General features: G+C 65.9%; 57 protein-coding genes (2 of these 57 running past the window's edge). 27 read left to right on the top strand and 30 right to left on the bottom strand.

Features of this window, described 5'->3' with window-relative positions; translation table 11 throughout:
- Together galA and E2E30_RS09730 are read right to left on the bottom strand one after the other, a co-directional pair.
- Window positions 1-795, bottom strand: the beginning of a protein-coding gene (galA, locus tag E2E30_RS09735) for a beta-galactosidase GalA (protein WP_133189316.1). The gene continues 2,106 nt to the left of window position 1, outside the view; only the first 795 of its 2,901 coding nucleotides appear in the window; it begins with the start codon at window positions 793-795; the stop codon falls past the left edge of the window.
- Between the two features lie 40 nt (window positions 796-835).
- Window positions 836-1,573 carry a GntR family transcriptional regulator gene (locus E2E30_RS09730; RefSeq protein ID WP_133189314.1) on the bottom strand — a complete coding sequence of 246 codons (738 nt, stop codon included), beginning with the start codon at window positions 1,571-1,573 and terminating at the stop codon, window positions 836-838.
- A gap of 264 nt (window positions 1,574-1,837) precedes the next feature.
- Between E2E30_RS09730 and E2E30_RS09725 the strand changes: the two genes are divergently transcribed.
- Genes E2E30_RS09725 through E2E30_RS09700 form a run of 6 tightly spaced genes read left to right on the top strand, consistent with a single transcriptional unit; the run spans window position 1,838 to window position 15,008 of the window.
- Entirely contained in the window at window positions 1,838-4,198 is a 2,361-nt protein-coding gene (locus E2E30_RS09725) for a beta-N-acetylhexosaminidase (RefSeq protein WP_240698904.1), read from the top strand.
- The gene (locus E2E30_RS09720; RefSeq protein ID WP_133189312.1) at window positions 4,198-6,798 is read left to right on the top strand and encodes a beta-mannosidase; all 2,601 of its coding nucleotides are present in this window, start codon (window positions 4,198-4,200) and stop codon (window positions 6,796-6,798) included. The genes E2E30_RS09725 and E2E30_RS09720 overlap by 1 nt, the downstream gene beginning before the upstream one ends.
- Window positions 6,795-9,338, top strand: coding sequence for a glycoside hydrolase family 3 C-terminal domain-containing protein (locus E2E30_RS09715; protein WP_133189310.1), 2,544 nt, complete (start codon window positions 6,795-6,797; stop codon window positions 9,336-9,338). Before E2E30_RS09720 ends, E2E30_RS09715 begins: the two co-directional genes overlap by 4 nt.
- A complete protein-coding gene (locus E2E30_RS09710; protein ID WP_133189308.1) occupies window positions 9,335-10,765 on the top strand; it encodes a glycoside hydrolase family 125 protein in 1,431 nt (476 codons plus the stop codon). Before E2E30_RS09715 ends, E2E30_RS09710 begins: the two co-directional genes overlap by 4 nt.
- The gene (locus tag E2E30_RS09705) at window positions 10,762-13,071 is read left to right on the top strand and encodes a GH92 family glycosyl hydrolase (protein WP_133189306.1); all 2,310 of its coding nucleotides are present in this window, start codon (window positions 10,762-10,764) and stop codon (window positions 13,069-13,071) included. The genes E2E30_RS09710 and E2E30_RS09705 overlap by 4 nt, the downstream gene beginning before the upstream one ends.
- 8 nt (window positions 13,072-13,079) lie before the next feature.
- Window positions 13,080-15,008 carry an alpha-L-fucosidase gene (locus E2E30_RS09700; protein WP_133189304.1) on the top strand — a complete coding sequence of 643 codons (1,929 nt, stop codon included), beginning with the start codon at window positions 13,080-13,082 and terminating at the stop codon, window positions 15,006-15,008.
- Between the two features lie 48 nt (window positions 15,009-15,056).
- Here the strand turns inward: E2E30_RS09700 and E2E30_RS09695 are convergent, their stop codons facing one another.
- The 10 genes from E2E30_RS09695 to E2E30_RS09650 all read right to left on the bottom strand — a co-directional run bounded on the left by E2E30_RS09695 (window position 15,057) and on the right by E2E30_RS09650 (window position 23,571).
- Window positions 15,057-15,938, bottom strand: coding sequence for an SGNH/GDSL hydrolase family protein (locus E2E30_RS09695; RefSeq protein WP_133189302.1), 882 nt, complete (start codon window positions 15,936-15,938; stop codon window positions 15,057-15,059).
- 139 nt (window positions 15,939-16,077) lie between these two features.
- Entirely contained in the window at window positions 16,078-16,521 is a 444-nt protein-coding gene (msrB, locus tag E2E30_RS09690; RefSeq protein WP_133189300.1) for a peptide-methionine (R)-S-oxide reductase MsrB, read from the bottom strand.
- A 26-nt stretch (window positions 16,522-16,547) separates the two neighbouring features.
- Window positions 16,548-17,075, bottom strand: coding sequence for a DUF1440 domain-containing protein (locus E2E30_RS09685; RefSeq protein WP_133189298.1), 528 nt, complete (start codon window positions 17,073-17,075; stop codon window positions 16,548-16,550).
- Window positions 17,076-17,381: 306 nt separating this feature from the next.
- Entirely contained in the window at window positions 17,382-19,691 is a 2,310-nt protein-coding gene (locus tag E2E30_RS09680) for a xanthine dehydrogenase family protein molybdopterin-binding subunit (RefSeq protein ID WP_133189296.1), read from the bottom strand.
- Complete coding sequence (locus tag E2E30_RS09675; protein ID WP_133189294.1) at window positions 19,688-20,152, bottom strand: (2Fe-2S)-binding protein; 465 nt, start codon at window positions 20,150-20,152, stop codon at window positions 19,688-19,690. The genes E2E30_RS09680 and E2E30_RS09675 overlap by 4 nt, the downstream gene beginning before the upstream one ends.
- Window positions 20,149-21,498 carry a c-type cytochrome gene (locus E2E30_RS09670; RefSeq protein WP_240698903.1) on the bottom strand — a complete coding sequence of 450 codons (1,350 nt, stop codon included), beginning with the start codon at window positions 21,496-21,498 and terminating at the stop codon, window positions 20,149-20,151. The genes E2E30_RS09675 and E2E30_RS09670 overlap by 4 nt, the downstream gene beginning before the upstream one ends.
- A gap of 101 nt (window positions 21,499-21,599) precedes the next feature.
- Window positions 21,600-21,851: an NADPH-dependent FMN reductase gene (locus E2E30_RS09665; protein WP_133189290.1), complete on the bottom strand. Its 252-nt coding sequence runs from the start codon at window positions 21,849-21,851 to the stop codon at window positions 21,600-21,602.
- The gene (locus tag E2E30_RS09660; protein ID WP_133189288.1) at window positions 21,848-22,327 is read right to left on the bottom strand and encodes a nuclear transport factor 2 family protein; all 480 of its coding nucleotides are present in this window, start codon (window positions 22,325-22,327) and stop codon (window positions 21,848-21,850) included. Before E2E30_RS09660 ends, E2E30_RS09665 begins: the two co-directional genes overlap by 4 nt.
- Window positions 22,324-22,956, bottom strand: coding sequence for a pyridoxamine 5'-phosphate oxidase family protein (locus E2E30_RS09655; RefSeq protein ID WP_133189286.1), 633 nt, complete (start codon window positions 22,954-22,956; stop codon window positions 22,324-22,326). The genes E2E30_RS09660 and E2E30_RS09655 overlap by 4 nt, the downstream gene beginning before the upstream one ends.
- A 69-nt stretch (window positions 22,957-23,025) precedes the next feature.
- A complete protein-coding gene (locus E2E30_RS09650) occupies window positions 23,026-23,571 on the bottom strand; it encodes a carboxymuconolactone decarboxylase family protein (RefSeq protein ID WP_133189284.1) in 546 nt (181 codons plus the stop codon).
- A gap of 114 nt (window positions 23,572-23,685) precedes the next feature.
- Between E2E30_RS09650 and E2E30_RS09645 the strand changes: the two genes are divergently transcribed.
- Complete coding sequence (locus E2E30_RS09645; protein WP_133189282.1) at window positions 23,686-24,591, top strand: LysR family transcriptional regulator; 906 nt, start codon at window positions 23,686-23,688, stop codon at window positions 24,589-24,591.
- A 22-nt stretch (window positions 24,592-24,613) separates the two neighbouring features.
- Here E2E30_RS09645 and E2E30_RS09640 read toward each other — a convergent pair whose 3' ends face one another.
- Genes E2E30_RS09640 through E2E30_RS09630 form a run of 3 tightly spaced genes read right to left on the bottom strand, consistent with a single transcriptional unit; the run spans window position 24,614 to window position 26,095 of the window.
- Window positions 24,614-25,300 carry a DUF1223 domain-containing protein gene (locus E2E30_RS09640; protein WP_133189280.1) on the bottom strand — a complete coding sequence of 229 codons (687 nt, stop codon included), beginning with the start codon at window positions 25,298-25,300 and terminating at the stop codon, window positions 24,614-24,616.
- 1 nt (window position 25,301) lies between these two features.
- A complete protein-coding gene (locus E2E30_RS09635; protein ID WP_133189278.1) occupies window positions 25,302-25,760 on the bottom strand; it encodes a DoxX family protein in 459 nt (152 codons plus the stop codon).
- Window positions 25,761-25,819: 59 nt separating this feature from the next.
- Window positions 25,820-26,095 (bottom strand): BufA1 family periplasmic bufferin-type metallophore, encoded by a 276-nt coding sequence (locus tag E2E30_RS09630; protein WP_133189276.1) that lies wholly within the window; start codon window positions 26,093-26,095, stop codon window positions 25,820-25,822.
- Window positions 26,096-26,329: 234 nt separating this feature from the next.
- On the opposite strand from E2E30_RS09630, the gene E2E30_RS09625 reads away from it, so the two are divergent.
- The 5 genes from E2E30_RS09625 (at window position 26,330) to E2E30_RS09605 (ending at window position 29,530) form a co-directional block, all read left to right on the top strand.
- The gene (locus E2E30_RS09625; RefSeq protein ID WP_133189274.1) at window positions 26,330-26,869 is read left to right on the top strand and encodes a sigma-70 family RNA polymerase sigma factor; all 540 of its coding nucleotides are present in this window, start codon (window positions 26,330-26,332) and stop codon (window positions 26,867-26,869) included.
- Window positions 26,866-27,507: a DUF1109 domain-containing protein gene (locus tag E2E30_RS09620; protein WP_133189272.1), complete on the top strand. Its 642-nt coding sequence runs from the start codon at window positions 26,866-26,868 to the stop codon at window positions 27,505-27,507. Before E2E30_RS09625 ends, E2E30_RS09620 begins: the two co-directional genes overlap by 4 nt.
- An 82-nt stretch (window positions 27,508-27,589) precedes the next feature.
- Window positions 27,590-27,850 (top strand): BufA2 family periplasmic bufferin-type metallophore, encoded by a 261-nt coding sequence (gene bufA2, locus E2E30_RS09615; RefSeq protein WP_133189270.1) that lies wholly within the window; start codon window positions 27,590-27,592, stop codon window positions 27,848-27,850.
- A 73-nt stretch (window positions 27,851-27,923) separates the two neighbouring features.
- Window positions 27,924-28,775, top strand: coding sequence for an MNIO family bufferin maturase (gene bufB, locus E2E30_RS09610; protein WP_240698902.1), 852 nt, complete (start codon window positions 27,924-27,926; stop codon window positions 28,773-28,775).
- Entirely contained in the window at window positions 28,772-29,530 is a 759-nt protein-coding gene (locus E2E30_RS09605; protein WP_133189268.1) for an HvfC/BufC N-terminal domain-containing protein, read from the top strand. The genes bufB and E2E30_RS09605 overlap by 4 nt, the downstream gene beginning before the upstream one ends.
- A gap of 587 nt (window positions 29,531-30,117) precedes the next feature.
- Here E2E30_RS09605 and E2E30_RS09600 read toward each other — a convergent pair.
- Window positions 30,118-30,594 (bottom strand): rubrerythrin family protein, encoded by a 477-nt coding sequence (locus E2E30_RS09600; RefSeq protein WP_240698901.1) that lies wholly within the window; start codon window positions 30,592-30,594, stop codon window positions 30,118-30,120.
- A gap of 195 nt (window positions 30,595-30,789) precedes the next feature.
- Here E2E30_RS09600 and E2E30_RS09595 point away from each other — a divergent pair, with 195 nt between their 5' ends.
- The 8 genes from E2E30_RS09595 (at window position 30,790) to E2E30_RS09560 (ending at window position 36,275) form a co-directional block, all read left to right on the top strand.
- Window positions 30,790-31,071 carry a PepSY domain-containing protein gene (locus E2E30_RS09595; protein ID WP_206365549.1) on the top strand — a complete coding sequence of 94 codons (282 nt, stop codon included), beginning with the start codon at window positions 30,790-30,792 and terminating at the stop codon, window positions 31,069-31,071.
- A gap of 2 nt (window positions 31,072-31,073) precedes the next feature.
- Window positions 31,074-31,676 carry a cytochrome b/b6 domain-containing protein gene (locus E2E30_RS09590; RefSeq protein WP_133189266.1) on the top strand — a complete coding sequence of 201 codons (603 nt, stop codon included), beginning with the start codon at window positions 31,074-31,076 and terminating at the stop codon, window positions 31,674-31,676.
- Window positions 31,657-32,358 (top strand): response regulator, encoded by a 702-nt coding sequence (locus E2E30_RS09585; RefSeq protein WP_133189264.1) that lies wholly within the window; start codon window positions 31,657-31,659, stop codon window positions 32,356-32,358. Before E2E30_RS09590 ends, E2E30_RS09585 begins: the two co-directional genes overlap by 20 nt.
- The gene (locus E2E30_RS09580) at window positions 32,351-33,691 is read left to right on the top strand and encodes a sensor histidine kinase (protein WP_133189262.1); all 1,341 of its coding nucleotides are present in this window, start codon (window positions 32,351-32,353) and stop codon (window positions 33,689-33,691) included. Before E2E30_RS09585 ends, E2E30_RS09580 begins: the two co-directional genes overlap by 8 nt.
- Window positions 33,692-33,767: 76 nt before the next feature.
- Window positions 33,768-34,313 carry a hypothetical protein gene (locus E2E30_RS09575; protein WP_240698900.1) on the top strand — a complete coding sequence of 182 codons (546 nt, stop codon included), beginning with the start codon at window positions 33,768-33,770 and terminating at the stop codon, window positions 34,311-34,313.
- An 83-nt stretch (window positions 34,314-34,396) separates the two neighbouring features.
- Window positions 34,397-35,134 carry a cytochrome b/b6 domain-containing protein gene (locus E2E30_RS09570; RefSeq protein ID WP_240698899.1) on the top strand — a complete coding sequence of 246 codons (738 nt, stop codon included), beginning with the start codon at window positions 34,397-34,399 and terminating at the stop codon, window positions 35,132-35,134.
- Window positions 35,127-35,828 (top strand): VIT1/CCC1 transporter family protein, encoded by a 702-nt coding sequence (locus tag E2E30_RS09565; RefSeq protein WP_133192024.1) that lies wholly within the window; start codon window positions 35,127-35,129, stop codon window positions 35,826-35,828. Before E2E30_RS09570 ends, E2E30_RS09565 begins: the two co-directional genes overlap by 8 nt.
- A 195-nt stretch (window positions 35,829-36,023) precedes the next feature.
- Window positions 36,024-36,275 carry a hypothetical protein gene (locus tag E2E30_RS09560; RefSeq protein ID WP_206365548.1) on the top strand — a complete coding sequence of 84 codons (252 nt, stop codon included), beginning with the start codon at window positions 36,024-36,026 and terminating at the stop codon, window positions 36,273-36,275.
- 88 nt (window positions 36,276-36,363) lie between these two features.
- Here the strand turns inward: E2E30_RS09560 and E2E30_RS09555 are convergent, their stop codons facing one another.
- From E2E30_RS09555 to E2E30_RS09545, 3 genes are all read right to left on the bottom strand, one after another.
- Window positions 36,364-36,918, bottom strand: coding sequence for a DsrE family protein (locus E2E30_RS09555; protein WP_133189258.1), 555 nt, complete (start codon window positions 36,916-36,918; stop codon window positions 36,364-36,366).
- A gap of 89 nt (window positions 36,919-37,007) precedes the next feature.
- Window positions 37,008-37,409 carry an ArsR/SmtB family transcription factor gene (locus E2E30_RS09550; RefSeq protein WP_133189256.1) on the bottom strand — a complete coding sequence of 134 codons (402 nt, stop codon included), beginning with the start codon at window positions 37,407-37,409 and terminating at the stop codon, window positions 37,008-37,010.
- Window positions 37,406-37,999: a peroxiredoxin gene (locus E2E30_RS09545; protein WP_240698898.1), complete on the bottom strand. Its 594-nt coding sequence runs from the start codon at window positions 37,997-37,999 to the stop codon at window positions 37,406-37,408. The genes E2E30_RS09550 and E2E30_RS09545 overlap by 4 nt, the downstream gene beginning before the upstream one ends.
- A gap of 161 nt (window positions 38,000-38,160) precedes the next feature.
- On the opposite strand from E2E30_RS09545, the gene E2E30_RS09540 reads away from it, so the two are divergent.
- Genes E2E30_RS09540 through E2E30_RS09515 form a run of 6 tightly spaced genes read left to right on the top strand, consistent with a single transcriptional unit; the run spans window position 38,161 to window position 43,279 of the window.
- The gene (locus E2E30_RS09540) at window positions 38,161-39,081 is read left to right on the top strand and encodes an MBL fold metallo-hydrolase (RefSeq protein WP_133189252.1); all 921 of its coding nucleotides are present in this window, start codon (window positions 38,161-38,163) and stop codon (window positions 39,079-39,081) included.
- 17 nt (window positions 39,082-39,098) lie between these two features.
- Entirely contained in the window at window positions 39,099-39,518 is a 420-nt protein-coding gene (locus E2E30_RS09535; RefSeq protein WP_240698897.1) for a YeeE/YedE family protein, read from the top strand.
- Window positions 39,518-39,961 carry a DUF6691 family protein gene (locus tag E2E30_RS09530; RefSeq protein ID WP_133192023.1) on the top strand — a complete coding sequence of 148 codons (444 nt, stop codon included), beginning with the start codon at window positions 39,518-39,520 and terminating at the stop codon, window positions 39,959-39,961. The genes E2E30_RS09535 and E2E30_RS09530 overlap by 1 nt, the downstream gene beginning before the upstream one ends.
- A gap of 37 nt (window positions 39,962-39,998) precedes the next feature.
- A complete protein-coding gene (locus E2E30_RS09525; protein WP_133189248.1) occupies window positions 39,999-41,657 on the top strand; it encodes a bifunctional protein tyrosine phosphatase family protein/NAD(P)/FAD-dependent oxidoreductase in 1,659 nt (552 codons plus the stop codon).
- Between the two features lie 30 nt (window positions 41,658-41,687).
- Window positions 41,688-42,464, top strand: coding sequence for a sulfite exporter TauE/SafE family protein (locus E2E30_RS09520; RefSeq protein WP_133189246.1), 777 nt, complete (start codon window positions 41,688-41,690; stop codon window positions 42,462-42,464).
- 2 nt (window positions 42,465-42,466) lie between these two features.
- A complete protein-coding gene (locus E2E30_RS09515) occupies window positions 42,467-43,279 on the top strand; it encodes a TlpA disulfide reductase family protein (RefSeq protein ID WP_133189244.1) in 813 nt (270 codons plus the stop codon).
- A 210-nt stretch (window positions 43,280-43,489) separates the two neighbouring features.
- Here E2E30_RS09515 and E2E30_RS09510 read toward each other — a convergent pair whose 3' ends face one another.
- The 10 genes from E2E30_RS09510 to E2E30_RS09465 form a co-directional block, all read right to left on the bottom strand.
- A complete protein-coding gene (locus E2E30_RS09510) occupies window positions 43,490-43,936 on the bottom strand; it encodes a periplasmic heavy metal sensor (protein ID WP_133189242.1) in 447 nt (148 codons plus the stop codon).
- Between the two features lie 3 nt (window positions 43,937-43,939).
- Window positions 43,940-44,341: a hypothetical protein gene (locus E2E30_RS09505; RefSeq protein ID WP_133189240.1), complete on the bottom strand. Its 402-nt coding sequence runs from the start codon at window positions 44,339-44,341 to the stop codon at window positions 43,940-43,942.
- A complete protein-coding gene (locus E2E30_RS09500) occupies window positions 44,334-44,891 on the bottom strand; it encodes an RNA polymerase sigma factor (protein ID WP_133189238.1) in 558 nt (185 codons plus the stop codon). The genes E2E30_RS09505 and E2E30_RS09500 overlap by 8 nt, the downstream gene beginning before the upstream one ends.
- Window positions 44,892-44,929: 38 nt before the next feature.
- Window positions 44,930-45,388 carry an EF-hand domain-containing protein gene (locus E2E30_RS09495; protein ID WP_240698896.1) on the bottom strand — a complete coding sequence of 153 codons (459 nt, stop codon included), beginning with the start codon at window positions 45,386-45,388 and terminating at the stop codon, window positions 44,930-44,932.
- An 88-nt stretch (window positions 45,389-45,476) separates the two neighbouring features.
- Window positions 45,477-45,728, bottom strand: coding sequence for a GCG_CRPN prefix-to-repeats domain-containing protein (locus E2E30_RS09490; RefSeq protein ID WP_133189236.1), 252 nt, complete (start codon window positions 45,726-45,728; stop codon window positions 45,477-45,479).
- Window positions 45,729-45,944: 216 nt separating this feature from the next.
- Window positions 45,945-47,309, bottom strand: a complete 1,365-nt coding sequence (locus E2E30_RS09485; protein ID WP_133189234.1) for a sensor histidine kinase — start codon at window positions 47,307-47,309, stop codon at window positions 45,945-45,947.
- Entirely contained in the window at window positions 47,299-47,976 is a 678-nt protein-coding gene (locus E2E30_RS09480) for a response regulator transcription factor (RefSeq protein ID WP_133189232.1), read from the bottom strand. The genes E2E30_RS09485 and E2E30_RS09480 overlap by 11 nt, the downstream gene beginning before the upstream one ends.
- A gap of 94 nt (window positions 47,977-48,070) precedes the next feature.
- Entirely contained in the window at window positions 48,071-49,849 is a 1,779-nt protein-coding gene (locus E2E30_RS09475; protein ID WP_133189230.1) for an SLC13 family permease, read from the bottom strand.
- Complete coding sequence (locus tag E2E30_RS09470; RefSeq protein WP_133189228.1) at window positions 49,846-50,283, bottom strand: YidH family protein; 438 nt, start codon at window positions 50,281-50,283, stop codon at window positions 49,846-49,848. The genes E2E30_RS09475 and E2E30_RS09470 overlap by 4 nt, the downstream gene beginning before the upstream one ends.
- 96 nt (window positions 50,284-50,379) lie before the next feature.
- Window positions 50,380-52,125 carry a chloride channel protein gene (locus E2E30_RS09465; protein ID WP_133189226.1) on the bottom strand — a complete coding sequence of 582 codons (1,746 nt, stop codon included), beginning with the start codon at window positions 52,123-52,125 and terminating at the stop codon, window positions 50,380-50,382.
- 312 nt (window positions 52,126-52,437) lie between these two features.
- On the opposite strand from E2E30_RS09465, the gene E2E30_RS09460 reads away from it, so the two are divergent.
- The gene (locus E2E30_RS09460; RefSeq protein ID WP_133189224.1) at window positions 52,438-53,115 is read left to right on the top strand and encodes a response regulator transcription factor; all 678 of its coding nucleotides are present in this window, start codon (window positions 52,438-52,440) and stop codon (window positions 53,113-53,115) included.
- Between the two features lie 103 nt (window positions 53,116-53,218).
- Here the strand turns inward: E2E30_RS09460 and E2E30_RS09455 are convergent, their stop codons facing one another.
- Window positions 53,219-55,449, bottom strand: the 3' portion of a protein-coding gene (locus E2E30_RS09455) for a TonB-dependent receptor (RefSeq protein WP_206365547.1). Its footprint extends 313 nt past the window's final position; 2,231 of the gene's 2,544 nt are visible here — the last part of the coding sequence; the start codon falls outside the window, past its right edge; the stop codon is at window positions 53,219-53,221.

Genomic DNA, 55,449 nt, shown 5'->3' with positions numbered 1-55,449 from the left:
CGTTACCGCCGCCGCTGCGCGCTCGATATTGCCGAGCGTCGCCACGACGGGAACGTGCCAGCGCCCCGCGGCATCGCGGCGCGGATCGCAATAGACGCCGTCGCTGACGATCGCGACCGGCGCGCGGCGCACCAGCCACGCGTGGCGGTAGAGCCCGGCGCCTTCATACCACCAGCCTTCCCACGCGCTCGCATCGACGCGGATCGCGATGACATTGGGCTCGTCTCCATAGGTCGCGAACGGCGTGATGTCGGCATGGATGCTGGCATAGCCTGACCAGCTATGCGCGACGACGCTGCCATTGACCGAGATCGTGGCATTTGTCGCGATTCCGTCGAACTGCAGCTCGATCGTCTTGCCGCAATCTGCGGGGTCGAGCAGCAGCGTGCGGCGATACCAGCCGATCCCGCGAGGGCGATAGCCTTGCGAGACGTTCGCGCTGGGCACGTATGGTTGCGCCGCCGCCCAATCATGCGGCAAGCGCACCGCGGCCCAATCGCTATCGTCATACAGCACCGCCGCCGCGCCGATCGCGTTGCCCGCCATCGCCGAGAGATAGGTGTCGTTATGGCTGGCGGGCGCCGGCACGGGAATGTCGCCTTCGTGGAACCGCCAACCGAGGTCGAGCAGCATGCGCGCCGGATCCTGTTGCGGCAGCCGGGGTGGCAGCCGCGTTTCGGGTTGCGGCATCGGGAAACCGTCGGTCTGTTTCGGCACGGCGGCAGCTGCCACGCCGGGAACGGCGCGCAAGGCACTCAGGCCCGCGCTGGCGAGCAGAAGCTGGCGACGGTTCATGGCAATACTCCGGGGAGGGAAAGTCGGCTCGCGAACCCGGCTAAAGGTCGGACAGTTCGGCGACGAAATCATAGGCGTCGCCGCGATAGTAAGAGCGGGTGAATTCGGCGGCGCGGCCGTCCTTGAGGAACCCGCGGCGCTCGATCAGAAGCCCGGGTTGCCCTGGGTCGACGCCAAGCATCCGCGCATGCTCCGTGCCGAACGGGACGGCGCGCAAGCGCTGCAGCGCGCGCACCGGGCGGCTGCCGGCCTTTTCCAGCGCGGTGTAGAGCGAATCCTCGACCGCACCGAGATTGGGCAAGCAATAGCCGGCGATGGTCGAGAATTCGAGCGCCATCGGCTGATCGTCGGCAAGCCGGATGCGGTGGAAGCGATAGACCGGCGTGCCGGGCGAGAGCCCGAGCGACATCGCTTCCTCGGGATCGACGGTACCGGCGGCGCGGCTGATCCAATGGGTCGAGGCGGTCTTGCCGCGCGCTGCCATATCCTCGGAGAAAGACGACAGTTTCGAAAAGTTCTTCTCGACACGGCCGGTGACGAAGGTGCCCGCACCACGTCGGCGGGTGAGCAGACCCTCTTCGACCAACCCGCCGATCGCCTTGCGTACGGTGATGCGCGAGATGGCATATTCGGTCGCAAGGTCGCGCTCGGCGGGGATCGCGTCGCCTTGCGCGAGCAGATCCTGGCCGATCGCTTCGCGGATAAGGTGCTGCAGCTGGATGTAGAGCGGCGCCGGGTTGCCCTTGCGGAAATGGCCGATCTGTTGCGAAAATTCCAAAGTCCGTCCCTCTTGCCCCGTACCGGCCCCCGCCTGCGTCGCGGGCCGCGACGCAGACATGGCGGCGAGCCTAATGCGTCGATGGCTGGTGAGCAATCGGGTTTGGTCGGAATCCAGATTGGTATTCTTGCTCAGGGCGCGTGCAATGCTGCGATTGCGCAAAAGGAGCCACTTCGGCTGCTTTGTCGCGCTTGCAAGTGGACTTATATTGGTTACACTTCATCCCAAGAGCACGCGCTGTCGCGTCGCAATGGGGGACGGTCGATGACGAACGGGACGCGCAGCAAGAGCCAGCGCGCCATGCGACGGATCGCTCGTCTCGCCGCCGCGGCGGCAGCCGTCACCCCGGCGCTGCTCGCGGCGCAGCCGGCAGCGTTGCCGCTGCTTCCCATGCCCGCCAGCATCGTTCGCGGCGCTGGCAGTTTCATCGTGGCTGCTGGGGCGGGGATCAGTGTTCCGGCGGGCGACGCGGATGCCGAAGGCGCGGCGCAATTGCTGGTCGCGCAGGTCGCCAGCACACGCGGCCTCGCGCTGCGCCTGACGCGCGACGCCGCGCCGATCCGCTTCGAGCGCGATCCGGCGGTGGTCGGCGCGGAGGGCTATCGGCTGACGGTCGACGCGCACGGCATCCGCATCGCCGCGGCGACGCATGCCGGGCTGGTCTATGGCGCGATGACGCTGGCGCAATTGCTCAGCCCCGATGGCGCGCGCGGCGGTGCGGTCGCGGTGCCGCTGCTCGACATTCGCGATGCGCCGCGCTTTGCCTGGCGCGGATTGATGATCGATCCCGCACGCCACTTCCAGCCGCTGCCGTCGCTCTACCGGATCGTCGACCAGATGGCGGCGGTGAAGCTCAACACGCTCCATTTGCATCTCACCGACGATCAGGGCTGGCGCTTCGAGGTCAAGCGCTATCCCAAGCTGACCGAGATCGGCGCGTGGCGGAAGGGCCCCAGCACCGGCGGCCCGGCGCCAACGGCGCGCGTCGGCGGTTTCTACACCCAGGCCGAATTGCGCGCGCTGGTGCGCTACGCCGGGGAGCGCAGCATCACGATCGTTCCCGAAATTGACTTGCCTGGCCATGCGCAGGCGCTCGTTGCGGCCTATCCCGAAATGGGCGTGCTCGGGGACCGACCGGTGGTGAGCCACGATTGGGGCGTCAATCCGTATCTGTTCGATCCCGGCCCCAAGGGCGTGGCGTTTGTCGAGAACGTGCTCGACGAACTGATCGCCGTCTTCCCCGGCAGCTTCGTCCATCTCGGTGGCGACGAAGCGGTCAAGGATCAGTGGCAGCGCTCGCCGCGCGTCCAGGCGCAAATGAAGACGCTCGGTCTCAAGGACGAGAATGCGCTGCAGAGCTGGATGATCGACACCTTCGGCCGCTATCTCGCAAGCAAGGGGCGGCGGCTGATCGGCTGGGACGAGATCCTCGAGGGCGGCCTGCCGCCATCGGCCTCTGTCATGTCGTGGCGCGGCGAGAAGGGCGCGGTCGATGCCGCCAACCAGGGGCATGACGTGGTGCTGACGCCTGCGCCGACGCTGTATTTGGACAGCCTGCAAAGCGATCAGGCCGACGAGCCGCCCGGCCGCCTGTCGATCCAGACGCTCGCCGATGTCTATGCCTATGAGCCGATGCCCGCCGGGATCGATGCCGCCAAGGCCAAGCATGTGCTCGGCGCGCAGGGCAATGCGTGGAGCGAATATCTCGTCACGCCGTATCAGGTGCAGCACGCCATCTTCCCGCGCGCGGCCGCGCTGGCCGAGACGACCTGGTCGACCGCCCCGCGCGATTTTCCGGGGTTCGTCGCGCGGCTGCGGCCGCAGGTGCTGCGCTGGCGGGAGGGCGGGGTCGAGGTCGCCGACAGCGCCTTTGCCGTGACCTATCGCCTGCAGGGGACGCGCGGCGATGCGCTGCGGAGCGGCAAGCTGAACGTCGCGCTGGCGACGCAGGCACCTGCCGGCACGATCCGCTATACACTCGACGGCAGCGCGCCGACCGCCCGGTCGCTCGCCTATGCCGCACCGCTGGCGCTCGCGTCCGGCGCGACGATCCGCGCTGCGGCGTTCGGCGAGGACGGCGTCGCGATCGCCGGCGCGCGGGCGTTCGCGACCGACCGTGCGGCGCTGCTCCATCGCGCGGCGTCTGATCTGGTGGCGTGCCCGCGCGGCGCGCTCGGCCTGCGCGTGCCGTTGACGTCGGAGGCGCAGGGCAATGCGCCGGTGTTCAACATCAACCTGTTCGACACGTGCAGCGCCTATCCCGCCGCGCCGCTCGACGTGGCGAAGGGCTTTACGGTGCAAGTCGCGCGGCTCGCGCGGCATTACGGGCTGGCGCACGAAGCTTCGGCAGTGCGCGAGCATTACAACGTGACCGCGCATGGCGAACTCGTCGTGCTCGCCGGCTGCCAGGCCGGGCGCAAGGGCCCGCCCGACAAGGACGCGCCCGCACCGGTGGTGGCGGCGAGCTTCCCCTTGCCCGATCCGGCGACCGCGCCGACGCTGCTGACCTTCTCGGGTGCGCTGCCGCCGATGGCGGGGGATCGCGACCTGTGCTTCCAGTTCACCTCGCCGGTCGCCGAACCCTATTATGCGGTCGCCGACGTCCAACTGAAGGAAGCCCGCTGATGCGCGCGGTCTTGCGCGGGGTCGCGCTGGCGGCGTTGCTGTCGAGCGCGAGCTTGGTCGGCGCGGCGCCGCGGCAGGCGATCGCGCTCGATAGCGGATGGCAGGCGCGGATCGCCCCCGGCGATACCGACGCGGTCGTCGCACACCGGCGCGAGGCGCGTTGGTTCGCGGTGCACGTGCCCGGCAGCATCCAGCAGGATCTGATCGCGCAGCACCGCGTGCCCGATCCGTTCCTCGCGACGAACGAAGCCGCGATCCAATGGGTCGGGCGGACCGACTGGCAGTATCGCCATACCCTCGTCGCGACGCCGGCGCTGCTGGCGCGCGATCATCTCGATCTGGTGTTCGACGGGCTCGACACCTTCGCCACCGTGACGATCAACGGGCAGGCCGTGCTCAGCGCCGACAATGCGCATCGCCGCTGGCGGATCGACGCCAAGCGCTATCTCAAGTCCGGCGCCAACACGATCCTGATCACCATCGCCGCGCCGATCCGCGCGCTCGCGCCGGTCGTGCTGGCGGCGAAGCGGTCGCTGCCGGGCGAGTACGACTCGGCGTTCGGCGATGATCCCGGCGGGCGCCAGACGTCGCCTTATATCCGCAAGCCGAAATACCAGTACGGGTGGGACTGGGGTCCGCGCATCATCACGATGGGCCCGTGGCGTCCGGTCCGGCTCGAGGCGTGGGACAGCGCGCGGATCGACACGCTGCGTGTCGACCAGGATGCGCTGAACGATGCCGAGGCGCGGTTGTCGGCGCGCGCGACGGTGCAGGCGGACCGTGCCGGCGTGGCGACGCTGCGCGTGTTGCTGACCGCGCCCGACGGTTCGCACCAGACGGTGACGCAGCGCGTGACCTTGGCGGCGGGCGACAACGCCGTGACGCTGCCGATCACCGTCGCGCAGCCGCAGCGCTGGCAGCCGGTCGGCTACGGCAAACAACCGCTCTACCGGGTGGCGGCGACGCTCGAGCAGGATGGTGCTGCGACCGACACGGCCGAACGGCGGATCGGCCTGCGCACGGTCGAGCTGATCCGCGACGGCGGCGCGATGGGGTTCCGCGTCAACGGCACGCCGATCTTCGCCAAGGGCGCCAATCTGATCCCGTTCGACAGCCTGCCGACGCGGACCACCACGGAGACGATGCGCCCGCTGCTGCTCGCCGCGCGCGACGCCAACATGAACATGCTGCGCGTGTGGGGCGGTGGCTATTATCTCGACGACGCCTTTTACGACATGGCCGACGAGCTCGGGCTGATGGTGTGGCAGGACTTCATGTTCGGCGGGGCGGTAACGCCGCCCGACGCGGCGTTCCGCGCCAACGTCCGCATCGAGGCGGAACAGCAGGTCGAACGGCTCGCCAATCACCCCTCGATCGTCCTGTGGGCGGGCGGCAATGAAGTGCTGTCGGGCTGGGAAAATTGGTCCGACCGCAAGGCCTATAAGCGCGCCGTCGGGCCCGACGAGCAGGAGCGCGTCGGCGCGGGGATGGCGGTGTTGTTCGATCGCGTGCTGCGCGACGCGGTGCTGACGCGATCGCCGGGCACGCCCTATTGGCCGGGCTCGCCGTCGACTGACTATGAGGGACCGGTCGATACCGATGATTCGGGCGACCGCCATTTCTGGGACGTCTGGTCGGGCTCGAAACCGGTCGAGCGCTATCTCGATGCGTGCCCGCGCTTCATGTCGGAATATGGCTTCCAGGCGATGCCTGACATGGCGACGATCCGCGACTTCGCCGGGCCGGGCGCGCTGACCCCGGACAGTCCGGTGCTGAAGGCGCACCAGAAGTTCCTGGCGGGCGAGGGCAATGCGCGGCTGCGGCTCTACATCCACGACCGGCTCGGCGAGCCCAGGGATCTCGGCGATTTCGTCTATTTGAGCCAGGTCAACCAGGCCGAGGCGATCGCGCTGGCGGCGCTGCATCACCGCGCGTGCCGCCCGGTGACGATGGGCTCGCTCTACTGGCAGCTCAACGATGTCTGGCCGGCAATTTCCTGGTCGAGCATCGATCATGCCGGCCGCTGGAAGCTGCTCCATTATGCCGCGCGCCGCTTCTTCGCGCCGCAGGTGATCGTCGCCGAGCACGTCGGCGCGGCGACGCGGCTCGCCCTCGTGTCCGACGCGACCGCACCGACGGCCGCGCGCTGGCGCATCCGGGCGTTCGACATGGCCGGCCGGCTGCTTGCCGAGCACGGCGCTGCCGTCACGTTGCCACCGCTCTCCGCCACCGAGGCGGCGTGGATCGACGATAGCGCGCTGTTCGCCGGGGCCGAGGCCAAAACGAGCTATGCGGTGGCCGAACTGCTGGTCGCCGACGCCCCGGTCAGCCGCGCAATCGTCGAGCGCGGGGTGCCGAGGGACATGGCCTATCCCGATCCCGGATTGCGCGCGACCTGGCATGGGCGCGAGCTGACCGTCACCGCGACGGCGCTCGCCCGCGCGGTGATGCTCGATTTCGGGGCGGTCGGCGCGCAGCCTTCCGACGACGGGTTCGACCTGCTCCCCGGCGAAAGCCGCACCATCAGCGTCGCGTCGACGGCCTCGCCTGCTGCGTTGGCGCGGACGCTGACGCTGCGTTCTTTGGGGTCTCGCCGATGATCTGGATGTTGCTCGCGGCACAGGCCGCCCAGTTGGACCCCGCGGCAATGACACCCGAGGAGAAGGCGGCGCAGCTGCAAAGCAGCGCGCCCGCCGATCCGAAGGCCGGGCTGCCGGCCTATGACTGGTGGAGCGAAGGGCTGCACGGCCTCGCGCGCGACGGCTATGCGACGGTCTTCCCACAGGCGATCGGCATGGCGGCGACGTGGGACGCGCCGCTCGTCAAGCGCATCGGCGACGTCGTCGCGACCGAGGCGCGCGCCAAGTTCAACGCACGACCGGTCGATGCCGAGCGGCGAATCTACGAGGGGCTGACGATCTGGTCGCCCAACATCAACATCTTCCGCGATCCGCGCTGGGGCCGGGGGCAGGAGACCTACGGCGAAGACCCGTATCTGACCGGGCGGCTCGGCGTCGCCTTCGTCACCGGCCTGCAAGGGCCCGACCCCGCGCATCCCAAGGTCATCGCCACGCCGAAGCATTTCGCGGTCCACAGCGGCCCCGAAGCGGGGCGCGACGGCTTCGACGTCGATCCCTCGCCGCAGGATCTCGAGGCGACCTATTTCCCCGCGTTCCGCGCGGCGATCACCGAGGGCAAAGCGGGGTCGCTGATGTGTGCGTACAATGCGATCCACGGCGTTCCGGCGTGCGCCAGCGCGCCGTTGCTGGTCGATCGGTTGCGGCGTGACTGGGGCTTCACTGGCTTCACCGTGTCGGACTGCGATGCGGTCGGCAACGTCCAGCTGTTCCACCATTACCGGCTCGATGCGGCGGGTGCCGCGGCGGCGTCGCTCAGGGGCGGGACCGATCTCAATTGCGGCACGACCTATGCCGCGCTGCCGGCGGCGCTGCGGCGCGGGCTGGTGAGCGAAAGCGAGATCGACACCGCGCTGGCCCGCACCCAGGCGGCACGGCGCGCGCTCGGCATCGCTTATGGCGCGACCAGCCCGTGGTCGCGCATCGCACCCGATCAGGTCGCGACCCCCGCGCATCAGGCGACCGCGCTCGAGGCGGCACGCAAGTCGATCGTGCTGCTGCAAAATCGTGGCGACCGCCTCCCGCTCAAACCGGGGGTGCGGATCGCGGTGGTCGGCGCCGATGCCGATGATCTCGGCGTGTTGCAGGGCAATTACCACGGTACCGCGGTGGCGCCCGTCACCCCGCTCGACGGCATCCGCCGCGCGTTCGGGGCGGGGAATGTGCGCTACGCCCAGGGGGCGGTGCTCGCCGATGGCGCGCCGGTGCTGGTGCCCGAGACGGCGCTTCGGGCGGACGGGGCCGCCGGCCTGCGTGCGGAGTATTTCGCGACGCACGATCTCGCCGGCGCGCCGCTGGTGACGCGGCACGAACGGCGGATCGATCTCGACTTCAATCGCGCCGCGCCCGTCGCGGGGCTCGGCGCGACGTGGAGCGCGCGCTGGTCGGGCGAGCTCGTCCCGCCGGGGCCGGGGGCGTACCGTCTCGTCGTCGACGTTCCCGCCTGCTGGAAATATTGCAAGGCGCACGACGCCGTGCGGCTGTGGATCGACGGACGTCCGCTCGCCACGGGCGCGGTGGCAAAGGGGCGGATCGAGATCCCGCTGACCAGCGACGGCCGCGCGCTGTCGTTCAAGCTCGAGCTCGATCACAGCAGCGAGGATGAGGGCATCCGCTTGCTGTGGGAGCCGCCCGCCGACGCGTTGCGCGGCGAGGCGGTGGCCGCGGCGAAGGACGCCGACGTGGTGGTGGCGGTGGTCGGCCTGTCGCCCGATCTCGAAGGCGAAGCGCTGTCGGTCAGCGTGCCGGGCTTCGTCGGCGGCGACCGCACCGACATCGCGCTGCCGTTTGCGCAGCGCCGCTTGCTCGACGCGCTCAAGGCGACGGGCAAGCCGCTCGTGATCGTCCTCACCAGCGGCAGCGCGGTCGCGCTCGACCCGCAGGCCGCCGATGCGATCCTCGCCGCCTGGTATCCCGGCGAGGCGGGCGGCACTGCAATCGCCGAGACGCTCGCCGGGCGCAACAACCCGTCGGGGCGGCTGCCGGTGACGTTCTACGCGAGCACCAACGACCTGCCGGCGTTCGTCGATTACGGGATGAAGGAGCGCACCTATCGCTATTTCACTGGCACGCCGCTGTGGCGCTTCGGCCACGGCCTGAGCTACACGCGTTTCGCCTATGCCGCGCCGGTCGCGCGTATCAGCGTCGTCGCCGGGCAGAGCACGTCGATCCGCGTCCGCGTCCGCAACGTCGGGGCGCGGGCGGGCGAGGACGTGGTGCAGGCCTATCTCGTCCCGCCGGCCGGGGCAGGGGGCGGACTGACCACGCCGGTGCTGCAGCGCCAACTCGTCGGCTTCAGCCGCCTCGCGCTCGCACCCGGCAAGCACGGCGAGGCGAGCTTCACGCTCGATCCGCGTCGCCTCAGCCTGGTCGCACGCGACGGGACGCGCGCGGTCGAGCCGGGCGCGTATCGGCTGTTCCTCGGTGGCGGCCAGCCGGGCGACGCTGCCGGTGTGTGGGTCGATCTCGCGATCACCGGCACGCGCCAGGTCTTGCCGAAGTGACGCTCACTCGCCGCGATGCGCTGGGCGTAGGATTGGGCGGCGTCGCGCTGGCGGCCGCGCCCGCCCGCGCCGCGCCGGCTTTCGCGAGCTTGCGTCCGGCCGCTGCCGCGAGATCGTTCGTCAGCCCGGCGGTCGAGCGCGAGATCGTGCGCGTCGGCGCGCTGATCGCCGACCCCAAGCTGCGCTGGATGTTCGCCAATTGCTATCCCAACACGCTCGACACGACGGTGCGGATGGGCGTGGTCGACGGCGCGCCCGACGCGTTCGTCATCACCGGCGACATCCCGTGTCTGTGGCTGCGCGATTCCTCGGCGCAGTTGACGCCCTATCTGCATCTCGTGCGCGGCGACCCCGCGCTCGCCACGCTGTTCCGCGGGCTGATCGCGCGGCAGGCGCGGTCGATCCTGATCGACCCCTATGCCAACGCCTTCCTCGAGGATCCGGGCGCTAAGACCGATCTCGACTGGGCGCTGCACGATCGCACCGAAATGAAGCCGGGCGTCGCCGAGCGCAAATGGGAGATCGACTCGCTCTGCTACCCGATGCGGCTCGCGCACGGCTATTGGCAGGCGACGCACGATCCGGCGCCGTTCGATGCGCAATGGGCGGCCGCTGCCCGGTTGAGCGTCGCCACCTTCCGCGCGCAGCAGCGCAAGGACGGGCCGGGCCCCTACCGCTTCCTGCGCGCGTCGGATCGCAATATCGAGACGGTGCCGCTCGAGGGATGGGGCAATCCGTCGCGTGCCGTAGGGTTGATCCACAGCGCGTTCCGGCCCTCGGACGATGCCTGTGTCTATCCGTTCCTGATCCCGTCCAACCTGTTCGCCGTCACCGCCTTGCGCGAGCTGGCGACGGTGGCGACCGGCGCGCGTCAGGACGCAAAGCTCGCCGCCGATGCGCGTGCGCTGGCGGACGAAGTCGAGCATGCGCTGCGAGCCTATGGCCGGATGCGGCTGCGCGACGGGCGCGAGGTCTGGGCGTATGAAGTCGATGGCTTCGGCAACGCGCTGTTCATGGACGATGCCAATGTCCCGTCGCTGTCGGGGCTCGCCTATCTCGGCTGCGCTGCGCCGCGCGATCCGCTGTGGCGGCGGACGCGCGATGCGGCGTGGAGCGACGCCAACCCCTATTTCTTCCGCGGCGCGGCCGGCGAGGGGATCGGCGGCCCGCATGTCGGCCTGCGCCAGATCTGGCCGATGTCGCTGATCGTCCGCGCCCTGTCGAGCGACGATCCGACGGTCATCCGGCGCTGCCTCAAGACGCTGCGCGACAGCGACGCCGGCACCGGCTTCATCCACGAAAGTTTCGACCAGGATGATCCCGCGCGCTTCACGCGGCGCTGGTTCGCCTGGGCCAACGGGCTGTTCGGCGAGCTGATCGTGCGGCTCGCCACCTCCCGACCCGCGTTGCTGGGGCAGCCGCTATGACGATCGACCGACGGACCCTGCTCGGCAGCTCCGCGCTGGCGCTGCTCGCGAGCACGCTGCCCGGGCGCGGCGCGGCGCGTAGCACCGGCGATGCGCCCAATCTGCTGATCGGCACTGGCGGCGACGGGCATACCTATCCCGGCCCGACGCTGCCGTTCGGCATGGTCCAGCTCGGCCCCGATACCGATGTCGAGCGCTGGGCGACCTGCTCGGGCTATCACCATGGCGACGGCTCGATCATGGGGTTCAGCCATACCCATCTGTCGGGCACCGGGATCGGCGACATGCTCGACGTTATGGTAATGCCGGGGACGGGGCCGGTGCAGCTCGAGCCGGGGCCGTTGTCCGACCCCGACGCGGGCTATCGCCAGCGCTTTTCGGCCGAGCGGGCGGAGCCCGGCTTCTACGGCGTCGCGCTCGAATCGGGCGTGCGGGCCGAGCTGACGGTGACCGAGCGCACCGGCTGGCACCGCTATACCTTTCCCAAGGGGGCAGGGCATGTCCTGCTCGATCTGTCGCACCTCGTCGGCGATGCGCCCGGCGCGGCGCCACTCATCGACGAGGCCAGCCTCGCGATCGACGGCGACGGGACGATCACCGGCGGGCGCCGTGTGTTCCGCTGGGCCAAGGGGCGGCGCATCCACTTCGCGCTGCAAGCCTCGCGCCGGCCCGACCGCGTCAGTTTCTTCGGCGATGGCGATGTCGCGCAGCCCGCTGGCACGCGGCAGGTCGCGGGCAAGCGCCTGAAGATGGTGCTGCACTGGGACGATGCCGGCGCCGCACCGATCGTGCTGCGCTGCGCGATTTCCGGCGTCGACGTTGCCGGCGCGCGCGCGAACCTGGCCAGCGAGGCCAGGGACTGGAATTTCGACGCCGTCGCGCGCGCAGCCCGCGCAAAGTGGGCGAGGGCGCTCGATGCGGTGCGCGTCACTGGTGGCAGCGCCGACCAGCGCGCGATCCTCGCGACCGCGCTGTATCACGCGCAGCTCGCGCCGACGCTCTTCTCCGATGTCGACGGGCGCTATGCCGGGCTCGACGGGCAAGTCCACACCGTGCCCGCCGGCGGCGCGGCCTATAGCAGCTGGTCGCTGTGGGACACGTATCGCGCGCTGCATCCGCTGCTCACGCTGATCGCGCCCGACCGCACCAAGAGCCTGATCGACGATCTGATCCGCCAGACCACGCAATCGCGCTATGGCCCGTTGGTCTGGCCGTTGCAGGGCAAGGAGACGGGGACGATGATCGGCTGGCACGGCGTCGTCCCGCTCGCCGAGGCGCAGGCCAAGGGCGTGCCCGCCGACTATGCCGCCGCCTGGCCCGCGATCGCCAAGCGCAGCTTCGACTTCACCGCGCCCGACCGCAACAACAGCCGCGGCCGCGAGCTGTACGACCGGCTCGGCTATGTGCCTGCCGACGCGGTCGACGAAAGCGTCAGCCGTACGCAGGAATATGCCTATGACGACTGGGCGTCGTCGCACATCGCGCGCGCGGCCGGGGCAAGCGAAGCCGCCGATCGGCTGTTGCGACGCTCGGGCAACTGGAAGAACGTCATCGACACCGGCACCGGCTTTGCCCGGCCGCGCTTTGCCGATGGCAGGTGGTGGTCGCCCTACGATCCGATCCAGCTCGGCCACACGAGCCAATATCGCGACTATACCGAGGCCAATGGCTGGCAGGCGAGCTTTCTCAACCAGCACGACATCTATGGCCGGATCGCGCACGGCGGCGGCGATGCTGCGTTCGCGGCGAAGCTCGACGCGCTCTTCTCGGCGCCGTCGACCTTGCCCGCCAATGCCCCGCCCGACATTTCCGGCCTGGTCGGGCAATATGCGCATGGCAACGAACCCGACCAGCACGCCCCCTATCTCTATGCCTATGTCGGCCAGCCGTGGAAGACGCAGCGGCTGGTGCGGCGGCTCTGCACCGAGATGTACCGCAACGACCCCGACGGCATCATCGGCAATGACGATTGCGGGCAGATGAGCGCGTGGTTCGTCTTCTCGGCGCTGGGCTTCTATCCGGTCGATCCGGTCGAGGCTGCCTATGTGTTCGGTTCGCCCTTGTTCGAGCGCGCGGTGGTAAGGCTTGGCGAGCGGCGGTTGGTGATCGAGGCGCCCGGCAACCGCGCCGACACCCCGTACGTCGCCGCAGTCGCGTGGAACGGCGTGCCGTGGAGCAAAAGCTGGATCGACCATCGCACGCTGGCGGGGGGCGGTACGCTGCGCTTCACCATGTCGGCGACGCCCAATCCGCGCTTCGGCGAAGCGCGCGCCGATCGCCCACCGTCGTTCGGCCGCCCTGCCTGATTTTGGAGATGCCCGTGATCCGTCCTTCGCGCCGCCGCGTGCTTGCCTCCGGCCTTGCCGCCACTGCTGCCGCCACTGCCGTGCCCGCGCTCGCCAAGCGTGCGGTGGCACCGCCGCAGCCGTGGGGCGCGACGCCGTCGAAGCGGCAGCTCGCCTGGCATACGCGCGGGCAATATGCCTTCGTCCATTTCTCGATCAACACCTTCACCGACAAGGAATGGGGGTATGGCGACGAGGATCCGGCGCTGTTCGACCCGACCGATTTCTCGCCCGACCAGATCGTCGCGGCGGCCAAGGCGGCCGGCATGACGGGCATCATCCTCACCGCCAAGCACCATGACGGTTTCTGCCTGTGGCCGACGCATCTGACCGAGCGCTGCATCCGCAACACGCCGTACAAGCAGGGCAAGGGCGACGTGGTCGGCGAGATGGCGGCGGCGACGCGGCGCGCGGGGCTCGCCTTTGGCCTGTATCTCTCGCCGTGGGACCGGCATCATCCCGAGTACGGCCGGCCCGCCTATGTCGACTATTTCCGCAAGCAGATCGTCGAGCTCTGCACGCGCTATGGCGAGCTGTTCGAATTCTGGTTCGACGGCGCCAATGGCGGCGACGGCTATTACGGTGGCGCGCGCGAGACTCGCAAGATCGACGCGCCGGCGTATTACGACTGGCCCCGGACGGTCGCGCTGGTCCATCAGTATCAGCCGATGGCGTGTACCTTCGATCCGCTCGGCGCCGACCTGCGCTGGGTCGGCAATGAGGACGGCGTCGCGGGCGATCCGTGCTGGCCGACGATGCCGAACCACCTCTACGTCCAGTCCGAGGGCAATAGCGGGGTGCGCGGCGGCGCCTTGTGGTGGCCGGCCGAGACCGACGTGTCGATCCGCCCCGGCTGGTTCTACCACGCCGACGAGGATGCCAAGGTCAAGACGCCCGCGCAGTTGCTGCAGCTGTACGACAGCTCGGTCGGGCGCGGCACCAACCTCAACCTCAATCTGCCGCCCGATCGGCGCGGGCGGCTGGCCGATGGCGACGTCGCGGTGCTCCGCGCGTTCGGCGCCGCGCAGGCCGCGACCTATGCGCACGACCTCGCACAGGGCGTAATCGCGAGCGCGAGCGACACGCGCGGCCCGGCTTTTGCCGCCGCACGCGTGCTCGACGGCCGGCGCGACAGCTATTGGTCGAGCGGCGACGCGGTGACCACGCCAAGCCTGACGCTCGATCTGCCGCCGGGACGGCGCTTCGACGTGATTCGCTTACGCGAATATCTGCCGCTCGGCGCGCGCGTGACGCGCTTTGCAGTCGATGCCGAGATCGACGGCGCATGGCGGACGCTTGCCGAGCAGGAGGCGATCGGACCGCAGCGCATCATCCGGTTGCCGCAGCCGATCACGGCGCGGCGGGTCCGTCTCCGCATCCTCGCGGCGCCGGTCTGCCCGGCGATCAGCGAAGTCGCGTTGTTCCTGCAAGTCCAGCCGGCTGCGGTCGTGCCGGTGCGTGCGCACGACGCGACGACACTGTCGAGCGCGGGCTGGCGGATCGTGACCGCCTCGGGCCCCGGCGCCGAGACTTTGCTCGACGACGACGCGGCGACGCGCTGGACCGTGCCTGCCCCAACGCCGGACATCCCCGCCAGCGTGACGATCGACATGGGTGCGGTGGCAGCGCTCGCTGGCATCAGCGTAACGCCGTCGCGGACGATCGCCAAAGGCGTGGCGCCGCCGCGCGATTATCGGTGCGAGACGAGCCTCGACGGCGTGCGCTGGGAGCTCGCGGCGGCGGGCGAACTTCCCAACATCGCCTATGCGCTGGCGACGCAGCGGATCGCGTTCGGCACAACGCGGCCGGCGCGGTGGTTGCGCCTCAGCTTCACGGAAACCGCCGTTCCCGCCGATAGGCTTGCGCTCGCAGGCGTCGGGGCGTTCCTCAAACGGTAGGGCGGCGGTCAGGGTTCGCCGGTTGGTCGCGGCGTCTGCGCTTGCGCCTCACGTCGTCCGCGATTGGATTTGCCGGCCGAGCGCCTCGGCGATCGCGGCCATTCCGCGGGCGTTCGGGTGATATGGCACGAAGCTCGGTCCGCCGGGCAGGGGGAAGCCATTGACCCACGGCTCGGCGCTGCACGCGGTGTGGGCGCTCGACAGGTCGGATGCTTTCAGGACTTCGGATCCAGTCTCGGCTGCGACGCGCGCGGTCAGCACCGCAAGCCGTCGCGCCGTGGCGCGGCCGGTATCGGCCTCGGCGCGGGACAGCGGTACGCTCGCGCACGTCTCGACCGGCGGCAATACCGCGACATAATCGACGAAGATCAATCGCGCCATGGGCGCGCGGCGATGCACCTCGGCCGCAATGCTGCGCAGCGCGGTGTCGAGCTTTGCCCAGTCGGCCTCAAGGACCTGCGGGGGCGCGGGGCATCGGCCTCCCGGCGTTCCGGATGGCGGCGCAGCAAAGCTGCGGCACGAGGCCGATCCGAGGCCGCCGATATAGCCGACATCGTTGCCGCCGATCGTGATCGTCACCAGCCCGGTATCGCGGGTCAGCGCGTCGATCTGCGGCGGCAGCGCGTCCCAGGGCCCGAGAATATGCGCCGTCGTCGCGCCGCTGCAGCTTACATCGTCGAGCTGCAAGCCGAGCTTGCGCGCGAGGAGATGCGCATAATTGTCTGTCGAACGGGCGCAACGCGTGGCGGGTTGGTCGGCTGATGACGTGACCCCGGGCCCCGCCGCAAACGAGCTTCCCATTGCGACATAGCGGGCGCCGGGCGCCACCATGCCGGCCTGGGGATGCAAGCTGGTCGTACAGGCCGCGAGCAACGCGGACACGCCGACCACCAGACCTGCCCGCCAGCGTGAACCGTTTGGATACGTCATGCTCTCAACTCCCGGCCGCCGTTGATAGCACGGGACCCCTCATGCTCGTTACGAGCCTGAAACGTCACGGTCACGCGATTGTCAAAGGGTCTGCGCTGAGCGTCCGTCTGCGGAGGAAGCGGTGGCGCAGAAGCGGCGTTCAACCCTCGACTTGATCGAGATACGCACCATAGCCCTCGGCTTCCATCGCTGCGCGGGGTACGAAGCGCAAGGATGCCGAGTTGATGCAATAGCGTAGCCCGCCGCGATCCCGCGGGCCGTCATTGAAAACGTGTCCCAGGTGGCTGTCACCGTTCGCGGAACGGACTTCTGTGCGGACCATGCCGAGCGTGGCATCGCGCAACTCGGCAACATTGGCGGGCTCGATCGGCTTGGTGAAGCTCGGCCAGCCACAATGCGATTCGTATTTGTCGGCAGACGCGAACAACGGCTCCCCCGAAACGATGTCGACATAGATGCCGGCGTCCGTGGTGTGGAGATATTCGCCCGTACCGGGACGCTCGGTGCCGCTTTTCTGCGTTACGCGATATTGTTCGGGGGAGAGCCGCGCGATTGCGGCGTCGGTCTTGCGATAATCAGCCATGGTCATGCTCCTTGCGTTGCTATCGTTCAGTCGCCCTGGCGGGGAATCAGCGTACCGGCGACGTGCCGGCGGACGATCTCGCTCACGCCGCCGAAGACGATATGCGAGGCGTAGGAATACACATTGCTTGCGATCCCGGCGTTCCACGGCGCGCTGCCGAGCCCTGTCGCGGGAACGGCGACTTCGTCGAGCACCGTTGCGGTGCCGAGCCCGAACCCCAGCCCATAGCCGGAGGTGACCGACGGGCGAAACTCCGCTGCGATGCCATATGCCGCGCCGAGCGCAATCCCGACAGCATAGTGAACCGCCTGGCCGGCAAGCGGTTTGTCCGCGTCGGCGACGGCTTGCCCCGTAAGGCTCTCCGACACCGCGTCGGCGGCTTTTTCCGTCGCGGGCTCGGAATCGCTCCCGCTAGACGGAAGCAACGGCGATACCGCGGCCTGGAACCGGTCCATCGCAAAGGATGCCACGGCGCCCGCTATCACGCCCGCTACGGCACCTCGTGCCAGCCTTGCGGCAACGCTCTCATCGGTCTTGGCTGGGGTCGAGGCCATCGCATATCTCCTGGGGTCTGCCGCGCGACAACGACGGAGCGGCAGACGGGTTGCGACGGGAACGCTTGCGATGGCGTTTTGCCTCGGCCGCTTCGGTTGGCACGCTCGACTGTCGGCTGCACGGTGCGGACGTGCAAGCGAGCGGCCCTAAGGAGACCGCTCGACGGGTCGAGGCATTCGGCCAGCTTCCAGCTTTCGTCCGGCATCGCGACGCGATGGAGCCCGGGGCAAAAGGTCAGAGTGCCGACGATCGCGGGCGATACAGGGCTCCCGTGAGCGGCGTTGTCAGCCGCCGCGAGCGTACATCTACCGCGCTTTCAATGCGGCCAGGACCGCGGCCGGGGTGATGGGAATGTGGCGCAATCGGATCCCGGTCGCGGCGTAGATCGCATTGCCGATCGCGGGGCCGACGACCGTCGTGGCGGGCTCGCCCAGCCCGACGGGCACGTTTTCGCTCTCGACGAAACTGATGTCGAGTTGCGGCACGTCGGCGATGCGCAGCGGGGTGTAGGTGTTGAGATTGGTGTCCTTCACCTGGCCCGCGGCGAATTCGGTGCCCTCGTGCAGCGCCATGCTCAGGCCCCACAGCGCGCCGCCCTGCACCTGCGCCAGCGCGCCGTCGGGATCGACGATCGTGCCGGCGTCGACCACGAGCGTCAGCTTCTCCACGCGGACGATGCCGGTCGCGCGATCGACATGGACTTGCGCCGCACAGGCCACCCAGGTCGGCATGTCGCGCTCCTGCCCGAAGCTGGTGGCGACGCCGAGCCCGGTATCGGCCGGAAGTTTTGCGCCCCAGCCGGCCTTCTCCGCAACGCGGCGCACCACTTCGGCCTGGCGGAGCGCGCCGCCGACCGCGTTGGGCGCGGAGCCGGCGTTGCGGCCCTTGCCGGTCAGCAGCTTCAACCGGAACGCGACCGGGTCAATCTTGGTGTGGTGCGCCGCTTCGTCGATGAAGCTCTCGAGCGCCCAGTTGGTCCAGCCTGGTCCCACCGAGCGCAGCCAGCCCGGGCGGAAGGTGGCGTTGGCGAGATCGTTGGCGACCGCGCGGACCTGCTGGTGGCCGACATCGTACCAATGGTCCGCACCCGAGATCGCGAAGGGATCGTATTGGCCGCCCTTCTTGGTCTTGGCGAGCAAGGTCGGCCCGGCGATCACCTGCGTCGGCCAGCCGGCGCAAGCGTGATGCTCCATCGCCTGGATCTGGCCGCTGCCGTCGAATTGCATCCGCAACCGCTGCACCGAGGGCGAGCGCACCGAATCGAAGCGCGCGTCGTCCTCGCGCGTCATGATCATCTTGACCGGGCGGCCGAGCGCCTTGGTCGCGAGCGCAGCGGGGATGATGTAATCGCCGTTCAGCCGCCGGCCGAAGCCGCCGCCGAGCAGATAGCTGCGCAGCACCACCTTGGTCTCGGCCACGCCGAGCGCCTTGGCGAGCGTCGGCAGGATCAGGCTCTGCCACTGGTTGCCGGTGTGGATCTCGAACACGCCGTCCTTTTCGAACGCGAGCGCGTTGAGCGGCTCGAGCTGGAAATGGAGCACGGTCGCGGTGGTGTAGATCTGCTCGATCGTGCTCGCCGCGGCGGCGGTGAAGTTCGGCGTGCTGTCGTCGTCGGCGATGTCGAGCAGAATGCCGCCATCGGCCTTGGCGACCAGCGCGCGGGCATGGTCCTGCAGCGTCTGCTCGCTCATGTCCGCGCCGGGGCCGGGCGTCCAGGTGACGTCGAGCAGGTCGGTCGCCCTGAGCGCGGCATAATAGGAGGTCGCGATCACCATCACCCAGCCGGGCACGGTGTCCGACGGATCGTCGAGCACCAGATAGCGCAGATAGCCTTTGACCTTCTTGGCCGCGGCGTCGTCGACCGACACGACCTTCGATCCGTTGCGCGTCGGCGGCAGCTTGGGGCGGGCATAGACCATCCCCGGCAGCTTGGCGTCGATGCCGTAGACCGCGGTGCCGTTGGTCTTGGCGTCGATGTCGAGGCCATGCGTCTCGCGCCCGATCAGGCGGCGCTCCTTGACCGGCTTGATCGGCAGCGCCTTGAGCTCGTCGGGGGTGAATTGCCGCGCGACGGTGCCGCTCTTGGCGATGTCGCCATAGGACATCGAACGCCCGCCGGCATGGACCGCGCCGCCTTTAGCCGTGCAGTTCGCGGGGTTGACGCCCATCAGCTTGGCGCCGGCTTCGATCAGCGCGATCCGCCCGGCGGCGCCCGCCTGGCTGAACACCGGGAAGGTCTGCCACACCGACCAGCTGCCGCCGGTGACCATCAGGCCCCATTTCGGATCGCTGTCGACATGGACGATGCGGACCTTGTCCCAGTCGGCCTCGAGCTCGTCGGCGAGGATGCGCGCGAGCGCGGTGCCGACGTGCTGGCCCATCTCGGCGCGGATGATGTTGACGGTGACGATACCCGCCGCATCGATCCCGAACCAGATCGTCGGTTCGAACTGTGGCCCGATGGCAGCCGCTGGTACGCTGCCCGGCACCGCCGGATCGATCGCCGCCAGCACGCGCGAGAAGCCGAATGCGACCCCCGCCGCGCCGCTCGCCACGAGGAAGCCACGCCGGCTGAACGGCGCCGTCGCTTCGGCGCGTGTGATGAGGCGGCTCATGCCTTGGTTCCCATCTCGGCCGCGGCCTGTTTGATCGCCGCGCGGATGCGGACATACGTCATGCAGCGGCACAGACTCCCGGTCATCACCGCGTCGATCTCGTCGTCGCTGGGGGCGGGGAAATCCTGCAGCATCGCCGCCGCCTGCATGATCTGGCCCGACTGGCAGTAGCCGCATTGCGGCACCTGCAGCGCGCGCCACGCCTGTTGCAGCGGGTGATTGGCGGCGGGGTCGAGCCCTTCGATCGTCGTGATGGCGGCGCCCTCGACCGAAGCGAGCGGGGTGATGCAGGAGCGCGTCGCGCGGCCGCCGACATGGACGGTGCAGGCGCCGCACATCCCGATCCCGCATCCGAATTTCGTTCCGGTCAGCCCGATATGATCGCGGATCACCCACAAGAGCGGGGTGTCGTCCTCGACATCGGTGGTCACCGCGCGGCCGTTGATGGTGAAGCTGGTCATTGGCCCTGGCCTTGCGCGCGGATGGTGGCGACTTTTGTCTCGAGATCGGCCCACGCCGGCTTGGTCGTCCGGGTCGCCCGCAGATAGGCGGAGATCCGTGCGACGTCGGCGTTGGTGAAGCCGTGCGCGAAGCCCGGCATTACCACGCCCGGCGCGCCGTCCTGCGCGCTCACCCCATAGAGGATGACGCGGATCAGATTGGTCGGATCGTCGAGGTTGACTGCGCTGTTGAGCGCGAGATCGGGGCGCAGCGGGTTGAGCTGGCGCCCATTATAGTGGCACGCGGCGCAGGCCCCGGCATAGAGCCGCGCGGCGGGATCGTAGGTCAGCCCGGTACCGATCTTGTCGGCGACCAAGGCCTTCACGATCGCGGCATCGCCCTGCGCGCCTTGGCTCGCCGATCCGTTGCGGCTGGCGAAATACGTGGCGATCGCGGCGACGTCTGCAGCGGGGAGGTGCGAGAGACCGCGCGGAACCGCGCCCATCGGCCCGGCGGCGGTGCCATGATAGCGGCTGATGCCGGTACCGAGATAGGCGACCAGCTCGGCGCGCGTCCACGGCACGGGCGAGGGGTTGGTCTTGTCGAGCGGCGGCGCGATCCAGCCGTCGATCGGTGCGCCTGCATAGGCGCGATCCCGGATCTCGGCGCCGAGCACGCCGCGCGGCGTGTGGCAGGCGCCGCAATGGCTGATGCCCTCGGCAAGATAGGCGCCCCGATTCCATTCGGCGCTTTGTGCCGGCTGGGGCTGGAAGCGGCCGGGGGTGAAGAACAGCAGCTTCCACCCGGCCTGCAACAGGCGGATGTTGAGCGGGAAGGGTACGGTGTTGTCGCTGGCTTCCTGGCGCACGGGCGCGCGGGTCATGAAATACGCATACAGCGCGGCCACGTCGCCGTCGGTCAGCTTGGTGAAATGGTCGTAGGGAAACGCCGGCAACAAATGCGCGCCGTTGCGGGACACCCCCTCATGCATCGCCCGCCGGAACGCGGGTTCGGACCATTTACCGATCCCCGTCGCGGGATCGGGCGTGATGTTGGTCGAATAGATCGTCCCGAACTGCGTCGCCATCGGATAGCCGCCGGCGAACGGCTTGCCGTGCTTGGCGGTATGGCATGCAGAGCAATAGCCGGCGCTGGCCAGAACTTCGCCCTGTGCGACCAGCGCGGGCGCGAAGCTGCCGGGCGCGGGCGGGGCGATCTCGGCGATCGCTGGGCGCCACGCGAAGACGCAGAACGCGACGAGTCCGACGACGATGACGCCGATGAGACCGAGAAGCAGGCGCTTCAGCACGGGGAACAGGATCTCATGCGCAGCCCTTCGATCGGATGATCCGAGGCCTGGTCTCATCGGCCTCTTACGCTGTCGCGTCTAGTGGCCGTTTGAGCGGTGTATTCCTGTATTGCGCAGAGTGATTTTGAGGTCCGCTGCACGCAGGACCGCAATTAGGCCTATCGCTCGTGCGCATATTCCGGGCTCGCCACGATCACCCCGTCCGCGGCAACAATCGTTGCGCGCAAGACCTTGACGGCTTCGGGCAGATCCGCCTCCAAATCGGGGTTGAACAGCGGCAGCGCGCCGAGCGAAACCAGCTCGACGGAAACGCCCTCGGGCGCTCCAGCTGCGATCGTGCGCAGCAATGCCGTGTTGATCGAGCTTGCCCGCAGGCTGCCCGATACGGCCGCGATGCGGATCGCGGTCATCCGTTTACGCCGGCCAAGCCGGGATACGCCTGCGGACGCGGTGCTGGGGCATCCCACAGGAAGCGACGCTCCCCCTCCGCGATCGCGAGATCGTTCACCGACGCCTCGCGCCGCCGCATCAGTCCGTTTTCGGCAAACTCCCACTGCTCGTTGCCGTAGCTCCGATACCACTGACCAGCGATGCGGCACTCGTATTGAAACCGCACCGCGATCCGGTTGTCGGTGAACGCCCACAGGTCCTTGACCAAGCGATAGTCCTGCTCGCGCGACCATTTGGCGCTCAGCAGGGCGATAATGGCGGGTCGCCCCGTGACGAAGCTGTCCCGGTTTCGCCACGCGCTGTCGATCGTATAGGCCAGCGCCACCCGCTCGGGGTCGCGGCTGTTCCAGGCATCCTCCGCCGCCCGCACCTTGAGCAGGGCGCTCTCGCGCGTGAAGGGCGGCAGCGGGGGCCGTGGAGTTTCGAGCGTGCTCATGCAGGCAGGTCCTTTTCGGCAAGCGCTGTACGCAGCGCGATGTTTTCGGCTTCGAGCGCCGCGAGTCTGGTGTGGAGTGGCGCAGATGCCGCGGCGATCTCGGCCTCGGTAAAGCGCGGGGTGATATGCTGCGGGCAATTCCAATCGAACGCTGCGAGGTGCAGCAGGAACACGCGTTCGGGCACGCCACGATAGCTCGGCAGGTCGAGCTTGCTCGCCAGCACGGGATCGGTCGAGAGATCACGCGCCTCGATCCGGGCATAGAGTTTCAGTCGGCGACGGCGCGGATAGTCCATCAGGAAAATCGCCACGCGGTTGTTCGCCGCCACGTTGCCAAGGCTGATATATTGGCGATTGCCCCGAAAGTCCGCGAAGGCGAGCGTCGTTTCGTCAAGCACCTTGAGGAAACCCGCCGGGCCGCCGCGATGCTGGACATAGGGCCAGCCGCTTTCCGATACGCTCGCCAGGTAGAAGCTGTCGCGCTCGGCGATGAATTGGACTTCGGCTGGTCCGAAACGGTCTGCTGGCCGGCGCCCGCCGATGGTGTCGTAAAGCCCGGCACTCCCGTTCGCTACCTGTGCCGCGAGCACGCTCGGCGTCGTCGCAAGGGTGAGAAAGGCATTGGACATGATCGAGCTCCGATTGCTGCAGGGCGGCGTCGGCGGGCGCATCGAGCGCAAACCGCCGACGCCGGACCATCAAGCGGCTTCGGCCGCCAGGACGAGTGGGAAGTCGATGTCTGTTCTCGCGACATTGTTGATGTAGTTGGTCAGCACGTTGAGCGCGACCGACGCGACGATCTCGATCACTTGCGCCTCGCTGAAGCCGGCCAGACGCACTTCGGCGAGGTCGGCGTCGCTGACCTGGCCGCGCGCCTCGTGGACCTTGCGGGCGAAGCCGACGGCCGCATCGGCCTTGGCATCGCCCGAATGACCGGCGCGGTTCAGCGCGATCTCGGCGGCGTCGATCTTGGCGAGGTTCAGGCCGAGATAGGTATGCGCCGACAGGCAGTAATCGCAGCCATTGGCTTGCGCGATCGCAAGCGCGATGCGTTCGCGGGTCTTGGCGTCGAGCGTGCGGCCCAGTGCGCCGTTGAGGCCGAGATAGCCCTCCAGCGCAGCCGGGCTGCTGCCGACGAGCCGGAACAGGTTGGGGACCATGCCAAGCTGCTTTTCGACCGCATCAAGCAGCGGCTGCGATTTTGCGGGGGAATCTTCGCGGGTGGGGATGGCGATGCGGGACACGTCTTTTCTCCGGGTAGGCGGCTGGATGCGGCCTGCCCAGGGAAGATGCGCTTTGGGCTAGGATGTGATAATCCGTTCCTTCGACACTTCACTCATGCGCAAATCGGGACAATCATGGATCGGCTCGACATGCTGCGCACCTTCGTCGCCGTCGCCGATCATGCGAGCTTTGCGGAGGCCGCGCGCCGACTGCGCGTTTCGCCTACGGCGGCGAGCCGGGCAGTCGCGGCGCTGGAGCTTGATCTCGGAACACCCTTGTTGCGGCGGACGACGCGATCGGTGCGGCTGACCGACGAGGGCGCGGCGTATCTCGAGCGCTGCCGCGCCGCGCTGACCGAACTCGACGATGCAGCGCTGGCGTTGCGCGGCACCGGTGCTTTGCCGGGAGGCAATCTTGTCGTCACCGCGCCGGTGATCTTTGGGCGGCTCCATATCCTGCCGATCACGACCAGCCTGTTGCGCAACCATCCGCAATTAGGTGTCGAACTGACTTTGATCGATCGCGTCGTCCGCCTGGTCGAAGAGGGGATCGATGTCGCCGTGCGGATCGGCGATCTGTCAGACAGCGCGCTCCATGCCCTCAAGGTTGCGGAAGTGCGCCGCGTGCTCGTCGCCAGCCCTGGCTATCTCGCGGCACGCGGAACGCCCGTGACCGTGCCAGCGCTGCATGACCATGCCTTGATCTCTTTCACCGAAATTGATCGTGCGCACGAATGGCGCTTCGGAGCGACTGGCAAGACCGCCATCCGGATCGAACCAAGGCTGACCGTCAACTCCGCCGATGCGGCGATTGCGGCTGCGGCCGATGGCGTGGGGATCGCGCGGGTGCTGTCCTATCAGGCGCTCGCGGCCGTCGCGTCGGGCCGCTTGGTCACGCTGCTCGACGAAGCCGCGCCGCCGCCCGTACCGGTCCACCTCGTCTATCAGGCCAATCGACGCACATCGGTCAACGTGCGCGCCTTCATCGATGCAGCGCGCGCGCATTTCAGCGGATTGGATCTGACCGGTCGCGCTGCGTAGAATCCGATGTCGGTTCGACGTGTCAAATGCGGGATGCGGCCACGATCCTCCCGCCACGTCCTGCTTGCACAAGCACGGCTGATTTGAGGTTGGGATCGGAATTCGTCGGGATCACCACCGTTTTCGACATCCCGTTCCACGTTCCGATGATGCTGAGCGACCGCACGACGTTGCGATGCACAAGCGTTCGGCCGCCATTCTCGCCCGCACGAATGGGAACGCTGAGCGCCCTTGGATCGTAGCGCACGAGCCAGATCGTCGCGGGCTGCGCGGTCGCGGCTTTCCCAATCGTCACCGTGCCGGGCGCAGCCTCGATGGCCGGGCCAGCCGGACCACGATCCTGCGCGCGGATTGCCGCCACCAGTTGCGCACGATTGCCGCCATTGACGGAGGCTCGGCCATTGATGACCGTCTGCGGCGTGGCGAACTGGCTGATGCCGGTGCGGGCATAATCGCGTTCGCGCTCGGTGAATTCGGGCTTGGCGAAGCTGTCCTTCCACCCGAGCTGATCCCAATACGTGACCGCGAAGGTCAGCGCGAGGATCTCCGGGCGATCGGCGATGCCGTTGATATTTGCGATCGCGGGCGGGCAGGACGAACAACCCTGGCTTTGGAACAGCTCGACGACGGTCGGATGCGTGGGGTCATTGGCCAATGCCGGCGCGCCGCTTGCGATCACTGCAAGCGCGGGAAGGAGTCCGAACTTCATTTTACTGTTCCTTTTCGGTCGGAAGCGTCGGCAGCACGCGGTCGAGCGACCACGCTCCGCCGCCGCGGGCAATCAGCGGCAACAGGATCGCCGCCCAACTGAGATGCGTCGGCCACGCATCGGGATAGACGAAGATCTCGATCGTCAGCGTCATCAGCAACAAGGCGGCTGCCGAGAACCGTGTCGCGAGGCCGAGGACGAGCAGGATCGAGAAGAGATGCTCCGAATAGGCCGCGGCGACCGCCGCGATCGCGGGCGGAACCAGCGGCAGCGCATAGTCGGTGCGAAACAGTTCGTAGGTGCTGTCCGTGATCTGCAGCAGCCCGTCGACCTTGGTCCGGCCCGACAGGAAGAACACCGCTGCGATCCCCAACCGGGCGATCAGCAGCAGCGCCGCATCGGGGAGCAAGGCAGCCGCGCGTCGAACGGTGCGATCGTACAAGGCGACGAGCGACATCATGGGCGTCTCCGAAAAAATGGCCGAGGCGCGCGGGCGACACCCCGGCTCTGGACTGGCGATCACGCCTTGGGCGTCAGCGAACCAGTGCCCTTGGGCGTCTTGATCGAGACACAGGTGCCCGCCTCGACGAGCTTCCAGGCATTGCCCTGATAATCGGCCTTGGACGTGCCCGCGCAGCTGGTGCCGGCACCGGCCTTGCAGTCGTTCTTGCCGGCAAGCGAGACCCCGTAACATTTCTCCATCGCGGGCGCGGCGTGGGCAACACCGGAAAGCGTGGCACCGCCCGCCACGGCGAGGGCGAGGCTGGCGGCGAGTGCGGCATGGGTTGGATGCACGAGATGTTTCCTTCGATGATGGAGGCCTCTGCGGCGCGTGGTTCGGCGATGGGGGACCGCCGAACCACGCGGTGACCAGGAAGGAGGCGTCGGGGCAAACCCGGTCACATGGGCCAATTCGGCGGCACGGCTGGTTCGGTTACGCAAAAGCCGGCGCGAAAGAATTTTCCGCCGCTCGCGCGCTCGGGTGTAACCTTCTGGCCATGTCGCACGAACACATCCTCGGGAGGGCTCATGCGAGCAAGTGAGGAACAGTTGCGCGGATTGATGATCGCTGGGCTCGACGGCAACGCCGACGACCACGCGGCGTTGCTGCGCTTGCTGGTCCCCATGCTTCGGGGATTCTACCGGCGTCGTGCAAGCGGCGACGGCGACGATATCGAGGATTTGGTGCAGGATACGCTGATCGCGGTTCATACCCGCCGTTCGACCTACGACCGCGACCGCCCGTTCAGCGCGTGGCTGTTCGCGATCGCACGCTACAAGATGATCGATCATTTCCGCCGTAACCGTCGGACTCAGCCGATCGAAGGGCTGGAAGACATCTTGATCGCCGAAGGGTTCGAGGACGCCAGTTCCGCGCGCATGGACGTGGACGATTTGCTCGACACGCTTCCGCCCAAACAGGCGCGGATGATCCGCGCGACCAGGATCGAAGGGCTGAGTGTCGCCGAGGCTGCCGATACGCATGGTCTTGGCGAATCCGACGTGAAGATCTCGGTCCATCGCGGGCTCAAGACCTTGATGGCGCGCATCCAGGGAGGACGGGCATGAACACCGACGACCTGATCGCGACGCTCGCCAGCGATGTCCCGCCCGTGAAGCGCAGTGCGGTGGGCCGACGGCTCGTCCTTGGTATCGCGGCGGGTGCGGCCGTGTCGGCAAGCTATGTGTTGCTGATGTGGGGCGCGCGGCCTGACCTGGCGGTGGCGATGCACGGTTTCTACTTCTGGATGAAGTGGGCGTACACGATTTCGCTCGCCTTCGGGGCGTTGGCGCTGACCGCGCAATTGGCGCGTCCCGAAACGCATCGGTTGCGATGGCTGTGGCTGCTGGCGATCCCGGTACTGCTCCTGGCCAGCGTCGGCGTGTTCGAACTCCTCCACACACCGCAGACCCAATGGTTGGCGATGTGGCTGGGCCAAAGCTGGAAACAATGTCCTTGGCGCGTACTCTCGCTCGCGATGCCGATCTTCATCGGGCTGCTCTGGTCGTTCAGGCGACTCGCGCCAACGCGATTGCGTCTGGCCGGCGCGGCGGCAGGATTGGCGGCGGGCGCGTTCGCCGCCACCGTCTATTGCCTGCATTGCCCCGAAGCTTCGGCGATTTTCGTGCTGACCTGGTATTCGCTCGGCATCCTGCTCGCCGCATCGTTCGGCGCGCTGGTGGGGCCGCGCCTGTTGCGCTGGTAAGTTTTGGCGAAGCTGTAACCGTCGATCGTGAACCCGCGAATTGGAGGAGCCAATCCGGCAAACCCCTTCCGGGAGATTTTCCATGCTTACTCTTCGTACCGGCATCAGCTTCGCCGCCGCCGCCGTCGTCGTCGCCATCAGTGCTGCGGCCCCGACCGTCGCGGTCGCAAAGGATGGCGACACGGTGCACTGCTACGGCGTCAATACATGCAAGGGCACGTCGGACTGCAAGACCGCCAAGAACGCGTGCAAGGGCCAGAATGACTGCAAGGGACAGGGCTTCAAGGCGCTGTCGGCGAAGCAGTGCACCAAGGCCGGTGGCAGCCTGACCGCGCCGAACTGATCGCGGGACTCGGCCCGGTCACCGTCAGGGGGCCGGACCGACCTTCTCTTCAGCACGGATCAGGACGGACCCCATGCCAAAGCCCATGGCCTTGCCCATCACGCCCTTTGCCGGTTTCGGACTCGGCTTGCGTAAACCGCATTATGTCGAATTTCTCGAACGCCGCGTCGCGGTCGATTTCGTCGAAGTGATTTCCGAGAATTTCATGGTCGATGGCGGCAAGCCGCGCCAGATCCTGCGCGATGTCCGCGCATCCTATCCGGTGGCGCTGCACGGCGTTTCGATGTCGATCGGATCGGCCGACGGACTGGACGGGGCGTATCTCGCCCGGCTGCGCGCGCTGGTCGATGAGATCGAGCCGTTGTTCGTATCCGATCATCTCAGCTGGACTCGGATAGAGGGCTTCAGTTCGCACGATCTGCTTCCCTTGCCCTACACAGACGAAGCCCTCGCCCTGGTCTGCGCCAATATCGGCCGCGCGCAGGACGCGTTAGGCCGCACGATGCTGATCGAGAATCCCTCGACCTATATCGCGCTCGAGGGTGCCGACATGACCGAATGGCAGTTCCTGGATGCGATGTGCGCGCGCAGCGGCTGCGGCCTGCTGCTCGACGTCAACAATGTGTTCGTCAGCGCGACCAACCACGGCTTCGATCCGATCGCCTATCTCAACGGCGTGCCGCACGAACGCGTGCGGCAGATTCATCTGGCCGGGCACAGCCGCGGACAGGACATGCTGATCGACACGCACGATCAACCTGTGCCGATCTCGGTATGGGACCTGTACGCGCATGTCTTGCCGATGCTCGGGCCGGTCGCGACGATGATCGAGCGTGACGACGACATCCCGCCGTTGGACGAGCTTCTCGCCGAGCTGGACCTTGCCCGGCGGATCGGCGGACAGCCCTTGGCCCAAGCGGCATGAGCTTGCTGGCGCTCCAACGCGATATGCGCGCGTGGCTCGTCGCTGCGGATGCCGACGCGGCAAACCGCTATGGCAGCGCGGCCGCAGGCGGCTTGCTGGTCTATCAGAACACGTATCGCGCCCAACTTGTCGCGTGCCTTGAGGAAAGCTTTGTGCAGGCGCGCGCCTGGGTTGGCGGTGTGGCGTTTCATCATGCCGTCGTCGCCCATATCGAGCGCGTGCCACCGACGAGCTGGACGCTCGACGCCTATCCGCGGGATTTTCCGGCAACGCTCGCGGTGCTGTATCCCGATGATCCCGAAGTCGCCGAGCTTGCGTGGATCGAATACGCGCTCGGGGAGGCGTTTGTCGGTCCCGATAGCGCAACCCTTGACGTGGGCGCGTTGGCGTACATCGATTGGGATACGGCGAAGCTGCAGTTCACGCCGACGCTACGCGTGCGCGCGCTGACCACCAACGCGCCTGCGATCTGGTCGGCATTGTTCGCGGCAGAAGCGCCGCCGGCGGTTCAGGTGCTGCCCAAGCCGGGTGCGATTATGGTCTGGCGGCGCGATCAGCTCTCGCTGTTCCGCGCGATCGACCGCACCGAGCGCGATGCGCTGCTGCGAGCGACCGCGGGCGTGGCGTTCCTCGATCTGTGTGCGGAATTGGTCGAGGCCCATGGTGAGCATGCCGGCATAACGCGCGCCGGGACCATGCTGGGCCAGTGGCTTGCCGACGGGTTGATCGTGGGGATCACCATCTTACAGCGTTGAGCACGGAACCCAGTGGCCGACTTTAGATTTTCTGGATCACTGCGTTGCGGCCCGAATCTCGAGGATTCGAAGTGGTGCCGGCTGCAGGAATCGAACCCGCGACATCCAGTTTACAAAACCGGAGGTTACCCATCCTAAACGTTGTCGGCAGCACATCGAAACCCGCAGAAATCTGCGGCTATTTAGGTTTTTGCTCCCGTTTCCACAGCCAGTCAAATCAAAAAGGTCACAAAATCGGTCACAAATTATCTCAATCGTCGTGCGCTGGCACAGGAGCCACGGGAGAGGACGCATCGCTGCATTTGGTCGTGCAGCGCCAGCGAACGTCGTGTGAGGATCAGATGTTCGTGGTACGGATCGTGGGCAGCCGCGCAGCGCTTTTCGGACGCCGGACATTTTTGCGAGGCCGCTCTGGCGACCCGCTTTCAAACGACACGCGCGAACGCCGCGGCGGCAACCGCACGGCTGGGCACAACGGCTGTACTCGGCGCCGCCAGCACAACCCGTTCGAGCAAGCCCGAGAGGCTATTACCGAGTCCCCACACGGGAGGTCGACCGGGGGCGGGGCGGTCGACGTCGCCGCTGGCTTACTTTTTAGACAGCTTCGCAAGCGCGGCCTTATACGCGTCGTAATGCGCGCCTTCGTCGACCGCGATCTGCCGGAACATCGCCGCGACCTTTACATCGCCATCGGCTTGAGCCTGCTTTGCGAAGTTCACATACATCGTGACGTTCTCATAGTGCTCGCCAGCCATTGCATCTTCGAGATTGGCGTCGTTGGCCCCTCCGAGCTGAAGAGCCTGTGCCTCACGGTCGAAATGCTCGTTCGCCTCGATGTTTGCCGACGCGCGGAACAGCTTGGCGAGCGCCGGTTTGCCGGCTGCTTCCGCCTGATCGGCATAGCGGAGATATTTGAGATTGGCATAGGCTTCGCCGTGCATCGCGGCTTCGAGGTTGGTGCGGGTCTGTGCCGACAGCGGCTTGCCTTCCGGCGGAGCCGCGATTGCGCTGGCAGAACAGAGAGCGGCAAACGTGGCAGCCGCTGCGAACAGGGAACGGTTCATGTCAATCTCCGGTATGCGCCGACAGCGGCGACGCCCGGCTTGTGGAGGGATGTCCTGACCCACTCCTGACACGCCGATCACAAAGTCAAAAAAAACGCGACTATACCTTTTTCGCCGGCCGTCAGCTTTTCGTCAGGCCGTGGGCGCAGTTCGATTGGGCCGGGGCAGCTCCCCCGATCACAAAGGATTGTCCCTATGACGCTTGCAACAATGCTCAAGCTGGCTCTTACGGCCTCGACCCTGTCGCTGGCCTCGATCGCAAGCGCCGCCCCGGTCTGCACCAAACTCCCGCCGGCAAAGTGGCTTACCCAGGCGCAGATGAAAGCGAAGATCGCCAAGATGGGGTATCGCGACATCAAGGTCTTCCAGATCTCGGGCAGCTGCTACGAAATCTATGCCCACACCAAGGACGGCAAGCGCGCCGAAGTCTATTTCAACCCGGTGACCGGCGCGGTCGTCCAGAACAACGTCGACTGATCGTGGCTGCGACCGCCCCCGTCGCCGCTGCGCCCACCCCTGGCTCGGTCTCCCGCCCGGTCAGGGTGTGGGATCCTGTCGTCCGCATCTTCCACTGGACGGTCGCAGGCGGCGTTATCGCCAACCTGACCTTTCTGCGGCATGCAGGAAGCCCGCATATCTATGTTGGGTACGCCGTCATCGCCGCGCTGATTGTCAGGCTCGTCTGGGGCCTCGTCGCGCGGGGGCATGCCCGCTTCGCGAGCTTCGTGCCTGGCCGGCGTCGGTTGGTCGGCTACCTCACCGCAATGCTGGGCAGGCGCGAGCCGCGCTATCTTGGCCATAATCCAGCAGGAGCTGCCATGATCGTGCTGCTGTTGATGCTGCTAGCGACGGTCGGCACGAGCGGATGGATGATGGGTCTTGATGCGTTCTGGGGCGTCGGTTGGGTCGAGACCCTGCACGAGATCGCCGCCAACATATTGATCGGGGCGGTAGCCCTGCACGTCATTGGTGCGATCGTCGAAAGCGTCCGCCATCGCGAGAACCTGCCGCTCGCGATGATTACAGGCTACAAGCGGGCGGCAGAAGGGACGGACATCGATAATGCGCCTGCTGCTGGTTGAAGATAACGCCCGTCTCGCGAGCCTCATTCGCGAGGGTCTCGATCGTCAAGGTTTCGCCGTCGACTGGTGCGAAACCGTGGACGGCGCCGAACATGCGCTGAAAATCACTGATTATGATCTGATGCTGCTCGATCTCGGCCTTCCCGATGGCGAGGGCCTGGATCTCGTTCGGACGCTCCGCCGGCGGCGAGATACGATGCCGATCCTGGTCCTGACTGCGCGCGGCGGGCTCGACGATCGGGTGCTCGGACTGGACGCTGGCGCCGACGACTATCTGGTCAAGCCGTTCCAGATCCCCGAGCTGGCGGCACGGTGCCGCGCGCTGTTAAGGCGACCTGGAGCGTCGCTTGGCACCGAACTCACGGTCGGAAACGTCATCCTGCATGCTGCCGAACGCAGCGTCGCGGTAGCAGGTCTTGCGGTCGAGGCGACGCCACGCGAGGTCGATCTGCTCGAATGTCTGTTGCGCAGAGCCGGCCATGTGGTCGCCAAGCCTGCGCTCGAGGGCGCGCTATACTCGATGGATGCCGAAGTGACGCCGAATGCGCTGGAGGCGTGCATTTCGCGTCTGCGCAAGCGGCTGACCAGCGCCGGGGCCGACGTGCAGATCCGCACCGTTCACGGCGTCGGCTATGCGCTGTTCGCGCCAGTTACCCAAACCGGCTCGACCCTCCATGGATAGAGCAGGCAACAGCAAGAAAGGACCTGTTGGGCCGACGCTGTTCCGGCAGATCGCGACACGCCTCGCCGCCTTTACATTGTTGTTCGCGTTGCTTGACGTCGGCATCGTCGTTTTCACCTACAGCAGCCAGCCTGAATCGCTCGCGCAGGAACTGCTGACACTGGAGGCCAGCAAGGCAGAAGGAGCGACGGCCCTGGCCCCCGATCTGCTTGCCGGGCCGCTTGGGGCGGAGCACTGGGCGGCTCGCTACGTCGAGCCCGATGCGGAGAGTCCCGTGGTTCTGCCATCGCGCGCCAACTCGCAGAGCGGCGTGCTAATGGACTGGACGCGCCGCGAACGCATTGCCGGTGGCTACCGAATCTCGGGGGTTCGGTCGGTCGTGCAGGACGGCCAGCAGCGGTGGCTCTTCATGCAATTCGAAGGCGACGGTATTCAGCCCTACGTGCCGGTGATCGTCAACGAGATCGTTCAGCATGTCGTCCTGCCGCTGATCCCGCTGTCGCTACTCCTGCTGCTCTTCAACGTCTTCGCGGTCCGCCGCGTCCTCCAGCCGCTCCGACGTGCAGAGGCCGAAGTCGATGCGCTCGATCCTGACAACGTCTTGCTGCGCCTTTCCGAGACTCCAGAGCCGCGCGAGGTCAATACCCTTGTCCGTGCCGTCAACCGCGCTCTGACCCGTCTCGACGAAACGATGGCAATCCTGCGGGGGTTCACCGCCAATGCAGCACACGAATTGCGCACGCCGCTGTCCATTATGCAGCTCTCGCTCGACCGGCTGCCCCCCAGTCAGCAGCGGGACGACCTGCAAGCCGACACACAGCATATGACGCGACTGGTCGGGCAGATGCTCGATCTCGCCCAAGCCGACGCGCTGGCGGTCGAGCCTGACACCACGGTCGACCTCGCCGATATCGGCCGCGAAATCGTCGCCGCCATGGCCCCCAAGGTGTTCGGCGCGCACCGCGACCTCCGGTTCGACGCGGTTGGTGATACACGGGCGCTTGGCCATGCGGAGGCGATCTATCGCATCTATCGCAATTTGATCGACAACGCGCTTTCCCACGCGCCCGGCAACACACCAATAGAGGTCACCGCCGGTCCCGGACCACAGATCAGCGTGCGCGATCACGGTCCCGGCATATCGGACGAAGACCTCCCGCACATTTTCGAACGTTTCTGGCGCAAGGACCGGCGCAAGAGTGACGGGGCGGGCCTTGGCCTCGGCATCGTCCAGCGGCTTGCACAGGCACACGGCGGCGCCATAACGGTGGAAAACGCTCCCGGCGGCGGCGCGCTGTTCCGGGTGACATTCGCCGCGTTCGAACCACCATGAGCCGCATCCGCAGAAAGAGAAGGACGGACTGAACAGCTACCTGCTCCTGTTCGTGATCGTATTGGGCGTGAACCTTATGCCAGCGTTCGGCCCGCCGACCTGGTCCATCATCGTGCTGTACGGCCTTGGCACGCAGATGCCGACGGTAGCGATCATCCTGACCGGTGCGCTTGCGGCCGCGCTCGGTCGTTTTGCCCTCGCGCACGCTTTCCGTCTGCTCGGCGGGCGCATCCCGGAGCGTATCCGGGATAATCTGGCGGCTGCACGCGATGCGCTTGAACGGAACAAGCGCGGCGGGCTCCTAGCGCTCGGGGTGTTTGCGCTTTCGCCGTTGCCCTCCGCACAGTTATTCGAAGCGGCAGGCCTCGCGCGCGTCCGTCTTGTCGGCTTCACGGCCGCCTTCTTTGCGGGGCGCCTGGTGTCGTATTCGATCTATGCAGTATCGGCCACCAGCATCCGGAAGTCGTCGATCGGAGACCAATTTCTGGAAATGTTCACCAGCCCGACGAGCATTGCCATCCAGGTTTTCATGATCGCGGCGCTGGTCGCGCTGATGCGGGTGGATTGGAGGAAGCGGCTTCGTGGCGGTCGCGCTGAAGAGACCGCCCTGCTGAAGCGCTGATCGGAGAGCGCTACGGAGATTGGCACCCACGTCAGGTTTTTGTCAGCAGGGCAGCGGATGGTGTCACCTCAACGGAGGTGATGATGCCCAATTTGTCGATGCCCGCTCCCTCGTCGGAGACTCCAGATGCAACGGCCCGCATTCGCGTGTGGGATGTGCCGGTGCGCGTGTTCCATTGGCTGCTTGTCGCGACGGTTCTGGTCGCATTCCTGTCGTCGGAGGAGGACAGTGCGCTCGCGCCGTGGCATATTCCGGCGGGGTGGGTCGCCGCCGGTCTCCTGGTCTTCCGGATCGTCTGGGGTTTCGTCGGCGGTGAGCATGCGCGCTTCGTCGACTTTCTGAAGCCGGGTAAGATCGTGCATCACCTCGGCGGCCTGGTTCGCGGCAAGCCTGACCGATCGGTCGGCCACAATGCGCTGGGCGCCCTCGCCATCATAGCGTTGTTGGGAACGGTCGCCGGCCTCGTCTACACCGGCGCCACGATGCGAGGCGAAGCCGAAGGCGGCATGCATGAGACGCTGGCCAATGGCCTGCTCGCGCTTGTCGCGCTGCACGTCGTTGCCGTGATCGCCATGTCGCTGCTGACCAGGGACAATCTGATCGGCGCGTTCATTACGGGTACCAAGCGTGCCGATCTGCATCCCGGGATCGGTGATGCACGTCCCCCGGCATCGCTGGCACTACCGATCGCAGCGGTCGCGATCGCGGGAACTACGTATGGGGTGACGCTGAACGATCCCCTAGCATTTACCCCCGGTACGCACGCCGATACCGGCGACCGCAGCGGTGGTGCGGAAAGAGGCGAACACGGCGATGACTAGGCTTCACCTTCACTCTGAGCGCCACTTGGTGTCCCGCATCGGCTGGCTGCGGGCTGCCGTGCTAGGCGCCAATGACGGCATCGTCTCGACCGCCAGCCTGATCATTGGCGTAGCGGCTGCGGCCGCAAAGCCCGGCGATATTCTTATCGCGGGTGCCGCTGGACTGGTCGCAGGAGCGATGTCGATGGCGGCCGGCGAATATGTCTCGGTCAGCAGTCAGTCGGACACCGAGCGGGCAGAGCTCGCACGTGAGCATGCGGAACTGGCCGCTGACCCGGAGGGCGAAGTCCATGAACTGGCCGGCTTCTATGTCAACCGCGGTGTCGATCCGGCGACGGCGGAGTCGGTAGCGCGGCAGTTGATGACCAAGGACGCGCTAGCCGCGCACGCGCACGACGAGCTCGGGATTTCGGAAATGACGACGGCGCGTCCGATCCAGGCGGCGCTGACCTCTGCCGCGACGTTCACGGCCGGTGCCGCCCTGCCGCTGGCGATCGTGATGCTCGCGCCCGTCAGCCGGTTGGTCATCATCGAGGCGACAGCATCGCTCTTGTTCCTTGCCTTGCTGGGAGCTGTCGGCGCACGCGTGGGTGGAGCGCCCGTGTGGAAGGCCACCGCGCGCGTCACGTTTTGGGGGGCATTGGCGATGGCCCTGACTGCCGGAATTGGCATGCTCGTCGGGCAGGCTGTGTGATGTCCGGCACACTCGAAACGCGCTTGGCAGCGAACAGGTGGTGACGAGCCGCGCGCGTGGCTGGAATGCCTTGGGCCGCAATCTCGGCGCCCGACGATGCGAGCTGTCGCTCGACGCGCACCGCGTCGCTCGCCAAGGTCGCCTGTCCTAGAATCCTGCGCCCGGCAACGTCGAGATCGACCGTTTGATCTGGCAGTGAAGCAGCGCAGACAGCTCCGCAATGCCATCCGCGGGCACTTAGCCGAATATGGCTGGGTCGCACCCGCGGGCGCAACTCACCTCGCGATGTTGGTGGACTTGCTCGAGGACGGTGAGATCGGCGGGACGCTGCACGAAACTGCGCGGCCTATGTTCGCAAAGATGGTCGAGATGCTGGCGGGCTCGACGCGCGGATCGCCGCGCTGGACAAGGAAATCGCGCGTCGTGCCCGCGACCCGCGAACCTTAGTCCTAAAGTGGGCAGGAGATCATTGGCACCGGTCGACAAGGCAATCCGAAGTGCAAACGATACCATCAGCTTATTAGCGATCAGGCCATCAGTCGGGAATGAGCGCATATCCGCGGAGTTGAAGATTGGCTAACGTGGTCAGCGCGGAGTCGTCGATGACGATTCCAGGCGTCACCTGATCCGCTAAGATACCACTCCCGATCATGGCCTGGCCACAGACCTGGACCGAAACGCCAGCCTTTTGAAGTGCCCTAATAAGAGCGACGTTCGGATTTTCTGCGATTTTGGTTCGCACGGCATAGGGTGCGTTCTGGAGAATGACCGGGGTGGCCGGGCCGTGAATGATCGCCACGATATCACCCACAGCCGGTCGTACGTTGTCCGCGCCCAGCAGGTTCACGAACCGAGCGACCTTTTCCAGGCTCGGATTGATCTTGTCAGTCGAGGCCGAAGGTTTCGTGATGTCGAATACGACTCGGTAGCGCAGCTTCGGATCCGGCCGCTCGGCAGCGTCTGGAACCGCTACGATCCCTCCGAATTGCGGAATGACCGGATAGAGCAGGCCGGCAGGTGCGGCGTGGATGGGACCCGTCATCAGTAGCAGGCTCGCGGATAGAAGGCTGGTGATCGTTTTTGTCGGCATGCTTCTGCTCCTGTGCTGAGTGGGCGGCAGTAGATCTTGGGCATTCCTACTCCGGACATGTTGGCGAGGCCTCCCTGTCGACCGGTTCCTCAACCGACACGCGCGAACGCCGCGGCGGCAACAGGTCGGCTGGGCTCAGCGGCGGTACTCGGCGCCGGCATCACAACGCGTTCGAGTGCCTTCGGTACGTCGGTGCCGCTGCCGAACATGGCTTCGATCGCGCGGACGCATACCGTTACGTCGTCATCCGCAAGGCGATAGAAAACCTGCTTGGCGGCCCGCCGCATCGTCACGAGATTTGCGCGTCTCAACTCGGCAAGCTGCTGGCTGAGCGCAGGTTGACCAATCCCGGTCGTTCGCTCGATGTCCGCTACGATCTGCTCCCCGTCCAACAGATGCGAGAGGATCATCAGGCGTTGCGGCTGTGCGTAGGTCTTCAGCCTTTCGGCTGCGGCATTCGCCATCTCGCGCGACTGGAAGATCGCGGTCATCGATCGGCCCTGGTCTGGTGGAACCAGTCGGCAGGCGCGTCTTCGCCAAGGGCCGCCCCCACCATGTCGCCCGGCGGAACCAGCACGTCCTCGCCAGGTTGCCATCCCGCGGGCGTCAAAACGGTGCCGTCGGCTGAGCGCTGCAAAGCAGCGAGCATACGGACCATTTCCTCGATCGAGCGGCCAACGGTCATCGGATACCAAGTCACACCTCTGATTACACCAGCTGGATCAATGAAATAGGTCGCGCGAACACTCGAAGCGTCAGCCGCATTCTCGTCGATCATGCCGTAGGCCCGCCCGACCGCCATCGAGGGATCCTCAACCACGGGAAACCGAACTTCGACACTGAACAGCTCGCGGATCGCCCGCAGCCAGGCGACGTGCGAGTACAGGCTGTCGACCGATAAGCCCAGCAGCGCGCAGTCCATGGCCTCAAACTCGGGTATTGCCTTGGCCAATGCGACGAACTCGCTCGTGCAAACCGGCGTGAAATCCGCAGGATGAGAAAAAAAGACGACCCAGCGGCCGCGATACTGGTCGAGGCTGACCTCGCCTTGCGTCGTGCGGGCACGAAAATTCGGTGCCATGTCACCGATCCGCAGAGGACGGGGCCCAGCGGGGCTGGTGCCTGTGGCTTCATCTGTTTGCATCATCGTCATCCGATTGCCTCGACACCCTAATACAAGCAACGTATATACGTAATTACTGATGTATTGTAAGTCTGAAACTATGGTGTATATGGACCGTCATGACCGACATGATTCTTGCCGCAGCCGCCGCTCAAGTGTCCGCCGCGCAGCGCTCGCCAAAACTCGTGGTTCGCAGCTTTTTTGACGAGCCGACGAACACGGCGAGCTATGTCGCGCATGATCCTACGACGCTCCGCGCCGCCATTATCGACAGCGTGCTCGACTTTGATGCCGCGGCGGGTCGCACCGATACCGCTTCGGCGGATGCGATCATTGCCTATGTCCGCGACGAAGGGCTGGTGATCGACTGGCTGTTGGAGACGCACGCGCATGCCGATCACCTTTCGGCAGCGCCCTATTTGCAGAAGGCGCTTGGCGGAGCGCTCGCGATCGGCCGCGACATCCTTCGCGTTCAGGAGGTCTTCGGGAAGATCTTCAACGAGGGCACCGACTTCGCCCGCGACGGATCCGAGTTCGACCGGCTGTTCGACGATGGCGACCAGTTCGCAATCGGCTCGATCCCGGCGATCGCGCTTCATGTGCCTGGGCATACCCCGGCCGACATGGCCTATGTGATTGGTGACGCAGTGTTCACTGGCGATACGCTGTTCATGCCCGACTACGGTTCGGCCCGCGCCGACTTCCCCGGCGGGGATGCGCGGCAGCTCTACCGCTCGATCCGGCGGCTCCTGGCCCTTCCGGTCGAAACGCGGCTGTTCCTGTGCCACGATTACAAGGCACCGGGCCGCGACCGCTATGTGTGGGAGACGACCGTTGGCGCGCAGCGTACCGGCAACGTCCATGTCCATGACGGTGTCGGCGAGGACGCGTTCGTCATGATGCGAACGGCCCGAGACGCCACCTTGTCGATGCCCAAGTTGATCCTGCCCTCCATCCAGGTGAACATGCGCGGCGGGCACCTTCCCGAACCCGCAGCCAACGGCACGCGCTACCTCCAGATTCCGCTGAACGTTCTTTGATGAACTGGGCAGGAGCCATGCCGCTCGCCGGCTTGACCGGCGGCCTGATGATCGGCCTCGCCGGCGCGATCATGCTGTTGGGACTCGGTCGGATTGCCGGGGTCAGCGGTCTCGCCGCGCGCGCGACCGGGATCGCACGGGGCGGAACGCCGTGGCCACTCGCCAGCGCGTTCATCGTCGGCCTGCCGCTTGGCGCCTGGCTGGTGACATTTGTCGCCGGCACGGTGACGACGCGATTTCCGACGTCGATCACGGTCCTTGTCGTCGGTGGCCTGATCGTGGGCTTCGGCACGCGCATGGGCAGCGGTTGCACCAGCGGACATGGCGTCTGCGGATTATCGCGGCTGTCACCGCGATCGATAATGGCGACGGCGAGCTTCATGGCAGCGGGTTTCGCGACGGTCGCAGCCATGCGCGTCATGGGGCTGACCTGGTGATGCGTCGCGCGACGATCGCTTTGCTCGCCGGCGGCCTGTTCGGCGCGGGCCTTGCGCATTCCGGCATGTCGGACCCCACCCGGGTTCGCGCCTTCCTCGACCTGTTCGGCGGGGCATGGGATCCGACGCTCGCCTTTGTCATGAGCGGTGCGATCGTCCCGATGGCGGTTGCCTGGCGGATCCGGCGGCGGCTTGACGCTCCGCTTGTCGACACGGCCTTCGCGCTGCCCGCGACATCTGGGCTTACGCCGTCGTTGGTCGGCGGGTCTGTTTTGTTTGGGATTGGGTGGGGCATCGCCGGGCTCTGCCCGGGGCCTGCCATCGCCGACCTCGCTATCGCCCCTGGTCCCGCAGCCATCTTCGTCGTCGCAATGCTTGGCGGGATGATTCTGCATCGTCTGCTGTCTGTCCCCCCGGCGAAGCGGGCTCCCGAGGGCCGCTGAGCGCATCCTATCACCCTATCGCTTGAAGGACGGCTCCATGACCATCAAATCCCTCACACCGAACCTGTCCGTCTCGCCGCAGTTGACCGAGGCGGATGTCGTCCAGGCCGCGCGGGATGGTTTTCGCGCGATTATCGACAACAGACCGGACGGCGAGGGACCTGGTCAGCTTTCGGCGGCCAAGATGGCTGAACTTGCAGCAAACCACGGCATGGCGTTTGCGCATGTGCCAGTCATCTCGGGCAAGATCGGCGATGAGGACGTCGCGCGCATGGCCGACGTCCTCGCGCGCTTCGAGGGACCGGTACTGGCCTATTGTCGCACCGGCACGCGTTCGACATCGCTGTGGGCGCTTTCTCAGGCTGGATCCATGTCGGCGGATACGATCCTCAAGACTGCGAGCAACGCTGGCTATGACCTGGCATCGCTTTGGCCCCGGCTGGAAACCACCACGGCAATTCCTGAGCAGGCACGGCCGGCGCGCGCGGACATCGTAATCGTCGGCGGCGGATCGGGGGGGCTGGCGACGGCGGCATCGTTGCTCGAGCGCGATCGCACGCTCGACATCGTCGTTATCGAGCCACGCACCGAGCATGACTATCAGCCCGGCTGGACGATGGTCGGTGGGGGCATGTTCGATGCCAAGGATACCCGGCGGCCCGAAGCGAGTGTGATCCCTGCCGGTGTGCGCTGGATCAAAAGTGCGGTCACGAGCTTTGCGCCTGACCGTAACGCCGTGACGTTGGAAGATGGATCCACGGTCGGCTACCGCGCCCTGGTCGTCGCGCCCGGAATCGCACTCGACTGGGCCGGGATCGATGGACTTGCCGACACGCTCGGTCGCAATGGGGTCACCTCGAACTACAGCTATGCGACTGCCCCCTATACGTGGGAGCTGGTACAGGCCTTGAAGGGCGGCACAGCGGTGTTCACGCAGCCGCCAATGCCGATCAAATGCGCAGGCGCGCCGCAGAAGGCGATGTACCTGTCGTGCGACCATTGGCAGCGGCAGGGTGTGCTGAAGGACATCGATGTCCAGTTCCGCAATGCCGGTGCCGTGCTATTCGGCGTGAAGGAGTTTGTCCCGCCGTTGATGGAATATGTCGAACGCTACGGCATCGACCTCCAGTTCGAATCCACCCTAGTCGCGGTCAATGGAGCGGATCGCACCGCCACCTTCAAGGAGAAGGGTGGCGAGGTGACGATCGCGTTCGACATGCTCCATGTCACGCCGCCGCAGAAGGCACCGACATTCGTGGCGCATAGCCCGCTCGCCAATGATGCAGGCTATGTCGATGTCGATCACACCACCCTGCAGCACGTTCGCTACGCCAACATCTTCGGGTTGGGCGATGGTGGATCGACGCCAAACGCCAAAACTATGGCTGCCGCGCGCAAGCAGGCTCCGATCGTCGCGGAAAACCTACTGTCGGTGCTGGCCGGCAAAGCGCCGACGGCGATCTACGACGGCTATGGTTCCTGTCCGTTGACCGTCGAGCGCGGCAAGATCCTGCTCGCTGAATTCGGGTATGACGGGAAACTGCTGCCGAGCTTCCCGAAGTGGATCATCGAGGGCACGAAACCCCAGCGCTTGTCCTGGTTGCTGAAGTCCGAAGCGCTGCCGTGGATCTACTGGAACGGCATGCTCAAGGGGCGTGAGTGGATGGCGCAACCCACGCATCGCAAAGCCGCCTGAGCCATTCCCGCCGTCCAAGGTCCGTGTTTCATGCTCGATACCATCCAATACATGCTGGGCGCATTGTCCGGAGGTCTGGTCGGCTTCACCCTCGGCTTGGTCGGCGGCGGCGGCTCGATCCTTGCCGTGCCGCTGATGGTCTATCTGGTCGGCGTTACCAATCCACACGTTGCAATCGGAACGAGCGCGCTTGCGGTAGCGGCCAACGCCGCGACCGGGCTGCTCAGCCACGCACGCGCCGGCACCGTCAAATGGCGCTGCGGCCTCATGTACGCGGGGGCAGGGGTGCTCGGTGCATTCGCGGGCTCGACGGCGGGTAAAGCCATGGATGGCCAGCATCTGCTGTTTCTGTTCGCCATTGTCATGGTCGTGGTCGGCGTCCTGATGCTGCGTGGCCGCCGCAATCTCGGCGTCAAGGGTGCCGCCTGTAACCGTGAGAATGCTCCGAAGGTTTTGGGGTTCGGGCTTGGCACCGGAATTTTCTCGGGCTTTTTCGGCATCGGCGGGGGATTTCTGATCGTTCCTGGCCTTATCGCATCGACCAAGATGCCGATGATAAATGCGGTCGGGACATCGCTCGTGGCGGTCGCGGCATTCGGTCTCGCGACCGCGGCGAACTACGCGCTGTCGGGCCTTGTCGATTGGCCGTTGGCCGGCATCTTTATCGCTGGTGGCATCGTCGGCGGCATGTTCGGAACGGTCGCTGCAAAGCGCCTCTCCGGCCGCGGGACGCTAACGACCGTCTTTGCGATCCTGATCTTCGTCGTTGCAGGCTATATGCTGTGGAAGAGCGCGGCGGCCCTTTGACGATGGGCGACACCGTCTCAATCGGACCGCTGATGATCGCTACCGATCGACTGCTGGTGCTGGCCGCAATCTTAATGTTTCTTGGCGTGTCGGCAGCCCTGACGCGAAACTCGCCGCGACCGACGTCGAATGCGGCAACGGTTGCGGTCATTGCAGGCCTGGTGGCGGCACGTATCGGTTATGTTGCCGCGCATGTCTCAAGTTACAGAGACGAGCCGGCGTCGATCTTCGCATTCTGGCTGGGCGGTTTTTCCCCGATCACCGGCCTTGTGGGAGCGGCAGCGGTGCTCGTCGTGGCGCTGCGCCGTTCGGGGGCGCTTTATAGGTCGTTGGCCAGCCTCGGGGCTGCGGCCGTGTTTTGGACAGCGGCTACCCACCTTTTAATCGAAGATGCGGTTAAGCCCCTTCCTAAAGGGCTCATTGCCTATTCGCTCGATGGCACTCCGGTCGCGATCGATACACTTCGCGGCAAGCCGTTCCTTATCAATCTGTGGGCGACCTGGTGTGGGCCGTGCCAGCGTGAAATGCCGATGCTTGTCCAGGTAGCGGCAGCGCGTCCGTCCGTGCCCATTCTGTTTATCGATCAAGGCGAAACGCAGGCTGCCGTAACGGCCTTCCTCGCCGCGAAGCGGCTCACATCGCCGCATGTGCTCCTCGACCGTAGCCAGGATTTTGGCCGCGTCGCCGGCTCCGGCGCCTTGCCGACCACCCTGTTCGTCGCGCGTGACGGTATGATCCGGAATAACCACGCCGGTGAGATTTCCCGAGCCGCGCTCGATGATGCCATCAGCGATCTTCAGGAGCCGCGTCGATGAAACCTATAAAGGCTACGACTGTGCTACTCGCGGTCCTTGCCGTTACAGGCTTTGGCATTTAGCAGTCGGACACCTTCGTTTCGCCCGCGGCTGCTGCCACGATAACCAAGACATCGATTCTGGAGGATCCTGTCGCGCCGAAGCGCTACGTACCTCGGTGGTGCTCCACCGCCTCTTCAAAAGCGACGCTTCGGAGTTCCGTCGCGACGGTCAGTCGATTGCCTGGCGCGCCTTTTGTGCACGGCGCTGCATCGCGTCGGCCAACTTGGCCCGATCGGCGGGCGGCAGCGACGCTGCATAAGCGACGGCACGCCGCTCGACTGTGGCCCGAACCGCCATGTCGGCATTTCGCGCCCGGTCGAGCGCAGCGACGACGGCCGCCTGATCGATCACTGGCTGGCGCAGCAACGCTGCTGCCTCCGTCCTCGCTGCGCGCCCCGCGATGACTGTCGGGCGCATTGCCCGGCGCGCCTGACGTAGCGCGGTGCGAAACGGACGCCGCTCTGCCACGGGCAGCTCGGAACCAGCGATCCGCAGCGAACCTGCATTGATCATGCGGCCGCCCGATCGCAGAGATATGAAACCTGCCACCAGCGCGCCTGCCAGGAACAGGTTCACGATGATGGACACTAGAAGAGCGATACGAAGCTTGCCCATCGATCAGCTCTCCGATCCGGCAACGTCGCCGAACGACGTGCCGCTGTCCGATGGGGTATCGGGAGGTGCGACAAATGCGACCGCAGCGGTCCCCGCCGTTGCACCTGCCAGCGCCGCCGCAATCCCGACGCCTGACCACCATAGCTTTGCGCGGCCCGCGATCTTGCGCGTGGGGGCCGGCGCGTCGGCGATGACTCGTGCGCGCAAGGAGAGAGCCGCCGGCGAAACCCGCCACGTATCGAGCTCTGCATCCAGCGCGAATGCGTCCGCGAGGACGTGGCGCGCCGCAGGCTGTACGGCAAGCGCCATGGCAGCGTCCCGATGCTCCTCAGGCCAGCGTGCGATTACCCCGCCATATGCGTCCGCCAGTTCCTGGAAACGCGCGAGGGTCAATGGTTCACGCATCCGTCGCCTCCTGCGGGTGAGCGAGCCGCGCACGCAATGTGCGTCGCCCTCGCGCCAATAACGATTCTAGCGCCTCGACGCTGATATCCAGGGCCGAGGCAGCGTCCGCACCCGACATATCCTGATAGTGGACCAGCAGTATCGCCTCGCGCTGGCGCTCCGGCAGCGCGGTGATCGCATCCGCGACCGCGCGCTCGCGTTCGGCCTCGATCAGTCGAACTTCGGCATCGGGGGTCGGGTCGACCGGCTCCGGGACGGTATCGCCTGCAAGCTCGCGTCGTCGACGCAGCCGGTCGCGGCACAGGTTGAGAACGACCGTATGAAGCCAGGTGTCGAACCGCGCCCGGCCAGGCTGCCAGCTGCCGGCATTCCGCCAGACCCGAACGAACGCTTCCTGCGCCACATCCTCGGCTTCGGTCGTATCGCGGAGCATACGCGCAGCCAGGCTCAGGATGCGGGGAAGCTTCGAGGCCACGAGCATCCGCGTCGCGGCGGGTTCGCCGCGCCCGACACGCTCGATGAGCTTCGAGTCCGGATCCTGATCGCTCAAGCGCGCGCGCCCTCAGGCCCATCCCGGTCGATCCATTATCAGGACTCCGATCCGTCGCCTGCATCCTTGCCCTTGCGGGCATGCGCTGCAGCGCGCTCGTCTGCGCTGAGCAGACCGTCGCCGTTCGTGTCCAGGCGCTTGAAGCGTCGGCTCAGCATCGCATCGATCTCCGCCTTGTCGAGCGTACCATCACCATTGGCGTCGAGCTTGGCGAACCGCTTTGCCGGGTCGGCTTTGCCGCCTTTGCCCGCAGCGAGAAACTCCGCGCGGCTGACCTTACCATCGCTGTCGGTATCGGCGGCCAGAAGTTTTCGCGCATGTCGCGCTTGGTACGTCGACAAGCTCACGCTTGCCGCCGTCGCGGCTGTTTCCTGTTTCACTGGAGTTCCCTGACCGACGGGTTGTGCGCAAGCGCCGGTCGGCGTCAGCACCACCGCCACAAATGCGGTGCGGCCCAGCAGCATCTTCGACTTATTCTTCATTCGGATCGCCTTCATGGGTGAAGATGTCCCTCGCGCAGTGACCCAGCGGGCCAGTGGGAACCGCAGGGAAGCCGATCACGGCTGTCCCTGCGGAAGGTGGACCTCAGCGGTAGCGCCAGCCGCCATGCCAACGATAGCGATGGCCATAATAGCGACGACCGTCCCAATACCCGCGGCCGGGGTAGAAGACGCCGATCCGCACGCCTGGTGCGACGATCGGTCCGCCGCGATTGGGGCGGCAATAGCCGGCAGGGCCACGATGCGCGCCGACGCCACAGCCCTGCCGAGCGTCTGCAGGCGCAACGGCGCTCAATGCCGCACCAGCCGCGAGCGCGGCCAACAGGATTTTTCTCATGATGCTTTTCCTTGCATACGTTGCCTGGCACCCGTTTGGCGACCAGATGACCGTTGAACGCAGCTCTTCGCCATTTCCGTCGCAGTAAGCTTCCCCGTTCCCATTTCTCTGTTCGAAATAGCGGAGAGCGGGGTGCGGCATGAAGAACCCGATGTCTTCCAACGAACGCGCGGCCCCGCTCGATACGCGCTATCCAGAATCGCGCATGCTAAAAATTCACGCCTGCTGTGCGATCAAGGCCCGGATGCGTACGATCAAGCCCGGCGACGCATCGTCGAGTTCCAGCCCGAACCCATGCAGGTGGGTGATGGCTGCAACGATGCTCAGGCCAAGACCGGTACCGGGAATGCCTGCGGCATCGACGCCCCGGTAAAAGCGTCGCAGCGCGGCCTGTCGATCAGATGCTGCAAGACCTGGCCCGTTGTCCCGGACGACGATCACGATCGCGCCTGCCTCGGTCACGACTGACAGGATGATACGGCCACCCGCACCGGTAAATTTTATAGCGTTATCGAGGAGATTGCTGACCGCCTCGAACAGCAATTGCGGGTCACACCGGATCGTCGCGTCGGAAATTTCTCCGAGTTCGAGCGCTACGCCCGCCTCCTCGGCCAGTGGCTCATACAGATCGCAGACGCTTCCAAGTAACGGAGCCATGGGAACCGTCGCGAACCCGGCTTGCCGACCACGCGCCTCCAACTGCGAGATGCGCAGCAGCGCGGCGAACCGCTCGAGCACGAGATCCAGATCGATCGTCGCGGCCTTGGCGAGAGCGACGGATCGGGGGTCCGAATCGGGCAAGGCGATCGCGCGCTGCAAATGTCCCCGGACGTGAGCGAGCGGCGTCCGAAGATCGTGGGCGATCGCATCGGTGACACCCTTTACCTGTGCCACGACGCGTTCGACCTCTTCGATCATCGTATTTACCGTTCCTGCGAAGAGATCGAGTTCGTCACTGCGCGCGCTGACGGGCATGCGCAGATCGAAGCGCCCGGCTGCGATGGCACGACTTGCCGCCTGCAGGTCGCGCACGCGGCGCAGCGGTGCCAGACTCAACAAGACGCCCGCGCCGAGCACCAGCATCACGAACGCAATGCCGCTGCCTATCAGGATCTGGAGAATGCGCAGCCGCAGGTCGACGATCGGCGCAATGTCGCGTGCAATGAGAATTGTCTCGCCGGTCGGAGCCTGGATCGCCAGCACCCGGAGCGGCCCATGAACGCCCGGCTTGGCCGAAATATTGACGGGATGATCGAACTTGAACGTGCGCACGACGTGCAGATTGCCGACAATCGTCTCGCCACTTCGCGATTGCAGTGCAAATGAGTTGAGCCCGCTGGCGCTGCGGCCGATCTCGCGGACGATCCGATCGGGAAGACTCTCGGCCGAACTGGCCCGCAAGCGTACGGCTTCGATCCGAAGGACACGATCGGTGCGAAGAGTCAGCTCGCGCGCTGACAAGCCGTAGATCAGCCCCAGCAGCGCGACCACCCCTGCCGCGAACACCAGACCCAGCAGCGCCGTCAGCCTGAAGGTGCTCGTCTTGCGGATCTGGTCGAAATGCAGCCGTTCAAACGGCATCGAAACGATATCCTTCACCCTTCACGGTGACGATCGCGGACGGTCGCCCCGGGCGATCGAGCTTCTTGCGGAGGCGGCCGATATGCACATTGATGAGGTTTGCGCCCGGATCGAAATAGTAACCCCAGACCTGCTCGAAGATGATGCGACGGCTCAACGTATCGCCGGCGTTGCGCACGAGAAACTCGAGCAAGCGGTACTCCATATGCAACAGACGCACGGGTTGGCCGTCGACGGCCACCTCGCGGCGAACGACATCGATCGTAATGCTTCCGGCGTGCAGCAGCGCGGCAGGGCTCGACTCTTCGCGCCGACGCAGCAGCACCTCGACCCGCATCGCCATTTCCTCTGGCGCGAAGGGCTTTACGAGATAATCGTCACCGCCCGCACGCAACCCCGCGATCCGCTCGTCGATGTCGCTGAGCGCGCTGATCATCAACACGGGCAGAGAGATGCGCCGAGAACGCAATTCCGAAACCAGCGAAAGACCATCGAGCCCCGGCAACATCCGATCGAGCGTCGCTGCGTCAAACGGTTCCCGGGTCGCGCGCTCGAGCGCCGATCTTCCGTCCGCTTCGTGCGTCGCGACATGTCCATGCGCCGTCAGCGCACCGATGATCTGGTCGGCAGTGTCCGAATCGTCTTCGATGACAAGAATTTTGGCCATGGCGCGGTCTCATACTGCGCTTGGGCGCGCTTTGGCGAGGCGGCCCGGCTTTGGCAGGAGCAGCGCGACCGAATTGGCCGGCGCGCCGATACGTTCAAAGGCCCAGATGCCAGATCCAGGCGATCATTGGCGTCCCCACAAGAATGACGAGGAACGATAGTGGCAATCCGAGCCGCCAATAATCGCCAAAGCGATATCCCCCCGGTCCCATCACCAGCGTATTGCACTGATGACCGATGGGGGTGAGAAAATCGCACCCCGCGCCGGTCGCCACCGCCATCAAGAACGCGTCGGGACCCAGGCAAAGACCTTTGGCGACGCTGACCGCGATCGGCCCCAGCACGAGCACGGTCGGTGCGTTATGCAAAAACGGCGAGCAGGCCATTGCGACGATCATGATGGCACCGAGCGCCAGCATCGGCGCCAGGCCGTGCAACTGGCCGACGAGCAGCTGCGCGACGAGGTCGGTCCCGCCGGTCTGTCGCACCGCTTCGCTCAAAGGCGTCAGCGCGCCGATCAAGATCAACACTTCGGGCTCAAGCGATTCGATCGCCTCGCGCATCGACAGGGCTCCGACGACGACCATCATCACCGCTGCCCCAAAAAAGGCGGTCGCAACCGGCACGACGCGCAATGCAAGCAACAGCATTGCCACGGCAAGGATCAGCACGGGCAACCAGCGCCCGCGCTGATCCCCGATCCGCACTGATCGTTCGGCGAGTGGCAGCAGACCGAGGTTGGCCATCGTATCGGGCAATGCGGTCTCGCCGGCGCGCAGCACCAGCATATCGCCGGCGCGCAAGCTGACATCGCGCATGCGATCGGTGATGCGTTCGCGATTGCGCGCTATGCCAAGCAGTTGCACGCCATAGCGCTCCTGCATCCGGGTGCGCTCGGCCGTCTCGCCGATCAGCTGGGAATTGGGCTGAACGACGGCCTCGATCGTGCGCGTCTCCTCGGCAGCGCTTTCCTTCTCGAGCGACGCCTTGTCGCGCTCCGAGGTCAGCGGCAAGCGCGCCAGCGCCCGGTCGAGCGCGGCGTCGTCTCCCTCGAGGATCAGCGTTGCGCCTGCGACGAGCGGCATCTCGGGCGTCGGCGATCGACGCGCGCCATCGGGCAGGATGAGCGCGAGCGGCTTCACGCCGTCCTCGTCCAGTTTGAGGTCTGCGACAGTCTGGAGGGTCGCCGGCAAGGAATCGGCTATCTTGGCCTCGGTGCTGTAAGGCGCAGCCGCCGTCACTTCGCCCAATGCCGCGCGACCCTGCCGGTCGCGGGGCAGCAAGCGCCAGCCAAAGCTGACGAACACGAGCCCGAGCAGCGTGAGCACAAGACCGACTGGCGCGAAATCGAACATGTGGAAGGGCTGGCCCAACGTCTGCTCGCGCACCTGGCTTACGATGATGTTGGTCGAGGTCCCGACCAGCGTCACCAGACCTCCAAGCAGCGACATGAAGGACATCGGCATAAGCAAGGATGTGGGGGACGATTCCTTTTCGCGCCCCATGCGCAGCGCGACCGGCATCAGGATCGCGAGCGCGCCGACATTCTTGGTGAAGATCGAGAGCATGGCGGTTGCGCCAGCCATGACGGGTACCTGCGACCGAGGGCGCTTCAGCCGAGCGGTCACCGGCCGGATCGCCCATTCGATTACGCCGGACCGCGCAATTCCGGCACTCACCACCAGGGCGGACGCGATGATGATGACGACATCGCTGGTAAAGCCGCTGAACGCCGTTTTGGCAGGCACGACGCCGACGACGAGGCCGACGAGCAAGGCTACCAGCGAGACGAGATCATAGCGGAAGCGACCCCACGCAAAGCAGAGGATGGCACCACCGATAATCGAAAAGGAAAGAACCTGTTGCGTCGTCACCGCGCCCACATCCCGACCAAGGCGGCTAAGCTTACCAGCACCAAGACACCGTTGACCAGGATCAGCAGCGCCGGCGGAATGCGGCGCGTATCGGGGCAGGGTGGCGCGACCTTCCCGATCTGCCGCCATACCGCCGCGGCGAAACAGAAGGCGCTGAACAAGATCAGCACCGATCCGGCAAGATCGATCAGCCAGTTGGCCACAAGCGTGTTGAGTAGCGAGCGCGCGCCAATGCCCGACGCCAGAGCGGCGAGACCGGTGCGTACCCAGGCAGCATAAGTGCGCTCGGCCGCGAGCACGGTTCGGTCCGCTGCAAGTTCGGTGCGACGGTCGGCGCTTTCGGTCTGCTGTTCAGCGCTTTGCGTCAGCTTGCCCGCGCTGTCGGCGAGTTTCGAATGCGTCCTTTCGACGTCCTTTTGCTGCTGAGCTTCCATAGCGCGGTCCAACGCGCGAAGCGGGTTTTCGTTACGCCTGGGGCCAATCGCGACCCGTTGGATCCTCGGCCGATCAGCTGCCCGCATCAAGTCAAATTAGCCCTCCCCGAACAGCTCGCGCTGGCTCTTGTCCAGTTCCTCGCCATAGCGTCGGCGAACGAAGGCTTCGGAGAGCAGGCCGAGGATCGACCGGTCCTCATCCAGCACGGCGAGCTCGTCCGCGCCCGACGCGTCGAAACGCTTCATGATCGCCAGAATGTCCATCTCGGGCGTCAGCGCGGCGTCCTTGTTGACGGCCAGCGTGGCAACGTCATTCGCCGGATCGACCCCTTCGGCATACGCAGCCGCGGTCTGTGCAATGCCGGCATAGTGGCCAGCTGCATCGACGAGCACCACGCGGCTGGTTGCACCAAGCGGAAAGCACCGACGAAACTCGTCGATCGTCAAATCGGCCTGCGTCTTGCTCGTTTCGCGGCGCATTATCCGACCGGCGGTTAGCGAACGAACCCACCCGATGTCGCGCGCACTCTTGATCGTCTCGCCGCGCAAGTGCAGCCGCCAGGTCGAGAAGGAATAGCCGAACGCTGCGCGCACCAGCGTGGACGCGACCAGCGAGGCGGCCAGCACCGCACCCGTCAACGACCAGTTGCGGGTCGCCTCCAGCACCAGCATTGCCATGGTGAAAGGGCCGCCGATGACCGCGACCGCAAGCGCGGCCATGCCGACCATCGCCGCATTCGAAGGATCGATCACGGGATAGCCGACCGCCAGCTCGAGGAGACCCGCGAACAGATGCCCGGCCAGCGTCCCGAGAAACAGCGAGGCAAAGAATAGGCCGCCGCGGAAGCCGAAGCCAAGCGAGATGATCGAGGCCAGGCTTTTGAGCGCCAGGACCAGCGCGATGAAGCCGAGCGAAGTGCCGATCATCAGATCGGCATGGAGCGCGCCATGCCCAGCCGACAGCGCCTGCGGGGAGATCATTGCGACCGGTATGAGCAATGCGCCGCCCACGGCCGGCCGCGCCCAAGTGGGCAACTTTGCCCGCCGTGCGCCAGCCTCGACCAAGGCCACTGCACGCATCAGCGCGATGCCAATTAGGGCGCAGATCACGGCCAGCCCGGCGTAGATGAGGTAATGGTGGGTTTCGACCTGCGTGCCCGACACTTCCTCGATCAAATAGGGTTGCGCTCCGCAAAGCTGGGCGACGAAGGACCCAGTCAGTGCAGCCGCGACAACTGGGGCCAGCGATACGGGCGTATAGGCGCCGATCACGATTTCGAATGCGTAGAAGGCGCCTGCCAGCGGTGCCCCGAAGGCTCCGGCGATCGCGGCGCCGGCACCCGCCCCGACGAGGATGCGCAGGTCCGAGCGGCGAAGATTGAGGGCCTTGCCAGCGAAGGATGCCAGAGCGCCGCCGACCTGCGCATAGGCTGCTTCCAGCCCAACCGATGCGCCAAACCCGTTCGACACAACTGTCTGGCCCGCGATGATCAGGCTGTCCGGCATCGAAATGCGGCCGCCGTGCAGCGCGTTCGCTTCCACCGCGTCCACGAGCCGCCGTCGGCGGACCTTGGTAACCCAGGAAAAGAGCGCCAGCAGTGCGCCACCGAGCGGCAGCGCCAATAACGCCGACCAGCCAAGCGTTGGTAACGAACTGAGCCGCGTCGTTGCCGGAAGCGCAAACAGCCAATGCTGCAGGGTTCGGGCAAGCGCGCCGATGACTGCGCTTGCCAAGCCAGAGCATGCCCCGATGCCAACGGCGACCAAGATGAATGCGAGCTCGCTGGCGCGGGTCTGACGGCGCAGTGTTGCCCATGTTTTGAGAAGAAAGCGCGTGCTCATCCAGTCCTGCCTAGAGATTCCTGCCGCGCGATCATAGTCGATCGTCCCCGCCTATATGCGGTGCCAGCGGCGTAAGCAGCTGCGACACGCAGCGCTCTGACCGTGGGCGGTGCTCCGTCTCCTCACCCATTGCCGAGGCGAATCCGTCGGCAAGCGCAGGCCAGTCGATGAGCACGCTGCCTTGACCAGCTCGATCGAGGATCGCGAAGTGAATTTCATTTCACTTTCCGGACGTTCGAGATTGGGAGATAGGAAAGTTCGTCATCGCGGCATGCGAGGCATGAATATTTACAGATAAGGCGAATAATCGCGGTGAGATTTCTTATAATTTCATCGGATGATCGAACAACGCATCAGCTGATCAGCCAGTGCGTTGCTTCAGGCTATCCATATCATTCGGATGCCAGCGGACTAATTGCGCTTTCATTGCCTGAGAGCAATGAATTCGATGTCATTGTAGTCGACGATTGCGCACCTTATCTTCAAGGCCCAGAGGTCGTTCGCCATTTACGGCGACGCAATGTGCGCGAGCCGATTGTCCTGCTGTCCCAGCACAACAGCGTCGGGCTGCGTCGTGTGGCGCAGGATGCAGGTGCGGATATCTTCCTCGCCAAGCCAGTGACGGCGACCGAGATCGAACACCATGCGAACGCAGTGTTGCATCCGCAGACAGCCGCTGCACGGATCAGTCGTATTCGGCTGGGTGAATTGGAGATCGACCAGGGCGCGCGCACCGTCGCTCGGGGCAATCGGTGTGTCGCGCTCAGTCGCACGCAGATCCGATTGCTCTGGGCCTTGGCCGAACGCGCGGGGACCGTTGTACCCCGAGAGAATCTCTACGCGAGCATCTGGAAATTTCGGGATGATGCGGTTGCGAGTACGCTCACATCGACGATCGCGGAGGTGCGCCGCCGGTTAACGATGCTTGACGCCGATGAGGTGATCGTGACTGCCCGCGGGGTCGGCTATATGGCGCTCGCCAGGGGCTGACCGCGGTAAGACGTTTCACGACAGCGGGTTTCGCTTTTGCGGCGCAAGTCGGAGAAGGCAGCTGGAACCCCGCCCGAAGGAAGGGTTCCAGCGCTTTACGAGGTCAGAACTTCGCCGAGAGTTCGAGGCCCCAGGTCCGCGGCGGGTTGTAGTTGGCGTAATCGCCGAGGATGCCACTGTAGCTGGTCGAAACCAGCTTGGCCCCATTGTAGTTGTAGGTCGGCGACGAATTCGCGGCCGAACGACGGTAGATGTAGGTCGTGTCGAGCAGGTTGCGCGCCCACACCGATACCGTGACCTTGTTATGGTCAGTGACCGAAATATCGGCGAGAGCAAGGCGCCCGTTCATCACGAAGCTTGCGTCGGTCTTGGTCGGTTCAAGCTGGAAGCTGTACTGGCTGCTCGCATAGTTACCGTCGAGATGGAGACGAACGCTTGCGTCGCCGATGTGAACCGGGGTGACGTAATCGATCGAGCCCGAAGCGGCGTTCGTCGGGGTGTAGACGATGTAGAGCTGCTGCGGGAGACCGCCGGTGATCGAGTTCACCGCCGACGGGGCCTTCCAATAGGTGTAGGCATACGAACCCGTGAGCGTCAGTTGCGGGAACGGCTTGACCGTCAGATCGGCTTCGATTCCGCGGATCTTGCTGTTGCCGGCGTTCTGGGTCTGCTCGATGTGCGAGTTGATCGTCGGGCTGCCGGTGGCGGTGTCGTACAGATCGAAGTCGAACTGTGTGTTGCTCCGGTCCATGATATAGCCGGCAAGGTTCAGACGCGCGCGATGGTTCCAGAAGTCCATCTTCGCGCCGATTTCATACGACTTGACCGACTCTGGACCAAAGGCGTTGAAGCTCTGCGAGCGGTCGTTCGCACCGCCGGCACGGAAACCGGTGGCGTATTTCGCGTACAGGTGAATGTCGCGCGTTGCATCGACGGCGAGGTTTAGCATCGGGTCGAAGCGATTGACCTCGTTCGAGAACGAGAACACGCCGTTGATCGCATTGTTCGGCGTTGTGTCACCGTTGACGATCGACAGTGTGCCGCGGCGCTTGTCCTTTGTGTAGCGACCACCAGCGGTCAGGTGGACGATGTCCAGACCGGCGGGGGTATAGGTCAGGTTGCCGAACACCGAATAATTGTGATCGCTCGCCTGGCTGTCGCGCGTGATGAATTGGTAACCAGGCTGATAGCCCGAGTTCGCCGACGTGATGGCCCCGCTGACGATCGGGCTGCGGATCGTGTAGGCCGTGCCGTCAGCGTTCCAAGTGTTGGTTGTTGGCGTGGCCGCATATTCGCTCGTGTCTTCGGTGTAATAGTAAGCACCGACGACATAATCGAACTGCGGAATGCTGCCGACGGCCTGGAATTCCTGGCTGAACTGGTGCTGCCGAAGGAACGACAGGCTGTAGCGGCTGAAGGTCGCGTTCGGCGCATAGGTCACGCGCTCTGGGCCGCCCGAATTGTCCCACTGGTCCGTGCTGACGCCGCGCCAGGCGGTGATCGAGCGCAACTCGATCCAAGGTGCGAGCTTGTATTTCAGGTTGGCCGAGAAGCCGTGCGTGATGTCGGTGCTGACCTGTTGCGGCACACCGACGTCGGCAACGGTTTGACGCTCGCTATGGACGCCGACGAGCGGCGCCTTCGGCGCAATACAGGGATTGCTCACGCCGCCGGTAGCGGGAACGGCCACGTTGCAGTTGGTCCCGTTGAACTGAAGCGTGGTGCCGGTAGCACCCCCATAGGTGCCGACGTTGTACCCGTTGGGGTTGTAGCTGACCAACTGGCTGTACTGCGGGGTATTGTCGTCCTTCGCATAGTCATAGGCGAAGTCGGCGGTTAGGCCTTCGATCGGCTGCCAGCGGGCTGCCGCGCGTCCACCCTTGCGGTCGTAATAGTTCCAGCCGACCGAGCCGGCGAGCGGATTCTTCACGGTCGCGTCTTGATGCTGGTAAACGCCGTCGAACTTCAGCGAGATATTGTAGAAGGAGGGCAGATCGACATGCAGATCGGCATTGTGGCTGCCATAATTGCCGACGCCAGCCGTCATGCGGCCGTCGAAAACGCCGGTTGGGGCCTTCGTTACCAGCGACAGCGCGCCGCCTTCGGTGTTGCGGCCGAACAGCGTGCCCTGCGGGCCTTTCAGCACTTCGATGCGCTCGATGTCGAACAAGGCGGCGTTCAGGCCCTGCGTCTTGTTGAGTGCGACCCCGTCGATATAGACGCCAACGCCCGCGTCACGCGCGGTCTGGTTCTGATCGTACGGCACGATGCCGCGGATGCCGATCGTCAACGCCGACTGACGCGCCTCGAACGTCGCGATGCGCAACGACGGGA

Source organism: Sphingomonas sp. AAP5 (assembly GCF_004354345.1).
GTDB classification, from domain to species: Bacteria; Pseudomonadota; Alphaproteobacteria; order Sphingomonadales; family Sphingomonadaceae; genus Sphingomonas; species Sphingomonas glacialis.
Note: the sequence above shows the minus strand (reverse complement) of the source record. Positions and strands in the feature narration are given on the sequence as shown.

Excerpts from the sequence above, each read along its gene's own strand:
- E2E30_RS09725 (WP_240698904.1), top strand. The coding sequence starts at position 1,838 with ATGACGAACGGGACGCGCAGCAAGAGCCAGCGCGCCATGCGACGGATC.
- E2E30_RS09720 (WP_133189312.1), top strand. The coding sequence starts at position 4,198 with ATGCGCGCGGTCTTGCGCGGGGTCGCGCTGGCGGCGTTGCTGTCGAGC.
- E2E30_RS09715 (WP_133189310.1), top strand. The coding sequence starts at position 6,795 with ATGATCTGGATGTTGCTCGCGGCACAGGCCGCCCAGTTGGACCCCGCG.
- E2E30_RS09705 (WP_133189306.1), top strand. The coding sequence starts at position 10,762 with ATGACGATCGACCGACGGACCCTGCTCGGCAGCTCCGCGCTGGCGCTG.
- E2E30_RS09700 (WP_133189304.1), top strand. The coding sequence starts at position 13,080 with ATGCCCGTGATCCGTCCTTCGCGCCGCCGCGTGCTTGCCTCCGGCCTT.
- E2E30_RS09695 (WP_133189302.1), bottom strand. The coding sequence starts at position 15,938 with ATGACGTATCCAAACGGTTCACGCTGGCGGGCAGGTCTGGTGGTCGGC.
- msrB (WP_133189300.1), bottom strand. The coding sequence starts at position 16,521 with ATGGCTGATTATCGCAAGACCGACGCCGCAATCGCGCGGCTCTCCCCC.
- E2E30_RS09685 (WP_133189298.1), bottom strand. The coding sequence starts at position 17,075 with ATGGCCTCGACCCCAGCCAAGACCGATGAGAGCGTTGCCGCAAGGCTG.
- E2E30_RS09680 (WP_133189296.1), bottom strand. The coding sequence starts at position 19,691 with ATGAGCCGCCTCATCACACGCGCCGAAGCGACGGCGCCGTTCAGCCGG.
- E2E30_RS09675 (WP_133189294.1), bottom strand. The coding sequence starts at position 20,152 with ATGACCAGCTTCACCATCAACGGCCGCGCGGTGACCACCGATGTCGAG.
- E2E30_RS09670 (WP_240698903.1), bottom strand. The coding sequence starts at position 21,498 with ATGAGACCAGGCCTCGGATCATCCGATCGAAGGGCTGCGCATGAGATC.
- E2E30_RS09665 (WP_133189290.1), bottom strand. The coding sequence starts at position 21,851 with ATGACCGCGATCCGCATCGCGGCCGTATCGGGCAGCCTGCGGGCAAGC.
- E2E30_RS09660 (WP_133189288.1), bottom strand. The coding sequence starts at position 22,327 with ATGAGCACGCTCGAAACTCCACGGCCCCCGCTGCCGCCCTTCACGCGC.
- E2E30_RS09655 (WP_133189286.1), bottom strand. The coding sequence starts at position 22,956 with ATGTCCAATGCCTTTCTCACCCTTGCGACGACGCCGAGCGTGCTCGCG.
- E2E30_RS09645 (WP_133189282.1), top strand. The coding sequence starts at position 23,686 with ATGGATCGGCTCGACATGCTGCGCACCTTCGTCGCCGTCGCCGATCAT.
- E2E30_RS09640 (WP_133189280.1), bottom strand. The coding sequence starts at position 25,300 with ATGAAGTTCGGACTCCTTCCCGCGCTTGCAGTGATCGCAAGCGGCGCG.
- E2E30_RS09635 (WP_133189278.1), bottom strand. The coding sequence starts at position 25,760 with ATGATGTCGCTCGTCGCCTTGTACGATCGCACCGTTCGACGCGCGGCT.
- E2E30_RS09625 (WP_133189274.1), top strand. The coding sequence starts at position 26,330 with ATGCGAGCAAGTGAGGAACAGTTGCGCGGATTGATGATCGCTGGGCTC.
- E2E30_RS09620 (WP_133189272.1), top strand. The coding sequence starts at position 26,866 with ATGAACACCGACGACCTGATCGCGACGCTCGCCAGCGATGTCCCGCCC.
- bufA2 (WP_133189270.1), top strand. The coding sequence starts at position 27,590 with ATGCTTACTCTTCGTACCGGCATCAGCTTCGCCGCCGCCGCCGTCGTC.
- bufB (WP_240698902.1), top strand. The coding sequence starts at position 27,924 with ATGCCAAAGCCCATGGCCTTGCCCATCACGCCCTTTGCCGGTTTCGGA.
- E2E30_RS09605 (WP_133189268.1), top strand. The coding sequence starts at position 28,772 with ATGAGCTTGCTGGCGCTCCAACGCGATATGCGCGCGTGGCTCGTCGCT.
- E2E30_RS09600 (WP_240698901.1), bottom strand. The coding sequence starts at position 30,594 with ATGAACCGTTCCCTGTTCGCAGCGGCTGCCACGTTTGCCGCTCTCTGT.
- E2E30_RS09595 (WP_206365549.1), top strand. The coding sequence starts at position 30,790 with ATGACGCTTGCAACAATGCTCAAGCTGGCTCTTACGGCCTCGACCCTG.
- E2E30_RS09585 (WP_133189264.1), top strand. The coding sequence starts at position 31,657 with ATGCGCCTGCTGCTGGTTGAAGATAACGCCCGTCTCGCGAGCCTCATT.
- E2E30_RS09580 (WP_133189262.1), top strand. The coding sequence starts at position 32,351 with ATGGATAGAGCAGGCAACAGCAAGAAAGGACCTGTTGGGCCGACGCTG.
- E2E30_RS09575 (WP_240698900.1), top strand. The coding sequence starts at position 33,768 with ATGCCAGCGTTCGGCCCGCCGACCTGGTCCATCATCGTGCTGTACGGC.
- E2E30_RS09570 (WP_240698899.1), top strand. The coding sequence starts at position 34,397 with ATGCCCAATTTGTCGATGCCCGCTCCCTCGTCGGAGACTCCAGATGCA.
- E2E30_RS09565 (WP_133192024.1), top strand. The coding sequence starts at position 35,127 with ATGACTAGGCTTCACCTTCACTCTGAGCGCCACTTGGTGTCCCGCATC.
- E2E30_RS09555 (WP_133189258.1), bottom strand. The coding sequence starts at position 36,918 with ATGCCGACAAAAACGATCACCAGCCTTCTATCCGCGAGCCTGCTACTG.
- E2E30_RS09550 (WP_133189256.1), bottom strand. The coding sequence starts at position 37,409 with ATGACCGCGATCTTCCAGTCGCGCGAGATGGCGAATGCCGCAGCCGAA.
- E2E30_RS09545 (WP_240698898.1), bottom strand. The coding sequence starts at position 37,999 with ATGGCACCGAATTTTCGTGCCCGCACGACGCAAGGCGAGGTCAGCCTC.
- E2E30_RS09540 (WP_133189252.1), top strand. The coding sequence starts at position 38,161 with ATGACCGACATGATTCTTGCCGCAGCCGCCGCTCAAGTGTCCGCCGCG.
- E2E30_RS09535 (WP_240698897.1), top strand. The coding sequence starts at position 39,099 with ATGCCGCTCGCCGGCTTGACCGGCGGCCTGATGATCGGCCTCGCCGGC.
- E2E30_RS09530 (WP_133192023.1), top strand. The coding sequence starts at position 39,518 with ATGCGTCGCGCGACGATCGCTTTGCTCGCCGGCGGCCTGTTCGGCGCG.
- E2E30_RS09525 (WP_133189248.1), top strand. The coding sequence starts at position 39,999 with ATGACCATCAAATCCCTCACACCGAACCTGTCCGTCTCGCCGCAGTTG.
- E2E30_RS09520 (WP_133189246.1), top strand. The coding sequence starts at position 41,688 with ATGCTCGATACCATCCAATACATGCTGGGCGCATTGTCCGGAGGTCTG.
- E2E30_RS09515 (WP_133189244.1), top strand. The coding sequence starts at position 42,467 with ATGGGCGACACCGTCTCAATCGGACCGCTGATGATCGCTACCGATCGA.
- E2E30_RS09510 (WP_133189242.1), bottom strand. The coding sequence starts at position 43,936 with ATGGGCAAGCTTCGTATCGCTCTTCTAGTGTCCATCATCGTGAACCTG.
- E2E30_RS09505 (WP_133189240.1), bottom strand. The coding sequence starts at position 44,341 with ATGCGTGAACCATTGACCCTCGCGCGTTTCCAGGAACTGGCGGACGCA.
- E2E30_RS09495 (WP_240698896.1), bottom strand. The coding sequence starts at position 45,388 with ATGAAGGCGATCCGAATGAAGAATAAGTCGAAGATGCTGCTGGGCCGC.
- E2E30_RS09490 (WP_133189236.1), bottom strand. The coding sequence starts at position 45,728 with ATGAGAAAAATCCTGTTGGCCGCGCTCGCGGCTGGTGCGGCATTGAGC.
- E2E30_RS09485 (WP_133189234.1), bottom strand. The coding sequence starts at position 47,309 with ATGCCGTTTGAACGGCTGCATTTCGACCAGATCCGCAAGACGAGCACC.
- E2E30_RS09480 (WP_133189232.1), bottom strand. The coding sequence starts at position 47,976 with ATGGCCAAAATTCTTGTCATCGAAGACGATTCGGACACTGCCGACCAG.
- E2E30_RS09470 (WP_133189228.1), bottom strand. The coding sequence starts at position 50,283 with ATGGAAGCTCAGCAGCAAAAGGACGTCGAAAGGACGCATTCGAAACTC.
- E2E30_RS09465 (WP_133189226.1), bottom strand. The coding sequence starts at position 52,125 with ATGAGCACGCGCTTTCTTCTCAAAACATGGGCAACACTGCGCCGTCAG.